General features: G+C 56.0%; 48 protein-coding genes, 1 tRNA gene and 3 other RNA genes (2 of these 52 cut by a window edge). 31 read left to right on the plus strand and 21 right to left on the minus strand.

Features of this window, described 5'->3' with window-relative positions; translation table 11 throughout:
* Together avtA and DFO56_RS18575 are read right to left on the minus strand one after the other, a co-directional pair.
* On the minus strand, positions 1-25 hold the beginning of the coding sequence (gene avtA, locus DFO56_RS18570; protein ID WP_349350383.1) for a valine--pyruvate transaminase. It extends 1,226 nt beyond the left edge of the window; 25 of the gene's 1,251 nt are visible here — the first part of the coding sequence; its start codon is at positions 23-25; the stop codon falls past the left edge of the window.
* Positions 26-174: 149 nt separating this feature from the next.
* On the minus strand, positions 175-2,211 hold the full coding sequence (locus DFO56_RS18575; protein WP_045507549.1) for an alpha-amylase: 2,037 nt from the start codon (positions 2,209-2,211) through the stop codon (positions 175-177).
* A 315-nt stretch (positions 2,212-2,526) separates the two neighbouring features.
* Between DFO56_RS18575 and DFO56_RS18585 the strand changes: the two genes are divergently transcribed.
* A complete protein-coding gene (locus DFO56_RS18585) occupies positions 2,527-3,354 on the plus strand; it encodes a protein bax (RefSeq protein WP_044489523.1) in 828 nt (275 codons plus the stop codon).
* Between the two features lie 47 nt (positions 3,355-3,401).
* Here the strand turns inward: DFO56_RS18585 and xylR are convergent, their stop codons facing one another.
* The 4 genes from xylR to xylF all read right to left on the minus strand — a co-directional run bounded on the left by xylR (position 3,402) and on the right by xylF (position 8,454).
* Positions 3,402-4,580: a D-xylose utilization transcriptional activator XylR gene (gene xylR, locus DFO56_RS18590; protein WP_045507552.1), complete on the minus strand. Its 1,179-nt coding sequence runs from the start codon at positions 4,578-4,580 to the stop codon at positions 3,402-3,404.
* 102 nt (positions 4,581-4,682) lie between these two features.
* Positions 4,683-5,864, minus strand: a complete 1,182-nt coding sequence (gene xylH / locus DFO56_RS18595; protein ID WP_045507555.1) for a xylose ABC transporter permease XylH — start codon at positions 5,862-5,864, stop codon at positions 4,683-4,685.
* A complete protein-coding gene (locus tag DFO56_RS18600; protein WP_045507558.1) occupies positions 5,842-7,383 on the minus strand; it encodes a xylose ABC transporter ATP-binding protein in 1,542 nt (513 codons plus the stop codon). The genes xylH and DFO56_RS18600 overlap by 23 nt, the downstream gene beginning before the upstream one ends.
* Positions 7,384-7,461: 78 nt before the next feature.
* Positions 7,462-8,454, minus strand: a complete 993-nt coding sequence (xylF, locus tag DFO56_RS18605; RefSeq protein ID WP_020455712.1) for a D-xylose ABC transporter substrate-binding protein — start codon at positions 8,452-8,454, stop codon at positions 7,462-7,464.
* Positions 8,455-8,804: 350 nt separating this feature from the next.
* On the opposite strand from xylF, the gene xylA reads away from it, so the two are divergent.
* From xylA to DFO56_RS18630, 4 genes are all read left to right on the plus strand, one after another.
* Positions 8,805-10,127 carry a xylose isomerase gene (gene xylA, locus DFO56_RS18615; RefSeq protein ID WP_045507561.1) on the plus strand — a complete coding sequence of 441 codons (1,323 nt, stop codon included), beginning with the start codon at positions 8,805-8,807 and terminating at the stop codon, positions 10,125-10,127.
* Between the two features lie 49 nt (positions 10,128-10,176).
* The gene (xylB, locus tag DFO56_RS18620) at positions 10,177-11,631 is read left to right on the plus strand and encodes a xylulokinase (protein ID WP_045507564.1); all 1,455 of its coding nucleotides are present in this window, start codon (positions 10,177-10,179) and stop codon (positions 11,629-11,631) included.
* Positions 11,632-11,760: 129 nt separating this feature from the next.
* On the plus strand, positions 11,761-12,297 hold the full coding sequence (locus DFO56_RS18625; protein WP_020455708.1) for an isochorismatase family protein: 537 nt from the start codon (positions 11,761-11,763) through the stop codon (positions 12,295-12,297).
* Positions 12,297-13,217 carry a GlxA family transcriptional regulator gene (locus DFO56_RS18630; protein WP_020455707.1) on the plus strand — a complete coding sequence of 307 codons (921 nt, stop codon included), beginning with the start codon at positions 12,297-12,299 and terminating at the stop codon, positions 13,215-13,217. Before DFO56_RS18625 ends, DFO56_RS18630 begins: the two co-directional genes overlap by 1 nt.
* Here the strand turns inward: DFO56_RS18630 and DFO56_RS18635 are convergent.
* Positions 13,210-14,205, minus strand: a complete 996-nt coding sequence (locus DFO56_RS18635) for an acyltransferase (RefSeq protein ID WP_045507567.1) — start codon at positions 14,203-14,205, stop codon at positions 13,210-13,212. The genes DFO56_RS18630 and DFO56_RS18635 overlap by 8 nt on opposite strands.
* Positions 14,206-14,377: 172 nt before the next feature.
* Here DFO56_RS18635 and DFO56_RS18640 point away from each other — a divergent pair, with 172 nt between their 5' ends.
* The 3 genes from DFO56_RS18640 (at position 14,378) to glyS (ending at position 17,804) form a co-directional block, all read left to right on the plus strand.
* The gene (locus tag DFO56_RS18640) at positions 14,378-14,677 is read left to right on the plus strand and encodes a YsaB family lipoprotein (RefSeq protein WP_020455705.1); all 300 of its coding nucleotides are present in this window, start codon (positions 14,378-14,380) and stop codon (positions 14,675-14,677) included.
* A 136-nt stretch (positions 14,678-14,813) separates the two neighbouring features.
* The gene (gene glyQ / locus DFO56_RS18645; protein ID WP_020455704.1) at positions 14,814-15,725 is read left to right on the plus strand and encodes a glycine--tRNA ligase subunit alpha; all 912 of its coding nucleotides are present in this window, start codon (positions 14,814-14,816) and stop codon (positions 15,723-15,725) included.
* 9 nt (positions 15,726-15,734) lie between these two features.
* Entirely contained in the window at positions 15,735-17,804 is a 2,070-nt protein-coding gene (gene glyS, locus DFO56_RS18650; protein ID WP_020455703.1) for a glycine--tRNA ligase subunit beta, read from the plus strand.
* Positions 17,805-17,854: 50 nt separating this feature from the next.
* Here the strand turns inward: glyS and DFO56_RS18655 are convergent, their stop codons facing one another.
* Genes DFO56_RS18655 through DFO56_RS18665 form a run of 3 tightly spaced genes read right to left on the minus strand, consistent with a single transcriptional unit; the run spans position 17,855 to position 19,844 of the window.
* Positions 17,855-18,832, minus strand: coding sequence for a GGDEF domain-containing protein (locus DFO56_RS18655; RefSeq protein ID WP_045507571.1), 978 nt, complete (start codon positions 18,830-18,832; stop codon positions 17,855-17,857).
* A gap of 2 nt (positions 18,833-18,834) precedes the next feature.
* Complete coding sequence (locus DFO56_RS18660) at positions 18,835-19,476, minus strand: chemotaxis protein CheC (RefSeq protein WP_045507574.1); 642 nt, start codon at positions 19,474-19,476, stop codon at positions 18,835-18,837.
* A complete protein-coding gene (locus DFO56_RS18665) occupies positions 19,473-19,844 on the minus strand; it encodes a response regulator (RefSeq protein ID WP_020455700.1) in 372 nt (123 codons plus the stop codon). The genes DFO56_RS18660 and DFO56_RS18665 overlap by 4 nt, the downstream gene beginning before the upstream one ends.
* 412 nt (positions 19,845-20,256) lie before the next feature.
* On the opposite strand from DFO56_RS18665, the gene DFO56_RS18670 reads away from it, so the two are divergent.
* Positions 20,257-21,876: an ABC-F family ATP-binding cassette domain-containing protein gene (locus DFO56_RS18670; protein WP_045507577.1), complete on the plus strand. Its 1,620-nt coding sequence runs from the start codon at positions 20,257-20,259 to the stop codon at positions 21,874-21,876.
* Positions 21,877-21,921: 45 nt separating this feature from the next.
* Here DFO56_RS18670 and DFO56_RS18675 read toward each other — a convergent pair whose 3' ends face one another.
* Positions 21,922-22,215 carry an HTH-type transcriptional regulator gene (locus tag DFO56_RS18675; RefSeq protein WP_020455698.1) on the minus strand — a complete coding sequence of 98 codons (294 nt, stop codon included), beginning with the start codon at positions 22,213-22,215 and terminating at the stop codon, positions 21,922-21,924.
* Between the two features lie 390 nt (positions 22,216-22,605).
* Here DFO56_RS18675 and DFO56_RS18680 point away from each other — a divergent pair, with 390 nt between their 5' ends.
* Positions 22,606-23,319 carry a DUF3053 domain-containing protein gene (locus DFO56_RS18680; protein ID WP_020455697.1) on the plus strand — a complete coding sequence of 238 codons (714 nt, stop codon included), beginning with the start codon at positions 22,606-22,608 and terminating at the stop codon, positions 23,317-23,319.
* Positions 23,320-23,377: 58 nt separating this feature from the next.
* Here DFO56_RS18680 and ghrB read toward each other — a convergent pair whose 3' ends face one another.
* The 5 genes from ghrB to DFO56_RS18705 form a co-directional block, all read right to left on the minus strand.
* Positions 23,378-24,352 (minus strand): glyoxylate/hydroxypyruvate reductase GhrB, encoded by a 975-nt coding sequence (ghrB, locus tag DFO56_RS18685; protein ID WP_045507579.1) that lies wholly within the window; start codon positions 24,350-24,352, stop codon positions 23,378-23,380.
* Positions 24,349-25,638: an MFS transporter gene (locus tag DFO56_RS18690; protein ID WP_020455695.1), complete on the minus strand. Its 1,290-nt coding sequence runs from the start codon at positions 25,636-25,638 to the stop codon at positions 24,349-24,351. Before DFO56_RS18690 ends, ghrB begins: the two co-directional genes overlap by 4 nt.
* 81 nt (positions 25,639-25,719) lie before the next feature.
* Entirely contained in the window at positions 25,720-26,661 is a 942-nt protein-coding gene (locus tag DFO56_RS18695; protein WP_045507581.1) for a sugar kinase, read from the minus strand.
* Positions 26,654-27,415, minus strand: coding sequence for a sugar phosphate isomerase/epimerase (locus DFO56_RS18700; protein WP_045507583.1), 762 nt, complete (start codon positions 27,413-27,415; stop codon positions 26,654-26,656). The genes DFO56_RS18695 and DFO56_RS18700 overlap by 8 nt, the downstream gene beginning before the upstream one ends.
* Positions 27,416-27,527: 112 nt before the next feature.
* The gene (locus DFO56_RS18705; RefSeq protein ID WP_045507585.1) at positions 27,528-28,544 is read right to left on the minus strand and encodes a LacI family DNA-binding transcriptional regulator; all 1,017 of its coding nucleotides are present in this window, start codon (positions 28,542-28,544) and stop codon (positions 27,528-27,530) included.
* 190 nt (positions 28,545-28,734) lie between these two features.
* Between DFO56_RS18705 and DFO56_RS18710 the strand changes: the two genes are divergently transcribed.
* Positions 28,735-31,065 (plus strand): molybdopterin guanine dinucleotide-containing S/N-oxide reductase, encoded by a 2,331-nt coding sequence (locus DFO56_RS18710; protein WP_072051615.1) that lies wholly within the window; start codon positions 28,735-28,737, stop codon positions 31,063-31,065.
* Here DFO56_RS18710 and DFO56_RS18715 read toward each other — a convergent pair.
* Positions 31,028-31,474: an N-acetyltransferase gene (locus DFO56_RS18715; protein WP_020455690.1), complete on the minus strand. Its 447-nt coding sequence runs from the start codon at positions 31,472-31,474 to the stop codon at positions 31,028-31,030. The two genes, DFO56_RS18710 and DFO56_RS18715, sit on opposite strands and share 38 nt — an antisense overlap.
* Entirely contained in the window at positions 31,455-32,033 is a 579-nt protein-coding gene (gene tag, locus DFO56_RS18720; RefSeq protein ID WP_045507587.1) for a DNA-3-methyladenine glycosylase I, read from the minus strand. The genes DFO56_RS18715 and tag overlap by 20 nt, the downstream gene beginning before the upstream one ends.
* 148 nt (positions 32,034-32,181) lie before the next feature.
* Between tag and DFO56_RS18725 the strand changes: the two genes are divergently transcribed.
* The 20 genes from DFO56_RS18725 (at position 32,182) to DFO56_RS18820 (ending at position 55,594) form a co-directional block, all read left to right on the plus strand.
* A complete protein-coding gene (locus tag DFO56_RS18725; RefSeq protein ID WP_045507589.1) occupies positions 32,182-32,871 on the plus strand; it encodes a hypothetical protein in 690 nt (229 codons plus the stop codon).
* A gap of 242 nt (positions 32,872-33,113) precedes the next feature.
* Positions 33,114-34,316: an MFS transporter gene (locus DFO56_RS18730; protein ID WP_020455687.1), complete on the plus strand. Its 1,203-nt coding sequence runs from the start codon at positions 33,114-33,116 to the stop codon at positions 34,314-34,316.
* Positions 34,317-34,431: 115 nt separating this feature from the next.
* Complete coding sequence (locus DFO56_RS18735) at positions 34,432-34,863, plus strand: organic hydroperoxide resistance protein (protein ID WP_017458241.1); 432 nt, start codon at positions 34,432-34,434, stop codon at positions 34,861-34,863.
* Positions 34,864-35,077: 214 nt separating this feature from the next.
* The gene (gene eptB, locus DFO56_RS18740) at positions 35,078-36,760 is read left to right on the plus strand and encodes a kdo(2)-lipid A phosphoethanolamine 7''-transferase (protein WP_045507591.1); all 1,683 of its coding nucleotides are present in this window, start codon (positions 35,078-35,080) and stop codon (positions 36,758-36,760) included.
* Positions 36,761-36,851: 91 nt separating this feature from the next.
* A tRNA-Pro gene (locus DFO56_RS18745) sits at positions 36,852-36,928 on the plus strand.
* A 36-nt stretch (positions 36,929-36,964) separates the two neighbouring features.
* A non-coding RNA gene (locus DFO56_RS18750) (RtT sRNA) lies at positions 36,965-37,097 on the plus strand.
* A gap of 36 nt (positions 37,098-37,133) precedes the next feature.
* Positions 37,134-37,266, plus strand: a non-coding RNA gene (locus tag DFO56_RS18755) — RtT sRNA.
* 56 nt (positions 37,267-37,322) lie between these two features.
* A non-coding RNA gene (locus DFO56_RS18760) (RtT sRNA) lies at positions 37,323-37,420 on the plus strand.
* A gap of 695 nt (positions 37,421-38,115) precedes the next feature.
* Positions 38,116-39,723 carry a dipeptide ABC transporter periplasmic-binding protein DppA gene (gene dppA, locus DFO56_RS18765; protein WP_044489521.1) on the plus strand — a complete coding sequence of 536 codons (1,608 nt, stop codon included), beginning with the start codon at positions 38,116-38,118 and terminating at the stop codon, positions 39,721-39,723.
* 108 nt (positions 39,724-39,831) lie between these two features.
* Positions 39,832-40,851 (plus strand): dipeptide ABC transporter permease DppB, encoded by a 1,020-nt coding sequence (dppB, locus tag DFO56_RS18770; RefSeq protein WP_045507596.1) that lies wholly within the window; start codon positions 39,832-39,834, stop codon positions 40,849-40,851.
* Between the two features lie 9 nt (positions 40,852-40,860).
* The gene (gene dppC / locus DFO56_RS18775; protein ID WP_020455682.1) at positions 40,861-41,763 is read left to right on the plus strand and encodes a dipeptide ABC transporter permease DppC; all 903 of its coding nucleotides are present in this window, start codon (positions 40,861-40,863) and stop codon (positions 41,761-41,763) included.
* 10 nt (positions 41,764-41,773) lie between these two features.
* Positions 41,774-42,757, plus strand: a complete 984-nt coding sequence (gene dppD / locus DFO56_RS18780; RefSeq protein ID WP_020455681.1) for a dipeptide ABC transporter ATP-binding protein — start codon at positions 41,774-41,776, stop codon at positions 42,755-42,757.
* A complete protein-coding gene (gene dppF, locus DFO56_RS18785) occupies positions 42,754-43,767 on the plus strand; it encodes a dipeptide ABC transporter ATP-binding subunit DppF (RefSeq protein ID WP_020455680.1) in 1,014 nt (337 codons plus the stop codon). Before dppD ends, dppF begins: the two co-directional genes overlap by 4 nt.
* 630 nt (positions 43,768-44,397) lie before the next feature.
* Positions 44,398-44,910, plus strand: a complete 513-nt coding sequence (gene bcsO / locus DFO56_RS18790; RefSeq protein WP_045507599.1) for a cellulose biosynthesis protein BcsO — start codon at positions 44,398-44,400, stop codon at positions 44,908-44,910.
* Positions 44,901-45,704, plus strand: coding sequence for a cellulose biosynthesis protein BcsQ (bcsQ, locus tag DFO56_RS18795; RefSeq protein ID WP_020455678.1), 804 nt, complete (start codon positions 44,901-44,903; stop codon positions 45,702-45,704). The genes bcsO and bcsQ overlap by 10 nt, the downstream gene beginning before the upstream one ends.
* Before the next feature lie 15 nt (positions 45,705-45,719).
* Positions 45,720-47,831: a UDP-forming cellulose synthase catalytic subunit gene (gene bcsA, locus DFO56_RS18800; RefSeq protein WP_020455677.1), complete on the plus strand. Its 2,112-nt coding sequence runs from the start codon at positions 45,720-45,722 to the stop codon at positions 47,829-47,831.
* Positions 47,828-50,113, plus strand: coding sequence for a cellulose biosynthesis cyclic di-GMP-binding regulatory protein BcsB (gene bcsB, locus DFO56_RS18805; protein WP_045507602.1), 2,286 nt, complete (start codon positions 47,828-47,830; stop codon positions 50,111-50,113). The genes bcsA and bcsB overlap by 4 nt, the downstream gene beginning before the upstream one ends.
* A 14-nt stretch (positions 50,114-50,127) precedes the next feature.
* Positions 50,128-54,111, plus strand: a complete 3,984-nt coding sequence (locus DFO56_RS18810) for a cellulose biosynthesis protein BcsC (protein WP_045507605.1) — start codon at positions 50,128-50,130, stop codon at positions 54,109-54,111.
* Positions 54,111-54,590 (plus strand): cellulose biosynthesis protein BcsD, encoded by a 480-nt coding sequence (gene bcsD, locus DFO56_RS18815; protein ID WP_045507607.1) that lies wholly within the window; start codon positions 54,111-54,113, stop codon positions 54,588-54,590. The genes DFO56_RS18810 and bcsD overlap by 1 nt, the downstream gene beginning before the upstream one ends.
* An 8-nt stretch (positions 54,591-54,598) precedes the next feature.
* Complete coding sequence (locus DFO56_RS18820) at positions 54,599-55,594, plus strand: glycosyl hydrolase family 8 (RefSeq protein WP_045507610.1); 996 nt, start codon at positions 54,599-54,601, stop codon at positions 55,592-55,594.
* 39 nt (positions 55,595-55,633) lie between these two features.
* Here the strand turns inward: DFO56_RS18820 and bcsG are convergent, their stop codons facing one another.
* The 3 genes in view from bcsG to bcsE are tightly spaced (each overlapping or abutting the next) and all read right to left on the minus strand, a layout consistent with a single transcriptional unit that may run on beyond the window.
* Positions 55,634-57,313, minus strand: a complete 1,680-nt coding sequence (bcsG, locus tag DFO56_RS18825) for a cellulose biosynthesis protein BcsG (RefSeq protein WP_045507612.1) — start codon at positions 57,311-57,313, stop codon at positions 55,634-55,636.
* A complete protein-coding gene (gene bcsF, locus DFO56_RS18830) occupies positions 57,306-57,503 on the minus strand; it encodes a cellulose biosynthesis protein BcsF (RefSeq protein ID WP_017458256.1) in 198 nt (65 codons plus the stop codon). The genes bcsG and bcsF overlap by 8 nt, the downstream gene beginning before the upstream one ends.
* A protein-coding gene (gene bcsE / locus DFO56_RS18835; protein ID WP_045507616.1) for a cellulose biosynthesis c-di-GMP-binding protein BcsE crosses the window boundary here: on the minus strand, positions 57,500-57,671 show its 3' end. Its footprint extends 1,388 nt past the window's final position; 172 of the gene's 1,560 nt are visible here — the last part of the coding sequence; its start codon lies off the right edge, out of view; it ends in the stop codon at positions 57,500-57,502. Before bcsE ends, bcsF begins: the two co-directional genes overlap by 4 nt.

Here is a 57,671-nt window from a genome sequence, read left to right on the forward strand (position 1 = left end):
TGTCGCCGAAAAGTGAAAATGTCATCGCTACTGCTCTGTCGGGCTGCGGATCAAAGTGGCTAACCATAGCGTTCCGGACGGCGAGGTGCAAATCGCCGCCGATGCGCCTTTTCCACTCTTAATTCTTATCGATAGCGGTTTAGCGATATATTGTGCTGATATTTGTTTTATGGCTCAGTGGCGAGCCGCGCCCGCCCAGACCACCATCACTTTGTCATCACCCTGTTCACGCACAAAACCGTAGCCCTGCGGCAGCGTAAGCGTGGTCTGTTTGCCCATGCCCAGCGCCGGGTGGCGCGCGCGGAACTGGCCCAATGTTTGCCAGTGCCGCAGGCCGGCGGCACTTTTACCGTCGAGATCCTGCCAGTTCATATCCGATCGCGTACCTTGTAGCGGATCGGATCCTGTCGGGCCAAACGGCCGCGCGCTTTCATCACCGTAAAAGATCTGCACCGCGCCGGGGGCGAGCAGCAAAAGCTCTGCGGCTTGCTGGCCGCCCTCGCGGAACAAGCGGGTATCGTGCGAGGAGAGATAGCTCAGTACATTAAAGCTTTGCAATTTGTCGGCCATCTGTTGCCAGACAGTATCCATATTCGCCAGACACGATACCGCGTCGGCGGCCTGTTGCTGATAGTCAAAATTGATCATCGCATCAAAGCCATGGTGGTAGTAATCACTCTGCATCACACCGTGGCCCCAGGATTCGCCGGTCATCCAGAAAGGGGCGTCATCGATTTTTTTCTGCGGATTGGCCTTTTTCCATTCGGCGAGCGCCGCCGTGGCCTGCGTTTTTAATTGTTGCCAGGCTGCCAGCTCGACATGTTTAGCCGTATCAACGCGAAAACCGTCAATGCCGTACTCGCGCACCCACTCGCTGAGCCAATGAGTAAGGTAATCGCGCGGTGTAAACCCTGCGATTTCGCGTGCGCGCGTATCCGGTTTGTGGCGATAAAACACCGGCAGCCCGGAAGGGGTGGTGGATTCGGTTTTCAGATCCGGCAAAAACGCCAGCGACATGGTGAGGTCGTCAAAACCGGGGTTGTCATAATCGCCGATATCAGTGCGGATCCAGTTTTTGCCCCACCAGTTCTGCCAGGCGGTTTTATCGCTAAAGTTGATGTAATCATTGAAGCTGTGCCAGCTTTGCCCGGCGGCGGGACGCCAGTCTGTCCAGTGCTCGCCGAGGATTTTCTTGCGCTCCTCGTCTTTCAGATACAGCGCGCCGAACTGGAAGGTTTGCATATCGGCCAGCGTCGCATAGCCGGTGTGATTCATCACCACGTCAAACAGCACGCGAATGCCGCGCTGGTGCGCTTCATCAACTAGTTTACGCAGATCGTCTTCGCTGCCCATGTTGGCGTCGAGGCGTGTCCAGTCCTGCGTGTAATAACCGTGGTAGGCATAGTGGGGGAAATCCCCTTTTGTACCACCGCCAACCCAGCCGTGGATCTGCTCCAGCGGCGAACTTATCCATAACGCGTTGACCCCCAGTTGCTGCAAGTAATCCAGTTTGCTGGTTAGCCCTTGCAGGTCGCCGCCGTGAAAAGTGCCAATCTCCTGCATCCCATCTTTATGCCGCCCGTAGCTGTTGTCATTGGCGGGATTACCATTCACAAAGCGATCGGTAAGCACGAAATAGACCGTGGCGTTATGCCACTCGAATGGAGCTGCACCCTGCGTTTGCGCTTTTTCCAGCAGCAGAAGACCGTCACTTTCCGCTGCGGGTTGCAGGGTGATTTTCCCGTCGCGTACCGTGGCGGTTTGCTGGCTGTAGAAATCGCGTACCAGGCTGCCTTCCGGGAAGGTGTTGCCAACAGGCACGGTCAGCGGCTTATCGTCACGCACCGGACACTGGCGCGCTAGTTTGGCAGGCGTATCGCTGGCCTCGCTTTTGACACTGAGCAGCAACGTTGGTGTGCCGGAGCGGGTATCGAGCTGTATCTGGTAATCGCCATCACGGAATATCCGCCACTGCGGCGCACTGCCGCTGCAAGGCTTCAACGAAAGCATTTGGTTCAGCTTGATGCCGCTGGCGGGCTGCCAGCACTGCTGACCCTGCTGTAACGCGATTGGATGCTCGCCTTTTTTCAGCGCGGCCTGGCTGCGCCAGAGGCCGGTGCCGTCGTCAGTTAAAGGGGGAAAACCAGCGGCGGACCAGTCGGCGAGAGCGATGCCGGGAAGCAACAGCAGTAAAAACGCGGAGTGTTTCATTGGATGTCCCAGTGATGGCGATTTTCCCCAGTTTGCCACTCCGTTTACCGGGGAAACTCCTCCCTGGTCGTAATCGCCAGGGAGGAGGGCGCAGGGTGAGCGATCGCGCATAGATTGTCGGTTTAGATTTGCGATAACCGCCACATTTATAAGAGATTGTCCGTTTTGTGTGCAGTTTCCTGGTGACATGATTTCAGAATTGGATTATTTCTGTACGTGCTCTTGCAGGCTATTTTTGGTATGATTTGAGATTCAGCTCTCAAAATCATGCAAAAAAGAAGGTGTTGGAATGTTCATATCCGACCAGGAGACCTAATGATATCGATACCCATGCGACGACTTGGGGCCACGATACTCATGTTTTCCACCTTGATATTTTCAGGTGGGGTGCTGGCGAAGACGCACACAGAAACAGCGAGTCACAAAGCCCACGTCACTAAGGCAAGCGTAAAAAAACAGGCAAGCAGTAAACAAGAGTATTCTCGCAATAGTGTAAAAAGTAGTTCACTTCCTGATTTGCGAAAATACCCTTCCGGAACACCAAGGAAAAAAGCGTTTCTCCGGACGGTAATGCCTTATATCACCAGTAAAAACTCTGCGATTACCGCCGAGCGTAACTGGTTGCTGTCAAAACAGTACAATAGCCAATGGTCGCCTGCCGAGCGCGCGCGTCTGAAGGATATTACTCAACGCTACAAAATCAGCTGGAACGGGAATACGCGCCGTATTCCATGGAACGCCCTGCTGGAGCGTGTAGACATTATCCCGGACAGCATGGTTGCGACTATGGCGGCAGCGGAAAGTGGTTGGGGCACGTCAAAACTGGCGCGTACCAACAACAATCTGTTTGGCATGAAATGTGCGAAAGGTGCCTGTAAAAACGGGGCTGGCAAAGTGAAAGGTTACTCTCACTTTAACTCCCTGCAGGAATCGGTGGATGCTTACGTCACCAACCTGAATACGCACACGGCCTATGCGTCATTCCGTAAATCCCGTGCGCAGCTGCGTAAAGCGGATCAGGAAGTGACGGCGACCAACATGATTCACAAGCTGAAGGGTTACTCAACCCGTGGCGAGAGTTACAACAACTACCTGTTTGCCATGTATCAGGACAATCAGCAGTTAATCGCCGCCCATATGTAATATCAGCTCTGTAAACGCCTTCCAGCCGGAAGGCGTTTTTCTTTGTGCTAGATAAGGATTTCGCTATAGCGGTCGCGATAGTCTTTTGGTGTGCTGTCGTACTCTTTACGAAACACCGAATAGAAATATTGCAGCGACGGGTAGCCGCACATCTGTGAGATTTCATTGATCGAGAGCGACGTTGATATCAGCAGGCTACGCGCCTTTTCCAGTTTCTCCGCATGAATTACCGCGTGAATCGTCTCACCGACCTCTTCTTTAAAGCGCTTTTCCAGGTTGGAACGCGAGATGCCAACGGCATCCAGCACCTGATCCACTTTGATGCCTTTACAGGCGTGATTGCGAATGTAATGCATCGCCTGAATCACCGCCGGGTCGTTCAGCGAGCGGTAATCCGTCGAGCGCCGCGCCACCACGCGTACCGGTGGCACCAGCAACCGTTGTAACGGCATGGTTTCGTTATCCAGCAGACGATGCAGCAGCTTCGCCGCCTGGTAGCCCATTTGCCGGGTTCCCTGTGCCACGGAAGAGAGCGCAACGCGCGAGAGATAACGGGTGAGTTCTTCGTTATCGATGCCAATCACGCACAGTTTTTCCGGCACCGGAATATGTAAATGGTCACACACTTGCAGAACATGACGTGCTCGGGCGTCGGTCACGGCGATAATGCCGGTCTGCGGCGGCAGCGTTTGCAGCCAGTCCGCCAGCCGGTTTTGCGCATGTTGCCAGTTCTCAGGCGCGGTGGTCAGCCCCTGGTAAACCACGCCACGGTACTTTTCTTGCGCCACTAACTGGCAGAAGGCGTGCTCACGTTCTGCCGCCCAACGTTTGCCGCTGGAGGACGGCAGGCCGTAGAACGCAAAACGGTGCACGCCTTTCTCTTTCAGATGCAAAAACGCGCTCTCCACCAGCGCGTAGTTGTCGGTCGCGATGTAATGCACCGGCGGGTAGTGCTCCGGGGTGTGATAAGAGCCGCCCACGCCGACAATTGGCACGTCGACATCCGCCAGCAGACGCTCAATGTCCCGATCGTCATAATCGGCGATCACGCCATCGCCCAGCCACTCTTTGATATTTTCAATGCGGGCGCGAAAATCCTCTTCAATGAAAATATCCCACTCGGATTGCGAGGCTTGCAAATACTCGCCGACCCCTTCGACAACCTGGCGGTCGTAGGCTTTATTGGCATTAAATAACAATGTGATGCGATGGCGCTTCTCAAACATGTTGGTTTGCTTCCTGACTTTCCATCCGATCTCATTATCATATTCATCAAACTGATGAATAAAAAAGATCCGGCCGTGTGATCGCGCCTTAATTCACAATTTTCAGGCCCGCCGTTTGGTGGCGGAATCCATCCACACAGCCAGCAGCAAAATGGCCCCTTTGACGATGTATTGCCAGAACGTCGGCACATCCATCATGCTCATGCCGTTATCCAGCGACGCCATAATAAACGCGCCCATTACCGCACCCGCGACGCTACCAATACCGCCTGCAAGGCTGGTGCCGCCAATCACACAAGCGGCAATGGCGTCCAGTTCGGCGATGTTTCCGGCGGAAGGTGAGCCTGCCCCGAGGCGCGAACTGAGGATCAAACCGGCAATCGCCACCATCAATCCGTTAATGGCAAATACCGCAAGTTTGGTGCGCTCGACGTTAATGCCGGAAAGCCGTGCCGCTTCCAGGTTGCCGCCAATAGCGTAAATACGGCGGCCAAACGCGGTGCGCGTCGCCATAAACATGCCCGCCAGCAGTAAAAACGCCAGCACCAGTACCGGAGTGGGGACACCCCGGTAATCATTCAGCAGCCAAATGGCTCCCAGCACGATCACTGCGATAATTGCCTGACGTCCAACCGCTGTTGATGAGGGTGACGTTGCCAGCCCCAGCGTCTGCCGACGCATACGCCCGCGCCACTGCCAGAGTACAAAAGCCACCAGGCCCAGCAAGCCTACGCCGAAACCTACGCCGTCTGGTAGATAGCTTTGGCCAATCTGCGACATTGCCGCGCTGGTGGGGGAAACTGTGGTGCCGTTAGTAATGCCGATCAGCACGCCGCGAAAAGCCAGCATCCCGGCCAGCGTGACGATAAATGAAGGGACTTTGCGATACGCCACCCACCAGCCGTTCCAGGCGCCAAGCAGCAGGCCGAGCACCAGTGTTACCGCCACGGTTAGCGGCAGCGGCCAGCCCAGCCAGACATCGAAAATCGCCGCCGCACCGCCGAGCAACCCCATCATGGAGCCAACGGAGAGGTCAATTTCGGCAGAGATAATGACAAACACCATTCCCACCGCCAGGATGCCGGTGATCGCGGTTTGGCGCAGCAGGTTAGAGATATTACGCGCGCTCAGGTAGGCGCCATCGGTCATGCCGGTGAAAAACAGCATGATCACCACAATGGCGGCAATCATCACAAATACTTGTAAGTTAAGGGACTTCAGCGCGGAAAAAGCCCCTGGTGAGGCGGTAGTTAATTTAATTTCAGACGGGTTGCTTTTCGACATGATGTTCGCTCCTCAGCGCCGCTTCCATGACCTGCTCCTGGGTCAGATTACGATTGATGAGATCGGCTTTTAGCTTGCCTTCATGCATCACCAGCACCCGATCGCTTAATCCCAGCACTTCGGGAAGCTCGGATGAGATAACGATGACGGCGATCCCCTGCTGCACTAATTGGTTAATCAGTTTGTAGATTTCGTATTTCGCGCCGATATCGATACCGCGCGTGGGTTCATCGAGGATCAGGATGCGCGGGTTGAGTAACAGGCAGCGGGCGAGAATCGCCTTTTGCTGGTTGCCCCCGCTCAGGCGGCCGATTGCCAGCTCCGGGGAAGACGTTTTCACTTTTAGCCGCTGCAGCGACTGTAAAATGCACGCCTGTTCGGCGGCATCGTCCAGGCTGCTTAACACGCCGGTAAACTGGTTAAGCGCCGCCAGCGTGATGTTCTTACCCACCGCCATCACCGGCACGATGCCGTCTTTTTTGCGGTCTTCCGGCACCATGGCAATGCCAAAGTCGATAGCCTGCTGGCAGTTGTGAATCTGTACCGCTTTGCCATCAAGGAAAATTTGCCCTTCCCAGCGCCCCGGCCAGACGCCAAACAGGCACTGCACCGCTTCGGTCCGCCCTGCGCCGACCAGCCCGGCGATGCCAAGGATCTCGCCGCGCTTCAGGCTGAATGAAATATCGTTCACCCGTTTGATATGGCGGTTTACCGGATGCCAGGCGGTAAGATGTTCAACGCGCAGGATCTCCTCGCCTGTCGCATGCGGTTCATTGGGGTAGAGCGCGGTCAGTTCGCGACCTACCATCATCGTGATGATGTCGTCTTCGCTCATGCCAGCGGCATCACGCGTACCGATATGCTTGCCATCACGGATAACGCAGATGGTGTCCGATATCGCTTTGACTTCATTCAGCTTGTGGGAAATGTAAACGCAGGCGATATCGTGGTTGCGCAGGTCGCGGATGATATCCAGCAACACGGCGGTTTCCTGCTCGGTCAGCGAAGCGGTGGGTTCATCAAGGATAAGCAGCCGCACCTGTTTGTTCAGCGCTTTGGCGATTTCGACCAGTTGCTGTTGCCCGAGCCCTAAATCGCCCACCCGGGTATCCGGCGAAATCGACAGGCTCACCTGTTTGAGCAATTTTTCGCAGCGCAGTGTCATTTGGTCGTAATCCATCACGCCGTGACGCGTGATTTCCGTACCGAGGAAAATGTTTTCCAGCACGGTTAAATGTTTCACCAGCGCCAGCTCCTGGTGAATGATGGCGATACCTTTCCGCTCGGTGTCGCGGATATGGCTGGCTTGCAGGGTTTCGCCCGCAAAAATAATTTCTCCCTCGTAACTGCCAGCCGGGTAAATCCCACACAGCACTTTCATCAGCGTGGATTTACCCGAACCGTTCTCACCGCACAGCGAGAGCACCTCACCCGCGTTAAGGTGCAGGCTGACGTTATCTATCGCCTTTACGACACCAAAAGTTTTGGTGATATTTTTCATTTCAAGTAAATAAGGCATGGCTGCTCCACGTCATTCGCTGATATACAGCGCCTGAAAGAGATGGCAGCCGACGCGCCCGCAGGCGCGCCGACGGTTTTAGAGCTGATTTTTCTGATGGAAGCCGTCTTTGATGACAGTAGCGTCGATGTTGTCTTTGGTGACTTCAATTGGCGTCAACAGGCGGGCAGGGACATCTTTCAGGCCGTTATTCAGTGAAGCGTCCGCTTTTGGCGTTTTGCCATTACCCAGTTCGACAGCGATTTCCGCCGCCGTATTCGCCAGTTGGGTGATTGGCTTATAGACCGTCATGGTCTGGCTGCCGTTAATCAACCGTTTCACCCCTGCGAGGTCGGCATCCTGGCCCGAAATCGCCACTTTTCCGGCCAGACCCTGGGCGCTCAGCGCCTGAATCGCGCCGCCAGCGGTGGCATCGTTGGAAGCAACCACCGCATCAATTTTGTTATTGTTGGCGGTGAGGGCGTTTTCCATAATCTTCAGCGCGTTTTCCGGTAACCAGCCATCGACCCATTGATCGCCGACAATTTTAATTTTCCCGCTATCAATATAGGGTTTTAATACCTTCATTTGCCCGGCGCGGAATAACTTGGCGTTATTATCTACCGGCGATCCGCCCATTAAAAAGTAATTTCCCTGCGGGACTTTGCTTACCAGGCTTTGCGCCTGTAATTCCCCGACTTTTTCATTATCGAAAGAGATATAGAAATCGATATCGGCATTATTAATCATGCGATCGTAAGCCAGGACTTTAATTCCTTCCTGTTTGGCTTCTTTTATTACGTTACTTAACACCTGGCCGTTGTAGGGAATAATAACCAGTACGTCGACGCCACGGTTGATCATATTTTCAATTTGCGACATCTGCGTTTCTTCATTTCCGTTTGCGGATTGAACAAACACGTTAGCACCGAGCGACTCGGCTTTTTTCACAAAGATATCGCGGTCTTTTTGCCAGCGTTCAAGGCGCAAATCGTCAATCGCCATGCCGATTTTCACCTCTTTGGCATGGCCGAAAGCGCTTGCCAGCAGCAGGGAGGCGCAGAGTGTAAGGCAAAGGTTCTTTATCTTCATAATAGTAATACCTTTTGTAGGGTGAAGGGCGAGATAAAAGAAACATGCACTGCTATAGACGAGCAAATTCTTAACGCAGAATTCTTCTCTGGCAATTACAGATTTTTATCCGGGCATTACGTTTTTTGGTTTATTTGCTGATTTATGACCGCGATCTTATTTTAAAAAAAGCAAAACCGATTTTGCATAAAAAACAGGAAGGCGCCTCGCAGCCGCTGATATCATTATTTTGCGAGCCAGCGCACGTTTGTGCATTCTCTTAATAGCAGTGTGAAATAACGTAATTGAGCGAGTCAGAGAGAGAATCCAGTATTAACGTCAGATTTGTACACTCGCCAATGGAGCTCATTATGCAAGCTTATTTCGACCAGCTGGATCGGATTCGTTTTGAAGGTCCAAAAACCACGAATCCTTTAGCGTTTCGTCATTACAATCCGGATGAGCTAGTGCTCGGTAAGCGCATGGAAGATCACCTGCGTTTTGCTGCCTGCTACTGGCATACCTTCTGCTGGAACGGCGCAGATATGTTTGGTGTGGGCTCCTTCGATCGCCCATGGCAACAGCCTGGCGAAGCCATTGCGATGGCGAAGCGTAAAGCCGATGTCGCGTTTGAGTTTTTTCATAAACTCAATGTGCCCTATTACTGCTTCCACGATGTGGACGTTTCGCCGGAAGGCGCGTCGCTGAAAGAGTATCTGAACAATTTTGCGCAGATGGTGGACGTGCTGGCGGAAAAACAGCAGCAGAGCGGCGTGAAGCTGTTATGGGGCACGGCGAACTGCTTTACCAACCCGCGCTATGGTGCGGGCGCGGCGACCAACCCGGACCCGGAAGTATTCAGCTGGGCGGCGACGCAGGTGGTGACCGCCATGAACGCCACTCACAAACTTGGTGGCGAAAACTACGTGCTGTGGGGCGGTCGCGAGGGTTATGAAACCTTGTTGAATACCGATCTGCGCCAGGAGCGCGAACAGATTGGCCGCTTCATGCATATGGTGGTGGAGCACAAACACAAAATCGGTTTTCGCGGCACGTTGCTTATCGAACCGAAACCGCAGGAACCGACCAAGCACCAGTACGATTATGACGCCGCTACCGTTTATGGGTTCCTGAAACAGTTTGGTCTGGAGAAAGAGATTAAACTGAACATCGAAGCCAACCACGCCACACTTGCCGGTCACTCCTTCCATCATGAAATCGCCACGGCCATCGCGCTGGGGCTGTTTGGTTCAGTGGATGCGAACCGCGGCGACCCGCAGCTCGGCTGGGATACCGACCAGTTCCCGAACAGCGTCGAAGAGAACGCGCTGGTGATGTATGAAATCCTCAAAGCGGGTGGTTTCACTACCGGCGGCCTGAATTTTGACGCCAAAGTACGCCGTCAGAGCACCGATAAATACGACCTTTTCTATGGTCATATTGGCGCGATGGACACCATGGCGCTGGCGCTGAAAGTGGCGGCTCGCATGGTGGAAGAGGGCGAGCTGGATAAACGCGTAGCGAAACGCTATGCGGGCTGGAATGGTGAGCTGGGCCAGCAAATTTTGCAGGGGCAGCTTAGCCTCGCGGAGCTGGCGAAGTACGCTGAACAGCAGAACCTGGCACCGCGCCACCAGAGCGGTCATCAGGAGCAACTGGAAAACCTGGTTAACTACTACCTGTTTGATAAGTAAACCGTTCTGCGCCGCCGATAACGCGGCGCACTAAAAAGGAGTGGTCACTATGTATATCGGGATCGATCTCGGCACCTCTGGCGTGAAGGCGATTCTGCTCGGTGAGCAGGGCGAGGTGCTGGCCTCGCATACGGAAAAACTCAGCGTGTCGCGACCGCACCCGCTGTGGTCGGAGCAAGATCCCGAAGCGTGGTGGCAGGCGACGGACCGTGCCATTCTGGCATTGGGCGAGGCGCATTCGTTACAGCAAGTAAAAGCGTTGGGCCTCGCCGGGCAGATGCACGGCGCGACGCTGCTTGATAAAGATAACCAGGTGTTGCGTCCGGCCATTCTGTGGAATGACGGTCGCTGCGGCGAAGAGTGCGCGCTGCTGGAAGAAAAGGTCAAAAATTCCTGTGCGATTACCGGCAACCTGATGATGCCCGGTTTTACCGCGCCGAAACTTTTGTGGGTGCAGCGTCACGAGCCAGAAATATTTGCTCGTGTGGCGAAGGTCTTGCTGCCTAAAGATTTTCTGCGTTTGAAAATGTCTGGCGTATTCGCCAGCGACATGTCCGACGCGGCGGGAACCATGTGGCTGGATGTGGCGAAACGCGACTGGAGCGATGACATGCTGGCTGCCTGCTCGCTTTCACGTGCGCATATGCCTGCGCTGTTTGAAGGCAGCGAAATTACCGGCGAACTGTTACCCGAGATCGCCCGGCGCTGGGCGATGCCCGTCGTTCCGGTTGTCGCGGGCGGCGGAGATAACGCCGCCGGTGCCGTTGGCGTCGGTATGGCAGACGCAGGCCAGGCGATGTTGTCACTGGGCACATCCGGGGTCTATTTTGCCGTCAGCGAAGGGTTCCTCAGTAAACCCGAAAGCGCGGTACACAGTTTTTGTCACGCGCTGCCTGGCCGCTGGCATTTGATGTCGGTAATGCTTAGCGCGGCGTCGTGCCTGGACTGGGCGGCGAAGCTAACGGGGCTGGAGTCAGTTCCGGCATTGATTAACGCCGCGCAACAGGCGGACGATAACGCCGGGGATCTGTGGTTTTTACCCTACCTTTCCGGCGAGCGTACGCCGCATAACAACCCACAGGCGAAAGGCGTGTTCTTTGGTCTGACGCATCAGCATGGCCGCGAAGAACTTGCCCGCGCCGTGCTGGAAGGTGTCGGTTTCGCGCTGGCGGATGGTATGGATGTCGTCCACGCCTGTGGCGTCACGCCGCAGAGCATTACGCTTATCGGAGGTGGTGCGCGCAGCGCATGGTGGCGGCAAATGCTGGCGGATATCAGCGGATTGCAGCTCGATTACCGCACCGGCGGTGATGTTGGGCCAGCGCTTGGCGCGGCGCGGCTGGCGCAAATTGCCGTCAATCCGCAAACGCCTCTGGCGACGCTACTGCCGCAACTGCCGGTTGAGCAACAGCACGCACCGGATGCCACCCGACATGCTCATTACGCGCCACGCCGCGAAACGTTCCGCCGTATCTATCAGCAGCTACTGCCGCTGATGTCCTGATTTTTCCTGCTTATCCGGCCCGCTGTTCAGGTGGGCTGGAATCACCATGATGTTGTCCTTTTTTGGTCTTAGCAGGCGCAAAACTCCTTGCCACAATAGCGTTAACCCTACTGAGCAAGGAGTCCTGAAATGTCCCGCACCGCGCTGATTAACATCGACACACAGCAATCTTTTTTCCATCGTGACTACTGGCAAGATACGGATTTCGCCGCGTTTCAGCAGGCCATCTCCACGCTTATCGCTGGCTGTGAAGCACGTGGCGTACCGGTAGTCGATATCTTTCATGTCGCCGATAGCGGGCCGTTTTCGCTGGAGAGCGGTTTTGTCACGCCGATGCCCTTCCTGCAACACCGCGCCGCCGTAACGTTTTATAAGCATGTGCACAATGCGTTTACCGATACCGGGCTCGATCACTGGCTGCGCAGCCGCGACATCAACCACCTGATTATTTGCGGTATTCGCACCGAGCAGTGCTGTGAAACCACCGCGCGCGTCGCATCGGATCTGGGGTATCGCGTGACCTTTGTCAGCGAAGCGACACTGACCTTCCCGATGACACATAAAGGGGTTACGCTGGATTGCAACGCGCTGCGCCACCGCACTGAAACCGTGCTGGAAGGCCGCTTCGCTGCCATTAAAACCGTCCACGAAATTCTGGAACTGTAATGACCACAGATGTCTGGTTTGTGATGTTGCCCGGCGTTCTGGCGCTGGATATGACCGGCCCGGCGGAAACCTTCGCGCTGGCAGGTAACGCTTTTCGCCTGCACTACGTTGGGCCGGAAGCGAGTGTGTCGACCTCGATTGGCCTGACGATGGGAAATATTGCACCGCTACCGGATACCTTGCCGGAAGGCAGCCTGCTGGTGCTGCCAGGTGTGTCAGATTCCTCACGGTTATTTGATACGCCGCAGGCGAACGCGGTGCGGCACTGGCTGATGCGCCTGCAACCGCTGATCCACAGCCAGAGCATTACGTTGATGTGCGTCTGTTCCGGCGCAGTGCTGGCGGCGAAGGCCGGTCTGATGAACGGCATTCAGTGCACCACTCACCATGATGTCATTGCCCGTTTACGCGCGGTGGCACCTGCGGCGCTGGTTAAAGAGAACCGTATTTTCATTGAGGATCGCAGCATCTGGACCAGTGCGGGCATCACCTCCGGTATTGATCTGGCGCTGCATCTGATTAACCGGTTTTGCGGGCCGGAGACGGCGCTGGCGGTAGCGCGGGAAATGGTGGTCTGGTTCCGCCGTTCCGGGGAAGATCCGCAAATTTCACCGTGGCTGCGCTACCGTAACCACCTGCATCCGGCGGTGCATCGCGCACAAGATGCGTTGACGGCGGAGCCGCAAAAAGCCTGGCAACTGAGCGACATTGCCGAGCGGGCGCACGTCAGCCCCCGACATTTAACGCGCCTGTTCCAGCAACATCTCGGGATCAGCGTGCGTGATTATCTGGAGCAGCTGCGGCTGGTGATTGCCGAACAGTATCTGTTGCAAGGGCGCGGCACCGAGCAGGCCGCACTTGCCGCCGGTTTCTCCTCGCCGCGCCAGCTACAGCGTGCGCGCCAGCGTGCCATTAACTGACGAAACGGCGTTTGTCGAGGCGTTGCACCAGCATCGACAGCGCCAGGCTCGCCAGCAGCGTGGCAGTGAAAATCCATACTATATCGAGCAGCGGTGAAGCGTGGATTTCAACGCCGCGCGTGCGCAGGGCGTGAATAATCAGCGCGTGAAAACCGTAAATACCCAGCGAATGGTGAGAAATCAGCGTCAGCCCCGGCAGCGTGCGGCTATTCAGCGTGTTTTTGATGAGCGTAAACAGCGCGATGGCGCAAAGAAAGACCATCGGCCCGCAGTAGAGATACCAGGTATCGGCGAAATTGCCGCGCCATTTCAGCTCATTGAGCGTACCGCGTGAAATCACAAACACCGCAGCTAAAAACAGGGCGGCGCAGGCCCAGCTTAATGCCCGTTTTTGCGTCTCCATCATGCCGATAGCGCGCCCCAGCATGCCGTACAGAATGTAGTAAAACGTATCCCCGCCAATATAAAGATTGACCGGCAGCCACTCAAAACCGCCGATTTTCTGCGGCACCGTATTCGGGTTGGCCACAATGCCAATCACCACCACTAATGCCAGCAACATTTTGCCGCTGAGCGCTTTCACCTGAATCAATGGCGACACCAGGTAAATGACGATAATGGCGAAGAAAAACCACAGGTGATAAAACACCGGTTTTTGCAGCAGGTTTTTCAACGACAGCTCGCTGTTAATCGAGGTGAACAGCACGATATAGAGCAGGGCGATAAGGCTGTAGAACACCAGACAAAGCGCGATGCGCAAGAAGTGGCGCGGCTGTGCGCTGCGTTCGCCAAAAAAGAGGTAGCCGGAAATCATAAAAAACAGCGGCACGCTGACGCGTGAAGCGGAGTTGAGGATATTGGCGATATTCCAGTCGAAAGTGGTAATACTGGCAGGATTGGTAATGTACCAGGTAGTGGTATGGATCATCACTACCATTAAACAGGCTATCCCTCGCAGATTATCTATCCAGTAAATTTTCGACTGCATCAGTTCCTCTGTGTTCACGTTAAAGACAACTCCCTCAGACTGTAAGATTATCCGCCCATCTCATTAGATAATTCTGAGTTTTACCGCTCTTGCTTGTGCGTTTTGCGCAGATTTGCAAAATTTGCGTTCCCCGCCTTTAAAAATAACAGCCCGCGAGCAGGCAGTGATAAAAATGATGAAGTGTATTGTCCCCGCGCTGGTGCTGCTATTAGCTGGCTGCAGCGCCTCTGCAGATATTCCCGCGCAGCAAGCGCAAAAAGCCAGACCCGGCCCCGAACATTCGCTGGATATGGAAAATTTGTGCAGACAAAACGCCGCTCGCCGTTACAACACCGGCGTACAGCAAATTGATGTCACTGGCTTTGAACAATTTCAGGGCAGCTATGAAATGCGGGGCATGACGCCGCGCCGGGAAGCCTTTGTCTGCACTTTTGACGCGGAAGGCCAATTTTTACACCTTTCGATGCGCTAAACCGCCAGATTCCCGCCCGACGGCGCGTGCTTTCCCCAATTTTCCTTAAACAAACCCGTTTCGTACTGTATATCTTGCAGCCAGCGGGTATACTGGGCGCTTCCTTTAAATCCACACGTATCCAGCACGAAAGAATATGCAAAAGTTTGATACCAGGACCTTTCAGGGTCTGATCCTGACCTTACAGGATTATTGGGCTCGTCAGGGCTGTACCATTGTTCAACCTCTGGACATGGAAGTGGGCGCCGGTACATCGCACCCAATGACCAGCCTGCGCGCGCTGGGGCCAGAACCGATGGCAACCGCGTATGTGCAACCTTCCCGCCGTCCGACCGATGGACGCTATGGCGAAAACCCGAACCGTTTACAGCACTATTATCAGTTCCAGGTGGTGATTAAACCGTCTCCGGATAACATTCAGGAGCTGTACCTCGGGTCACTGAAAGAGCTGGGTATGGATCCGACCATTCACGATATTCGTTTCGTGGAAGACAACTGGGAAAACCCGACGCTGGGTGCCTGGGGTCTGGGCTGGGAAGTGTGGCTGAACGGCATGGAAGTGACGCAGTTTACCTACTTCCAGCAAGTTGGCGGTCTGGAGTGTAAACCGGTTACCGGTGAAATCACCTACGGTCTGGAACGTCTGGCGATGTACATTCAGGGCGTGGACAGTGTTTACGACCTGGTCTGGAGCGACGGCCCGCTGGGTAAAACCACTTACGGCGACGTGTTCCATCAAAACGAAGTGGAGCAATCCACTTACAACTTCGAATACGCGGATGTCGACTTCCTGTTCACCTGCTTCGAGCAGTATGAAAAAGAAGCGCAGCAGCTGCTGGCGCTGGAAAACCCGCTGCCGCTGCCTGCCTACGAGCGCATTCTGAAGGCCGCCCATAGCTTCAACCTGCTGGATGCGCGTAAAGCCATCTCCGTGACGGAACGTCAGCGCTATATTCTGCGCATCCGCACGCTGACCAAAGCAGTGGCTGAAGCGTATTACGCTTCCCGTGAAGCCCTTGGCTTCCCGATGTGTAACAGAAATAAATAAGAGGCGGCCATGTCTGAGAAAACTTTCCTGGTGGAAATCGGCACCGAAGAGCTGCCACCAAAAGCCCTGCGCAGCCTGGCCGAGTCCTTCGCTGCCAACGTTACTGCTGAGCTGGATGCGGCGGGTGTCACCCATGGCGACGTGCAGTGGTTCGCCGCGCCGCGCCGTCTGGCGGTAAAAGTCGCGAAACTGGCGGCTTCCCAGCCGGATCGCGAAGTTGAAAAACGCGGCCCGGCAATTGCCCAGGCGTTTGACGCGGAAGGTAAGCCGAGCAAAGCGGCTGAAGGTTGGGCGCGTGGTTGCGGTATCACTGTCGATCAGGCCGAGCGTCTGACCACCGACAAAGGTGAATGGCTGCTCTATCGTGCGCATGTCAAAGGCGAAAGCGTGGAAACGCTGCTGCCGAACATGATTGCTAACTCGCTTGGCAAGCTGCCGATCCCGAAACTGATGCGCTGGGGCGCGTCGGATGTGACGTTTGTTCGTCCGGTTCATACCGTTACGCTGCTGCTGGGCGACACCGTTATTCCGGCAACCATTCTGGGTATTCAGTCCGATCGCGTGATTCGCGGCCACCGCTTTATGGGCGAGCCGGAGTTCACCATCGATAACGCCGATCAGTACCCGCAAATTCTGCTGGAGCGCGGCAAAGTGATCGCCGATTACGACGCGCGTAAAGCGAAAATCAAAGCGGATGCTGAAGAAGCGGCGCGTAAGATTGGCGGTAATGCCGATCTGAGCGACAGCCTGCTGGAAGAAGTGACCTCGCTGGTGGAATGGCCGGTGGTGCTGACCGCGAAGTTCGAAGAGAAATTCCTCGCCGTTCCGGCGGAAGCGCTGGTTTACACCATGAAAGGTGACCAGAAGTACTTCCCGGTGTATGGCAATGACGGCAAACTGCTGCCGAACTTTATCTTCGTCGCTAACATCGAATCGAAAGATCCGCAGCAGATTATCTCCGGTAACGAAAAAGTGGTGCGCCCGCGTCTGGCGGATGCCGAGTTCTTCTTCAATACCGACCGTAAAAAACGCCTCGAAGATCATCTGCCGCGTCTGCAAACTGTGCTGTTCCAGCAACAACTGGGTACGCTGCGCGACAAGACCGATCGTATTCAGGCGCTGGCGGGCTGGATTGCCGGGCAGATTGGCGCGGATGTGAATCACGCCACGCGCGCGGGTCTGCTTTCCAAATGCGATCTGATGACCAACATGGTGTTCGAATTCACCGACACCCAGGGCGTGATGGGCATGCACTATGCGCGTCACGACGGCGAAGCAGAAGATGTTGCTGTGGCGCTGAACGAGCAGTATCAGCCGCGTTTTGCCGGTGATGAACTGCCGTCGAACCCGATCGCCTGCGCGCTGGCGATTGCCGATAAGATGGACACTCTCGCGGGGATCTTCGGTATCGGGCAGCATCCGAAAGGCGATAAAGACCCGTTCGCACTGCGCCGCGCGGCGCTGGGCGTGCTGCGTATTATCGTTGAGAAGAACCTGGCGCTGGATCTGCAAACCCTGACCGAAGAAGCGGTGCGTCTGTACGGCGACAAGCTGACCAACGCGAAAGTGGTCGATGATGTGATCGACTTTATGCTGGGCCGTTTCCGTGCCTGGTATCAGGACGAAGGCTACAGCGTGGATACCATTCAGGCGGTGCTGGCGCGTCGTCCGACCAAACCGGCAGATTTCGATGCGCGTATGAAGGCGGTTTCGCACTTCCGTACGCTCGACGAAGCGGCGGCGCTGGCGGCAGCGAACAAGCGCGTTTCCAATATCCTGGCGAAATCCGATGAGACGCTGAACGATATCGTTCACGCCTCGGTGCTGAAAGAAGCGGCGGAAATTAAGCTGGCGGGTAACCTGGTAGTGCTGCGCGATAAGCTGCAGCCGTACTTTGCCGAAGGCCGTTATCAGGACGCATTAATCGAACTGGCGCAGCTGCGCGAGCCGGTGGATGAGTTCTTTGAGAACGTGATGGTGAATGCCGACGACAAAGACGTGCGTATCAACCGTCTGACATTGCTGTCTAAACTGCGTGAACTGTTCCTGCAGGTGGCGGATATCTCTCTGCTGCAGTAATCGTCATGGCAATAAAAAACCCGCTGCGGCGGGTTTTTTTATGTCTGGCGTCAGGGCTGTGGCGTGTTTTGTTCGCCGGGGTAAGGGTCGAACGTCGTAAACGTCGAATTGACGCGAACGTTGTTACGGCCTGCGCGTTTGGCTTCATACAGCGCATTGTCGGCGCTCTGGATAAGCTGCCCGTACTCGGTGTGGCTTTTCTGGCAAAGACTGGCGACGCCAATACTGACGCTGATGATACCGCCAGGGGAACTGGCGTGGGGCAAATCCAGCAACTGGACGCTGGTGCGGAGTGTCTCGGCGAGCTCAACGGCATCAGCACAGCGGGTTTCAGGTAACAGGGCGCAGAACTCCTCGCCGCCGTAACGGAACAGGACATCGGCAGGGTTTTTCAGCGCGCCGCGCATCGCGGTGGCGATTTGCTGTAAGCACTCGTCACCGCGCTGGTGACCATTGCAGTCGTTATAAAGTTTGAAATAATCCACATCAATCAGCAGCAGCGACAGCGGCTTGTTATTGCGCTTGCTGGCGCGCCATTCACGCTCAATGCAAAGATCGAAATAACGGCGGTTACCCACGCCGGTAAGCCCATCGGACAGCGATTGCGATAAAAGCTCATGCGCCTGTTCACGCAGTAAGGATTCGCGGCGCACGGCGGCGGTAACATCGACTATCTGAATCAGGCAATAACGTTCCGTCTCGCCTAACGGCACAATGGTGACCGCCTGGCTCAGGCGCGCGCCGGGGCGTGACGGTTCGGCGTAGAGCGGGAAGGGTGAACGGTGCAAAGATTGCGAAAGCAGGGCCGATAAATTGTGGCCAATAGCCTGACGAATCGCATCGCCGACACGGTGATACACCAGGTCGGGAAATACGCTAAAAAAATCCTCACCAACCGTGTCGCAGGCCGCACGCCCGGTGTGCGTTTCTAACCACGCGTTCCACAGGGCGATACGGTAGTGTGCATCAACAATGATCACACCGAGGCTTAAAGATGAAAAGGCATCAAACAGCAACGTATCTTTCATTTTCAGTGCATTCCGTCTGGAACACTGCCGGTTTCTACGCGGCTGATATAAAGCCGGATCTGTTCACGTAAGTCACGCAGCGCGGACATATCAAGGATAAAGGCGAGATATCCCTGAATCTGCTGGCGCTCAAGCGCAAAATCGATACGCAGCATCATCACCAGCGGGTCGTTGTCATCTTTATTCGGATTGAGGATCTGCTTGCTACTGCCCACACGAACGACGGGCAGCGAACCTTGCAGCTCTTTCTGGAACATATTGGCCAGCGTCCCGACGCAGGCGTTGAGCACAATATTGCCAATTTCGCTTATCGCTTCGCGTTCCATCTCGCCCAACTCATGCGCGGGGATCAGGTCGCCGACCATCATGCGCACAATTTCAAAACTGGCGGCTTCAGGAAACATCAAAATCGCTTCGGTGGCATACGCGCCCTGATAGTGCTGGCTAATACCGAATAACGAGATGCCCGCGCCTAACTCTTCAGCGGCTTCAGAGCGCGGCGTAAAGCGGATCGTCGGCACCGACATACGCACTTCTTCATTGACGATATTGCTCATCGCGGCGGCGGCCTGACCGACACCGATGTTAAAAATCTCCATCAGGCTGTCGGTTTCAATTTCGCTGATATCCGGCAATTCGCTCATGGATGTGCCTCCAGATCGTTCAACAACGCGTGGAGTTGCGGCTCTTTCAGCGGTTTTGGCAGGAAGCCAAGACCGAGCGTTTGCGCAGCGGTTTGTATGGAGTGCTGAACGTTGGCGGTGAGCAGAATGATATGCGTACCTGGGTGCGTCTGGCGGATGCGCGAAGCGGTTTCCATGCCGCCAATACCCGGCATGTTTACATCCAGCAGGATCGCAAAAGGTGTGTGCGCCGATGCCAGTTCGATCGCCTCTTCGCCCGTTCCGGCTTCGTCGATTTTCCAGTCCTTGTGCAGGCTGAGCACATACTGGCGTGAAATCATGCGTGACAGGCGGCTGTCATCGACAATCAGGATATATTTCGACATCATTCATTCTCGTCTGGTGATTCATTGCCTGAAAAGGACAATGCACAGCGCCCGGGGTGGCTCTCTTCCCTGATGAATGCGGCTTAACGTCTCAACATCGTTATGTTTCACATAACGCGCTGTTTCGTATTTTCCTTTGTTAAATTCTCTTCCCGGTTTACACGCACGGCCTGCTGCTTTTGGTTAAGTCACCATATTCATCGGCAATAACATGCAAATGATTAGCCTCTTTATGACGAGATGGTGAAAATTTAGCCTTGAAGAGGGCAGATGATGCGGCTATTCTTTGCCGCGACGAACTTCTCGTCTCACCGGAGCGCTTTCTGAAAATGAACAAACACGACTGATGAACTCGGATCCTTGCTAAACGCGCAGGCGTCGGCAGGGGATGTATTGATTTCATTCAGGAGTGCTTATGGCTCATTGCGCCCAGATCCCCGCTTTTATTTTGCATCAGCTCACCTGTAAGTTTGCGACGGGCGAGACGCTTTTTGGCCCGCTTACCCTCTCCCTTGAACCGTCGCTGTGCGGCCTGGTGGGGCGTAATGGCGTGGGCAAAACACAATTACTCCGTCTGCTGGCCGGGCTAGCCACACCGGCCTGCGGGCATATCGAACGCTTCGGCACACATACGTATGTTGCACAGCAGCATGCGGTTTCCGCGCATACCACGCTTGCGGAACTGCTTGGTTACACAGACGTTTTCGCCGCCCGCGAGCGCGTCGAACAGGGCGCTTACCAGCCCGACGATCTCGACAAACTTGAAGGCTACTGGGATCTACCGGAACGCCTGGCAGCGGCTTTTTCTGACGCCAGACTTCCCGCTTTTGACCCGAATAGACCTGCCATTACGCTGAGCGGTGGCGAGCGCGTGCGGGCACTGTTATGCAGTGCGTTTATCGCCAGGACAGATTATCTGCTGCTGGATGAACCGACCAACCACCTCGACAGGCAGGGGCGTGAGTGGTTTTACGCACAGCTGGCGCAGCGAAACGGTGGGGCGCTGGTGGCGACTCACGATCGCGAATTGCTGGCGCTGATGCCGCGCATTCTTGAGCTCACGTCCGCCGGGTTGCGCAGTTATGGCGGTAATTATGACGACTATCAGCGCCAGCGCGATGCGGAACAGCAAGCCGCGCGGGCAATGCTTGAACACGCCGTCAACGAGCGTCGCCGTACCCGCAGCAGGATGCAAAAAGAGCATGATGCCAGCCAGCGGCGCTCGGCGCAGACGCTGCGAACGGTGGATTCGTTAAATATCGCCTCGTTTGAACGCGTAAAATACAAGAACGCGGCGAAAGAGCGCCCCGATAGCTGGCGCAAGCAGCACCGCGATCAGAATGACACGCTTAACACCGCCGTTAACCAGGCGCGCGAACGGGTGGAAGAGGAGATGCCGGTACTGTTTACGCTGCCTGGCAGCCATCTTCCTGAAGGTAAGCAGGTGCTGGTGATGGAGGATGTGCTGCTGCCGCACGTAGCGCTTCCTCCGCTTAACTGGCGAATGGACGGCCCAATGCGCGTAGCGGTGCGCGGGCCGAATGGTTGCGGTAAATCGACGCTGCTGAAAGTGATCCTCGGTGAGCTGGCTCCCCGCGCCGGACTGTGCCAGCGCGCGGTTACCTGCGCGTACCTCGATCAGCACTTATCGCAGCTCGATCTCTCGTTATCGGTGCTGGCACATCTCAATGCTGGCGATACACCGATGGAGGAGGGCCTGCTGCGCACCCGCCTGGCGCAACTGCAACTGGGGGCAGATAAAGTGGTGTTACCGATGGCGGCGCTGAGCGGCGGGGAGCGTTTAAAAGCGGCGCTGGCGTGCGTACTGTGGCGGCGCGCTGCCACGCAGTTGCTGCTGCTGGATGAGCCGACGAACCACCTCGATCTGGCGTCAACGCAGGCGATTGAAGCGGCGCTGGCGACATTTCCTGGCGCGATGCTGGTGGTGTCTCATGATGCGTCATTTCTTCAGGGATTAAAGCTTACGCACAGTCTGGTATGGCGGGAAGAGGGCTGGTACTGCGAAGCGGAGTAAGGTGGACATTAACCCCCGGATTATCGGGGGTTCTACCATCACTATTTATTCAATTAACTGCTTACTGAGCGTTGGGTTCGCATGAATCAGACGCATCAGTTTCATCTCGGTGGCAGTGGGTTTTATACGTTGTGATTCCCATTCATGCACCATCGATACTGAGACTCCCATGGCACGAGCGAAGTCATCAATTTTAAGCCCGGTTCCACGTCGCAATTGTTCAAAGTCACTAAAGTAATTCTGCTTCTTGCTCAGGGTTACCGGCTGCGTTACGTCATTTTTAAAAACAATTTGTTCCAGGCTGCTCAACAGCTCAAATTCTGGATCTTTATATTCCATCGAGAACTCCTCGTAAAATCACACAGCGGGATCGTGATACAGCTCATTAAGAATAGTCGTGAAAATTCCTGGTGTGGTGGTTGCGCCAGTGATTATTTATGCGTCGAAACGTTTTGATGCTGTTGAAATGCACGTTTTGACTTTCCGTTACCGCTTAATTGCTTGATTACGCTCAGGCTGCTCTTATTCAGTATATTTTTGTAAACCTTCAGCAGAATTTTCGATTAAGAATAATCTGTACCGATTCGCGGAAAATTTCATGCCAGGTCGGTTTCGCGCGTTTAAGAATGCATTGAAGGGGTATCTTGCGAAGCAGACCTGGACTATTCTTGTAAGCCTTCAGGCACGCGTGTGCCGGTATGCGCTTTTATGGGTGAAAGGAGTAACAAAATGGCGACAGGAAAGTCCTGCTCTCGCTGGTTCGCGCCTCTTGCGGCGTTATTAATGGTAGTAAGCCTGAGTGGGTGTTTCGACAAAGAAGGCGATCAGCGCAAGGCGTTTATCGATTTCCTGCAAAATACGGCCATGCGCAGCAGCGAACGACTGCCCGCGCTGACGGCGGATCAGAAGAAACAGTTTGGCCCGTTTGTCTCTGATTATGCTGTGATTTATGGCTATTCCCAGCAGGTTAACCAGGCGATGGACTCCGGTCTGCGTCCGGTGGTGGACAGCGTTAATGCTATCCGCGTACCGCAGGATTATATGACGCAGCGTGAACCGCTTCGCCAGGCCAACGGTTCGCTGGGCGTGCTGAGCCAGCAACTGCAAAACGCAAAAATGCAGGCCGATGCGTCGCATGCCGCGTTAAAACAGGCTGACGATCTGAAACCGGTTTACGATCAGGTGTTTACCAAAGTGGTCACTAATCCGGCAAATGCTTTGCAACCGCTGATCCCGGCGGCGCAAGTATTTACCCAGCAACTGGTTCAGGTGGGTGATTTTATTGCTCAACAGGACACACAGGTGAGCTTTGTTGCCAACGGCATTCAGTTCCCGACGTCGCAGCAGGCCAGCCAGTATAACGCGCTGATTGCGCCGCTGGCCGCGCAGCATCAGGCGTTCAACCAGGCCTGGACAGCAGCCGTTACCGCCACGCAGCAGTAATCCGGCGCAGGCAAAAAAAAGAGGCGACAGGTTCGCCTCTTTTTTATTGCGCTTTGCGTTAGCGCGCCACTTGCGGGTTAACGCAGTTTTTCTCAACCTTACCGTTCAGCGCGTCGATCAGGTTATCTACCGCGCACTCCGCCATGTTGTAGCGCGTTTCATGAGTTGCAGAACCGATGTGCGGCAGCGCCACGACATTGGGCAGCGACAGCAATGGCGAATCAACCGGCAGTGGCTCTTGCTCAAAGACATCCAGCCCGGCGGCGTGGATCTCGCCGTTTTTCAGCGCGTCGATCAGCGCCGCTTCATCAACTACCGGGCCGCGCCCGGCATTAATAAAGATGGCCGATTTTTTCATCATCTCGAACTGCTTCTTGCCAATCAGATGATGCGTCTCGTCCGTCAGCGGCAGCACCAGGCAGACGAAATCGGACTCTTTCAGCAGTGTGTCTAAATTGCAATAGCGGGCCTGGAAGCGCTCTTCCGCCTCGGTGTGGTGGCGACGCGCGTTGTAGAGGATCGGCATGCCGAAACCGAAGTGCGCGCGCTGTGCCAGCGCAAGCCCGATGCGCCCCATGCCAATAATACCCAGCGTTTTATGGTGCACATCAACACCAAACCAGTCTGGGCCAATGCCGGATGTCCATTCGCCCACTTTCACCCGCTCAGCCACTTCCACCACGCGGCGCGCGCTGCTCAGCACCAGCGCCATGATGGTATCGGCGACCGTTTCCGTCAGCACGGTCGGGGTGTGCATCAGCAGAATTTTGCGTGCGTTTAGCGCATCCACATCAAAGTTGTCATAGCCTACCGAGACAGTCGACGTGGCGCGTAGCTGCGGCATTTTCTCCAGCAGTTCGCTGTCCACTTTTTCGCTGGAACCCAGCAACCCTTGCGCGCTGGCGAAGGCTTCAGCGTGTTGCGCCACCGTTTCCGGTTTCAGGTTCGCCACGCGGGTCACGGTGAAATGCGTTTCCAGACGTTGCAGCAAATCATCGGGCAAGGCTTTGTACAGGATGATGGATGGCTTCATGCGGTTCTCCCTTGTGATGGTGCGCCTGCCGGAATCTGCTTATTGTTAGCAGGCTTAACAATTAAAGTAAGCCATACGGAGGCGAAAAGCGCCACCCCCATAAAAATGTACGATGCGGACGGGCTGCCGGTGGCGCCGTTGAGATAACCCACCACCCAGGAGCCGCAGAAGGAGCCCAGCGCGCCCATACTGTTGATGAGCGCCATCGCCCCACCGGCGACATTGCGCGGCAGCATTTCAGGAATAATGGCGAAGAAAGGTCCATAAGGGGCGTACATCGCCGCGCCAGCAACCACCAGCAGTGAATAAGAGACCCAGAAGTGGTTCGCGCCAACCGCCCATGAGCCGATAAAGGCAAACGCGCCAATCAGCAGCAGCGGCCAGACGAACAGTTTGCGGTTTTGCAGCTTGTCGGATGCCCACGAGGCGAGGATCATCGCCAGCGTCGCCGCCAGGTAAGGCACGGCGGAGAGCCAGCCGACTTCCACCATGCCCAGGTTTTCACCACCGCTGCGAATAATCGATGGCAGCCACAGGACAAAACCATAAACGCCAATACTCCAGGCGAAATATTGCAGGCACAGCAGTACCACATTGCGTGAGCGGAAGGCTTCGCTGTAGTTGCGCACCGCTTTAATGCCCTGTTGTTCTTTATCAAGCTGGGTTTGCAGCGCGGTTTTCTCACTGTTCGACAGCCAGTTCACCTGCGCGGGTTTATCTTTTACCAGCACCCACCAGCAGAACGCCCAAATCACCGCCGGAATACCTTCGATAATGAACATTTCGCGCCAGCCGAAGGACTGGATTAAATAACCGGACACCACCGACATCCACAACACGGTCACCGGATTACCGAGGATCAGGAACGTGTTCGCGCGTGAACGTTCAGATTTGGTAAACCAGTTGCTGATATAGATAAGCATCGCGGGCATCACGGCGGCTTCCACCACGCCGAGGATAAAGCGGATGGCGGCCAGCATCGGGATATTACTCACCATACCGGTTAACGATGCACACCCGCCCCACAGGATCAGGCAGATAAAGATCAGCTTGCGCACGCTGCGGCGTTCGGCGTACACCGCACCCGGGATCTGGAAAAAGAAGTAGCCAAGAAAGAACAGCGCGCCTAATAGCGAGGAGACGCCTTTGGTGATGCCTAAATCGTCGTTAATCCCGGCAGCGGAAGCAAAGCTAAAGTTGGCGCGATCGAGATAGGCCAGGCTGTAGGTAATGAACACGATCGGCATGATATACAGCCAGCGTTTTGTTGAATTTGTAGCGTTCATAAGGTTGCCTCTGTGGTTGAGGTGGTAACCGCCTGTTTGTAGGATACAGAGCGGTGAATCATGTTTTGGCGGCAGGGTGCGTTACAGCGCGCCCAGTTCCGCACGGGTTGGCAATCCTTCGCTGTCGCCCGGCACCTGGATAGCCAGCGCGCCAATGGCGTTACCGCGGCGTACCGCTTCGGGCAAGGTTTTGCCTTCCAGCAGGGCGCTTATTACACCCACGGCGAAGCCGTCCCCGGCACCGACCGTATCGACGACGTTCTCCACTTTTACTGGCGCAACGGCGCCCTGTTCTCCGCTGGCGGTTTTAAACCACGCGCCATCGGCACCGGTTTTGATCACCACCGCTTTGACGCCGCGTTGCAGATAGAAATCGGCAATCCCTTGCGGCGTGTTTTCGCCCGTCAGAATCATCCCCTCCTTCAACCCTGGCAGAACCCAGTCGGCCTGAAAGGCGAGGCGGTTGAGCTTTTCCACCATCTCCGCTTCGCTTTTCCACAGCACCGGTCGCAGATTAGGGTCAAATGAAATGGTTTTGCCCTGCGCTTTCATGCTTTGTGCAGCATGTTCCAGCAGTGCGTAGGAGGAGGCGGACAGCGCCGCCGCCACACCGCTGAGGTGTAAATGGCGGGCTTCGTTAAACAGCGCCGCGTGAAAATCGTCTGTCGAGAGGTGGCTGGCCGCCGAGCCTTTACGGAAATATTCCACGATGGGATCGGTTCCATTTTCGGCTTTAGATTTCAGTTGAAAGCCGGTGGCATAACGCCCGTCGAGCGTCACGCCAGCGGTACTGATATTTTCTTTACGCAGCGTATTGAGGATAAAGCGACCGAAGCTGTCATCGCCGACGCGGCTTACCCAACTGACCTGCAAATCCAGGCGCGCCAGCCCGGTGGCGACATTCAGCTCCGCGCCTGCCGCCCGCTTGATAAACTGCCCGGCATCGGCCAGATCGCCGGTTTCGCTGGCGACAAACATCGCCATCGCTTCGCCAATCGTGATGACATCCAGCGGTTTATGCATGATGGGACTCCTCGCGTAACAAATTAACGTAATGACGGGTAACGGCGGTCAGATCCTCGCCCTCAAGCGGGAATTCGATACCGCGCGGCGCATCGGCCGGTAAGTTATTCAGCAGCGCCAGCCAGCGGGCATCGGCAGTGTCCGGCGGTACGGCGCGGAAACTGTCGCCATGGGTCACAGCGGCTTTGACATGGATATAACTGACCGCAGGCGCAAGCTGGCGTGCGGCGTTTTCAGGTGTTTCACCAACCCACAGCCAGTTACCGGTATCGAAGGTTAAACTCACCGGCAGCGCCAACGTATGACAGGCGGCTTTAAAGCGCAGCATCGGCGCGAGCTTGCCGCAGGCGGTCTGGTCGTTTTCCACCACCAGCGGCACCGGGCTGGTCGCCAGCCAGTCGCGCAGCGTTTCGAGCGTAGCGTGATGGCGAAAGTGGCCGAGCGAGACTTTTAACCACTGGGCTTTCAGCGTCTGCGCTTCTGCCAGCAGGGCCGGTAAGCGCGGGTTCAGTGCGCCATCCGCTTCGAACAGCGCTTCCGGCGCGGAATAACAGACTTGCAGGTTGTGCAGGTCGATGGCGAAGGCCAGCGAGGCCAGATGGGTTAACGCCTCTTCGCTTAACAGCTCGCGGCGGATCTCAACGCCGTCGGCTCCGGCTTCGGCAATAATCGGCAGCAGGGCAATTTGCCCGCCCAGCGCCTCGATGTGCGTGTGGCCGTAAGCGGCGGTGACGACGATAATTTTTCTCTGCATTGTCCGACTCCCGGGCGACTTTCTCGCTTTCGTATGTCTTTAACGCTAGATGGAACCGGTTCCAAAGAAAAGTGCACTGTGCCGGAATTATGATCGTCATCACGAAGGTTATTTAACGCGCTGTAGAACCGCGTACGATCAGTTCGCCGGAAAAAACGTGCTCGCGAACCGTGTCGCTGTGGCCTTCAATGCGCCGCACGACTTGCTCGACGGCGGCAAAGCCAATTTGCCAGGTGGGTTGTTTAAGGGTGGTGATGCCAACGCCTGCCAGCTCGGCCCACTCCAGCTCATCAAAACCGAGCAGACCAATGTCGCTGCCCCAGTTCAGACCGATACGTTTTAGTGAACGCGCCACTTGCAGGGTGAGCGCGCCGTTGGCGGAGATAACGGCTTTGCGCATTCCCCGGTGGCTGGCATGGAACTGGCGCAGGGTATTATCGAGCTGCGCGGCTTCATGCAGCACAATTTCGGCGTTTTCCGCCACCATGCCGGGGTAACGGGCAAGCGTTGCGCGAAACGCGGCCAGCCGTTCGCGGCGGGTATTCACCGAGCCCAGCGGTTCACTCAGGAACAACAGCGCTTCGAAGCCCTGTTCAATCAGGTGCTCGGTGGCGGTGGTGGCCGCCTGGGTGTTGTCCAGCCCAACCACATCGCAGGCGAAATCGGGGATTTTGCGGTCAATCAACACCATCGGCAGCGAGGATTGTTGCAGCCGGTTTAGCCCCTCTTCACGCATCCCTACAGCGTTAACCACAATGCCCTCCACCTGGTAACTGCGCAGCAGGTCGAGGTAATGCAGCTCCTGATCGACTTCATTGTTGGTGTTACACATCAACGGTGTGAACCCTTTTTCGCGACAGGCGGCTTCAATGCCGCTCAGCACATGCACCGAATAGGGGTTGGTGATGTCAGCAATGATCAGACCAATCAGGCGGGTACGGCCGCGCTTTAACCCGCGCGCCATCAGGCTTGGGCGGTAGTCGAGATCGGCAACCGCCTGCTCAATACGTGCCAGCAGCGCGGCGGAAAGCAGATGTTTTTCACCATTCAGGTAGCGTGAAATACTGGTTTTTCCCGTTTTTGCCGCTTTCGCGACATCGCTGATTGTTGGCCGCGCCGTTTTCGCCATGGTTGCTTCCCTCACCGTGAATGGTTGCCCACACCTTAGCGCGAAATAGCGCGCAATCAAGCACTAAGCGAGGCTTATCACCCGCAGTGTGAGCGTAATGACGTTTAATTCTTTGCTATCGCGCTGCTGCTGTGGATGATAGAGCGCAAAACAAAATCGACACCACCTGCAACCTATCCAGGAGCACGCGTTGGCAAACTCTGCAATCAAAACTGTTCTCACGGCTGCCCACTGGGGGCCGATGCTGGTCGACACCGATGGCGAAAAGGTGCTCGCTTCGCGCGGCGCGCTGCCGACGCGTCACCCCAACTCACTGCAAACCGTTGTGCAGGATCAGGTCCACAGCCCAACGCGCGTGCGCTACCCGATGGTGCGTAAAGGATTTCTCGCTTCACCTTCCAGCCCGCAGGGTGTGCGCGGCCAGGATGAGTTTGTGCGCGTTAGCTGGGATGAAGCGCTGACGCTGATTCATCAGCAGCACCAGCGCATCCGTGAAACTTACGGTCCCTCGTCGATTTTCGCCGGTTCTTATGGCTGGCGCTCCAACGGCGTGCTGCACAAAGCGGCGACCTTGTTACAACGCTATATGAGTCTTGCTGGAGGGTATACCGGGCATCTGGGCGATTACTCTACTGGTGCGGCGCAGGCGATCATGCCGCATGTCGTCGGCGGCAACGAAGTGTATCAGCAGCAAACCAGTTGGCCGCTTATCCTCGAACACAGCGAAGTGGTGGTGTTGTGGAGCGCTAACCCGCTTAACACGCTGAAAATAGCCTGGAACGCTACCGACGAGCAGGGCATTCCCTATTTCGATGCGCTGCGCAAAAGCGGTAAGCGGGTGATCTGTATCGATCCGATGCGTTCGGAAACCGTTGATTTCTTTGGCGATAGCATGGAATGGATTGCGCCACACATGGGAACCGATGTCGCGCTGATGCTCGGTATTGCGCATACGCTGGTGGAAAATGACTGGCAGGATGCGGATTTCCTCTCCCGCTACACTGTCGGTTATGACACGTTCGCGGCCTACCTGACCGGCGAGCGTGACGGCGTGGCAAAAACCGCCGAGTGGGCCGCAGAGATTTGTGGCGTTACTGCCGACAAAATTCGCGAACTGGCGGCACTTTTCCACGAAAACATCACCATGCTGATGTCCGGCTGGGGAATGCAGCGCCAGCAGTTCGGCGAGCAAAAACACTGGATGCTGGTGACGCTGGCGGCGATGCTGGGGCAAATCGGTACGCCCGGTGGCGGTTTTGGTCTATCTTACCATTTTGCCAATGGCGGCAACCCAACGCGCCGCGCGGCGGTACTGGCCTCAATGCAGGGCACGGTGAAAGATGGCATTGACGCGGTGGATAAAATCCCCGTTGCGCGCATTGTCGAAGCGCTGGAAAACCCCGGCGCGCCGTATCAGCACAACGGTATGGATCGCCACTTCCCGGATATTCGCTTTGTCTGGTGGGCGGGCGGTGCGAACTTTACCCATCACCAGGATACCAACCGGCTGATTCGCGCCTGGCAAAAACCGGAGCTGGTGGTAATTTCTGAATGCTTCTGGACGGCGGCGGCGAAACACGCGGATATCGTGTTGCCGGCGACCACCTCGTTTGAACGTAACGATCTGACGATGACCGGTGATTACAGCAACCAGCATCTGGTGCCGATGAAGCAGGTCGTCGCGCCGCAATATGAAGCACGCGATGACTGGGAGGTGTTTGCCGAGCTGAGTGAACGCTGGGAAGCGGGCGGCCGCGAGCGTTTTACCGAAGGCAAAAACGACCTGCAATGGCTGGAGACGTTTTACAACATTGCTGCCGAGCGCGGTGCCAGCCAGCAGGTGACGCTGCCGCCGTTCGCCGAGTTCTGGCAGGCGAACCAGCTTATTGAAATGCCGGAGAGCGAGCAGAATGCGCGCTTTGTTCGCTTTGCTGATTTCCGCCGCGATCCGCAAGCCAATCCGTTAAAAACGCCGAGCGGAAAAATCGAGATTTTCTCCGAGCGGATTAACAGCTTCGGTTATGCCGATTGCCCGCCGCATCCAATGTGGCTGGAGCCGGATGAATGGCACGGCAACGCACAACCGCAGCAATTACAGGTGCTTTCCGCGCATCCGGCGCATCGCCTGCACAGCCAGCTTAACTATTCCCGCTTGCGGGAAACGTATGCTGTTGCTGGTCGCGAACCTGTTACGCTGCATCCTGCGGATGCGAAAGCGCGCGGGATTGTTGCGGGGGATGTGGTACGCGTGTGGAACCAACGTGGGCAGGTACTGGCGGGCGCGGTGGTAACCGATGGGATTAAACCTGGCGTGATCTGCATTCACGAAGGCGCGTGGCCGGATCTTGACCCTGCGGCGGGCGGCATCTGTAAAAACGGCGCGGTGAATGTGCTCACCAAAGATCTGCCCAGCTCACGGCTGGGCAATGGCTGCGCCGGGAATACGGCGCTGGCGTGGGTAGAGAAATATCAGGGGCCGGCGCTTACGCTGACGGCGTTTGATCCGCCTGCCAGTTCATGATCCACGTCGGGTGGCGGGTTTCCTCCTGCCAGGCGCTATCTTCGATACGAAAGCCCTGCGCATGATAGAAATTCACTGCCCGCTCGTTTTTCTGATACACCTCGAGGCTTAGCCAGTTAAAGCGCTGTTTGGCGTGATCCATCAGCGCTTTGCCAATGCCACGGCCAATCGCGGCGGGGCGCACAAACAGCGCCCCGATAAACTGCGCGTCCATCACACTGATAAAGCCTTGCAGCTCGCCGTTCTCTTCCCAGACCCAGGTTTTTGCCACCGGCAAATAGGCATCGCGCACCAGCGCTTCGCTGTCCTGCCAGTAGCGCACATCAATAAACGGATGGGCAAAGCTTGTGCTCTCCATCCACAGCGCGAGCAACGGCGACAGATCCTTGCTACGCCACGCGCGGATCATGCTTTCCTCCGGGATGACAGAAACAGCCGGTAATATGGTCGTTGACCAGCCCGCACGCCTGCATAAATGAGTAACAAATGGTGGTGCCGACAAATTTGAAGCCGCGTTTTTTCAGCGCTTTTGATAACGCATCTGACGCCGGAGTGGAGGTGGGGATTTCCGCCAGCGTGGCGGCTTGGGTGAGTTGCGGGGTGTTATCAACAAAACCCCAGACAAATTCCGAAAATGGCTCGCCGTTTTGCGCCATCGCCAGATAGGCGCGGGCGTTGCCGATGATTGCTTCAATCTTGCCGCGATGACGAATAATGCCGGCGTCTTGCAGCAACATTTCTACCTCTTCGGCGGTCATTGCGGCGACGCGTTCAGGCTCAAATTGATGGAAAGCTTTGCGGTAGTTTTCCCTTTTTTTCAAAACGGTAATCCACGATAACCCCGCTTGTTGCCCCTCGAGGCAGATCATCTCGAACAGCTTTTTACCGTCCTTTTGCGCCACACCCCACTCGGTATCATGGTAGGCGAGATAAAGCGGATCCTGAGTAACCCAACCACAACGCTGCATATCCTTACTCCGTCTGTGATATGTAAAATAAACCTCTGCCTGTCTTGACGCACACCCCAGAAAGACAATATTTATTAAAGGGTCTTGACCCTAACAAACAACGATAACAATTACGCCGAATTCGGCTCTTCTCTGGAGTCGCAACTTGATGAAAATAAACCGCAGTGGCCTTTCGCTGGTGCTGCTGCCTGCTTGTCTGCTTTTTTGCCAGACGGCAGCGGCCTGGCAACAAGAATACAGTGGCAGCGACAAACTGAATGTGACCGCCGAACGCTACACCTGGGATAGCGATCGGCAGCCGCGTTATAACGACATTCTTGAAGAGCGCATCCGCTCGACGCAAAACTTGCCCGGCGTGGCGTTTAATCTGCCCGATGAAACCCCGCTGGATTCCATCAGCACCATGAGCATTGGCCTGAATATTCCGCTGGCGAGCAGCGTGACCACCGGCCCGGTTGCGGTGTGGCATTACGATGGCTCAATGACCTCAATGTATAACGAATTTGGCGACAGCGCGACCACCATGCAGTACAGCGATCCGCTGTGGCACGCCAGCGTAAGCTCGCTCGGCTGGCGCGTGGATAGCCGCTTGGGCGATCTTCGCCCGTGGGCGCAAATCAGTTTCAACCAGCAATTTGGCGAAAATGTCTGGAAGAGCCAGTCTGGTCTTTACCGCTTAACCGCCGCCAACCAATACGGCAACTGGATGGATGTCACACTCGGCGCGGACATGCTGCTGAATCCACATCTGGCGGCTTACGCAGCAATGTCGCAGTCGGAAAATGCCACCTTTGGGCAAAATTATCTCTACAGTATGGGCGTAAGCGCGCGGTTCTGATCGCTATTTAAAACAAACTTTTTACACTTAAGAAACAATCACCGCGCGTTTTATCGCGATAGTATGTACTAACTCACATTCAGGTTTCGGCGCGTGAAGTGATGCCCGTGCCATTCATTCCCGCTTACGTGCATTTCATTCCTTCTGACGCGCATTTCATGCCTTTTTTAGCCAGGCGTGAAATGCGCTTCGTTATTGTTGTCGGCAGTGAATTCCTTCTCTTTTTTTGCAGGACAACTGCCATGAATACTCCATCTGCTCATCACACTCGCTGGCTGACACTGGTCGGCACCATTATTACGCAGTTTGCCTTAGGGTCCGTTTATACCTGGAGTCTGTTTAATAGCTCGCTTTCGGAAAAACTGGGCGAGCCGGTAAGCCAGGTGGCTTTCTCGTTTGGTCTGCTGAGCCTTGGCCTGGCGCTCTCTTCTTCTGTCGCCGGGAAATTACAGGAACGTTTTGGCGTAAAACGCGTCACTATCGCTTCCGGCCTGCTGCTGGGGTTAGGTTTCTTCCTTACCGCGCACTCCAGCAACCTGCTGATGCTGTGGCTGAGCGCCGGTGTGTTGGTCGGTGTGGCGGATGGCGCAGGTTACTTGCTGACGCTTTCCAACTGCGTGAAGTGGTTCCCGGAGCGCAAAGGGCTGATCTCCGCCTTCTCCATCGGTTCTTACGGCCTTGGCAGCCTGGGTTTTAAATTTATCGACAGCCAGCTGTTAGCCAGCGTCGGCCTGGAAAGCACATTTATGATCTGGGGCGCGATTGTACTGGTGATGATCGTTTTTGGCGCGATGCTGATGACTGATGCGCCGCTGCAAAAAGTCACCACTGCAAACGGCGTAGTAGAAAACGACTTCACGCTGGCGCAATCCATGCGTAAACCGCAGTACTGGATGCTGGCGGTGATGTTCCTGACCTCCTGCATGAGCGGCCTGTATGTGATTGGTGTGGCGAAAGATATCGCGCAGGGCATGGTGCATTTAGATTCGCTGACAGCGGCAAGTGCGGTGACCGTTATTGCCATCGCTAACCTTAGTGGACGTCTGGTGCTGGGCGTGCTGTCTGACAAAATTTCCCGCATCCGTGTGATTACGCTGGGCCAGGTGATTTCTCTGGTCGGTATGGCGGCGTTGCTGTTCGCACCGCTGAACGCCATGACCTTTTTCGCTGCTATCGCCTGCGTAGCGTTTAACTTTGGCGGTAATCTCACCGTGTTCCCGTCGTTGGTGAGCGAGTTCTTCGGCCTGAACAATCTGGCGAAAAACTACGGTGTGATTTATCTGGGCTTCGGTATCGGCAGTATCTGCGGGTCGATTATTGCTTCGCTGTTTGGCGGCTTCTATGTCACCTTCTGCGTCATCTTCGCCCTGCTGATTGTTTCTCTGGCACTATCTACCACTATTCGCCAGCCGCAACGCCGCGTTTACAAAGAAGCGCACGCCTGAAGGTAAAACAGTGCAGAAACCGCCGCAATGTCGGCGGTTTTTCTGTATCTGCCGCACACTCCCGCCAGAGCGACTATCCTTATTGGTCAGGTTCTACCTACTAAAGGAGTCTCAAATGTCTTTAGAAAAAGTGGTTTATCGTGCGAAAGCGAAAGCAACCGGGGGCCGCGATGGTCGTGCAACCTCCTCTGATGGCGTGCTGGATGTGAAGCTGGGCGTGCCGAAAGAGATGGGCGGCGCGGGTGGTGAAGTGACCAACCCGGAGCAGCTTTTTGCCGCAGGTTACTCCGCCTGTTTCCTGGGGGCGCTGAAACATGTTGCGTCGGTAGAGAAAAAGAAAGTGCCGCAGGAAGCCTACATTGAAGGACAGGTAGGCATTGGCCCATTGCCGACCGGTTTTGGTATTGAAGCGCAGCTGGATATTCACCTGCCGGGCATGGATCACCAGGAAGCGGAAGCGCTGGTACAGAAAGCACACATCGTTTGTCCGTATTCGAATGCGACCCGCGGCAATATTGATGTGAAGCTGAACGTGATCACCTCCTGATAGCCCATTTCTGTTACGGTTTTCTGACCCCGGCCATATTTTTTTGTAAAGATATGGCCGGTTAGCACGTCCTCATGACACTTTTCCGCGCCGCTATGGTCTACTTAGCGCGCTTTTGAAGTTTCCAGGAAAACTTCCTTCGCGTTTTATCACCCTGCGGACGTTAGCGAATAACGCTCGCCAGGTGCTTTTTTCTTTCTTCAGAGTTGCTTGCATGACTTATATCAAAGCGATGACGCAGCAGAAGCTCAGCTTCCTGCTGGCGATATATATCGGTCTGTTTATGAATTGCGCTGTGTTCTACCGTCGCTTTGATGGTTATGCACAAGCGTTCACCGTTTTGAAAGGGATCTCGGCGGTTGTTGAACTCATTGGTACGGTGCTGGTCACCTTCTTTCTGCTACGCCTTTTGTCGCTGCTGGGTCGCCGGGTCTGGCGTGTACTGGCGTCGCTGGTGGTTATTTTCTCCGCTGCCGCCAGCTATTACATGACGTTTCTTAACGTGGTGATCGGTTACGGCATTATCGCCTCGGTGATGACCACGGATATTGATCTCTCCAAAGAGGTGGTGGGCTGGCAGCTCATCGCATGGGTGGTGCTGGTCAGCGCACTGCCGTTGCTTTCCATCTGGAGTAACCGCTGTCGCGACACGTTGCTGCGCCAGTTGAGCACACCGGGCGCGCGCATTCGCAGCGTGAGCATCGTGCTGCTGGCTGGTTTAATGGTCTGGGGACCGATTCGTCTGCTCGACTTGCAGCAGAAAAACGCGGAGCGGACGTCCGGTGTCGATATGCCAAGCTACGGCGGCGTGGTGGCAAACTCTTATCTGCCATCGAACTGGCTTTCAGCACTGGGCTTGTATGCCTGGGCCCAGGTAGATGAATCTTCCGACTACAAATCGCTGATCAACCCGGCGAAAAAATTTACTTATGTCGCGCCGAAAGATATCGACGACACCATGGTGGTGTTTATCATCGGCGAGACCACGCGCTGGGATCATATGGGGATGCTGGGCTACTCCCGCGATACCACGCCGAAACTGGCGCAGGAGAAAAACCTGGTGGCGTTCCGTGGTTACTCCTGTGATACCGCGACCAAACTCTCACTGCGCTGTATGTTTGTGCGTGAGGGCGGGGCGGATGATAACCCGCAGCGCACGCTGAAAGAGCAAAACGTCTTTGCGGTACTGAAACAGCTCGGTTTTTCCAGCGATTTATACGCTATGCAGAGCGAGATGTGGTTCTACAGCAACACCATGGCCGACAACATTGCGTACCGCGAGCAGATTGGCGCCGAGCCGCGCAACCGTGGCAAAAACGTCGATGATATGCTGCTGATTAATGAACTGCAGGCCTCGCTGGATAAAGGTACTCGCGGTAAACGATTGATTATTATGCATACCAAAGGCTCGCACTTTAACTATACGCAGCGCTATCCGCGCAATTTTGCGAATTGGACGCCAGAGTGTGTGAGCGTGGATGATAAGTGCAGTAAGGAAGAGCTGATTAACTCCTTCGATAACTCGGTGACATATGTTGATCACTTTATTGATACGGTGATTGATAAGGTGCGCGATCGCAAAGCGATTGTGTTCTATGCCGCCGATCATGGTGAGTCAATCAATGAGAAAGAGCATCTGCACGGCACACCGCGCAAAATGGCACCGCCGGAGCAATTCCGCGTGCCGATGATGGTCTGGATGTCGGACAAATATTTGCAGGATCCGCAGAAGGCGCAGATGTTCGCGCAGCTCAAGCAGCAGGCGGCATTTAAAACGCCGCGCCGCCATGTTGAGCTGTACGACACCATTATGGGATGCCTGGGTTATACCTCGCCGAACGGCGGGATTAATGAGAACAACAACTGGTGCCATTTGCCGTCGCAGACGGCGAAATAAGCCGCTTGCTGGCTTTATCACCAGTCAGTTAGCTTTTTTACACGAAGGGATTGACGGGGCATGTCGGCGGCAGTAAGATGCGCCCCGCATTCGGTGATTGGCGCAGCCTGGTAGCGCACTTCGTTCGGGACGAAGGGGTCGGAGGTTCGAATCCTCTATCACCGACCAAATTCAGAAAAACCCAACCGCAAGGTTGGGTTTTTTGCTTTCTGCGTCTGAAAGAGGATGAGAGCCTCCGGGGGCAGAGGTTCGACCCGAGCGAAGCGAGAGAACGTTGCTTCAGCAATGGCCCGTAGGGTGAGCCACGCAGTGGCGAGTCATCCTCTATCACCGACCAAATTCAGAAAAACCCAACCACAAGGTTGGGTTTTTTGCTTTCTGCACCTGAAAGAGGATGAGAGCCTGCGGGGGCAGAGGTTCGACCTGGGCGTAGCGAGAGAACGTTGCTTCAGCAATGGCCCGCAGGGTGAGCCACGCAGTGGCGAGTCATCCTCTATCACCGACCAAATTCAGAAAAACCCAACCGCAAGGTTGGGTTTTTTGCTTTCTGCGCCTGAAAGAGGATGAGAGCCTCCGGGGGCAGAGGTTCGACCCGGGCGTAGCGAGAGAACGTTGCTTCAGCAATGGCCCGCAGGATGAGCCACGCAGTGGCGAGTCATCAGAGATGATGTGTCTGCCTAACGCCTGATGAACGAAACTCCTCCTCCTGTGCCAACGTGTGGTTTCGCCACGGCGATGTATAAGCCTGCTTAACGCAGTAATACCTGGCAGAATGCAAAGCGGCAAATTTGCCGAAATCTCCCTTATCCCCATTTCCCGCTGCCAGTTCACTATTTTGTGCGATATTCCATTGTATTTTTTTATATATGTTTGAATCTTTTTTCGCGTTGCTTATGGATAGAGGCAGCATTTTCACCTGTGCGTTTTAACGTTCGCGGCATTAATCGCTCAGATATTCAGCATTTCGCAAGAATTTTTTCATTATCTGCATGAATGTTAATCACTGATTACGGAGAATTAATAAGCGCATTATTCTGGCATCTTGCCGCTAGCACAAATTTCCCTGCTGAAAACAGGTGCCTGAAGTTTTTTTTAACTTTGTTTACCGATTCTCACCGTCGTTGTAAATCCCGGTTACCTGTATTGACGTTTTGACATTCTGTTGACAGATTGTAGGGCGTGAGGGGCATTTCAAGGAGAATCTGCACTGCAACTCAGTCAACCTTGTGAAAGGAATCCCCATCTCTCATAACGCCTTCGGGCACAACCGACCAGACCGGGTAAAAATCTAATAAAGGGCTGTCGGATATACCCACTGCATGGGTAACAACACATATCACATTGGAGCAGAATCAATGAGTATTTCCTTGAAGAAGTCAGGGATGCTGAAGCTCGGTCTTAGCCTGGTGGCAATGACCGTCGCGGCTAGCGTGCAGGCTAAAACCCTGGTTTATTGTTCTGAAGGCTCGCCTGAAGGCTTTAACCCACAGCTTTTCACCTCTGGTACCACTTACGATGCCAGCTCCGTGCCAATCTATAACCGCCTGGTAGAATTCAAAACTGGCACCACGGAAGTGATTCCGGGTCTGGCTGAGAAGTGGGATATCAGCGCCGATGGCAAAACCTACACTTTCCACCTGCGTAAAGGCGTGAAGTGGCAGGACAACAAAGATTTCAAACCGACGCGTGAATTCAACGCCGATGATGTCGTCTTCTCCTTCGATCGTCAGAAAAACGATCAGAACCCGTACCACAAAGTTTCTGGCGGCAGCTACGAATACTTTGAAGGCATGGGTCTGCCGGACCTGATTAGCGAAGTGAAGAAAGTTGACGACAACACCGTTCAGTTCGTGCTGACTCGCCCGGAATCACCGTTCCTGGCTGATCTGGCGATGGACTTCGCGTCCATTCTGTCCAAAGAGTATGCAGACAACATGCTGAAAGCGGGCACCCCGGAGAAAGTTGACCTGGATCCGATCGGTACTGGTCCGTTCCAGCTGCTGCAATACCAAAAAGACTCCCGCATTCTGTACAAAGCGTTTGAAGGTTTCTGGGGCACCAAGCCGAAAATCGATCGCCTGGTCTTCTCCATTACGCCTGACGCGTCAGTACGTTATGCCAAACTGCAGAAAAACGAGTGCCAGGTTATGCCGTACCCGAACCCGGCTGACATCGCGCGTATGAAGCAGGACAAAAACATTAACCTGATGGAACAGGCTGGCCTGAACGTCGGTTACATGTCCTTCAACACCGAGAAGAAACCGTTTGATGACGTGAAAGTGCGTCAGGCGCTGACTTACGCGGTGAACAAAGAAGCGATCATCAAAGCGGTTTACCAGGGCGCGGGCGTTGCGGCGAAAAACCTGATCCCGCCGACCATGTGGGGCTATAACGACGACGTTAAAGATTACACCTACGATCCTGAGAAGGCGAAACAGCTGCTGAAAGAAGCCGGCCAGGATAAAGGCTTTACCGTTGAGCTGTGGGCAATGCCGGTACAGCGTCCGTACAACCCGAACGCTCGCCGTATGGCCGAGATGATTCAGGCTGACTGGGCGAAAGTGGGCGTACAAGCCAAAATCGTTACCTATGAGTGGGGTGAATACCTGAAGCGCGCGAAAGCGGGCGAACACCAGGCGGTAATGATGGGCTGGACCGGCGACAACGGGGATCCGGATAACTTCTTCGCGACCCTGTTCAGCTGCGCAGCGGCTAAAGACGGTTCCAACTACTCTCGCTGGTGCTACAAGCCGTTTGAAGATCTGATTCAACCGGCGCGCGCCACCGACGACCACAACAAGCGTGTTGAACTGTACAAACAGGCTCAGGTTGTGATGCATGACCAGGCTCCGGCGCTGATCGTCGCTCACTCCACCGTTTACGAGCCAGTGCGTAAAGAAGTCAAAGGCTATGTGGTTGATCCGTTAGGTAAACACCACTTCGAAAACGTGTCTGTTGAATAATAAGCACGGTGCCTTTTCCCTCTCCCCTCTGGGGAGGGGGAATTTACATTTGTGAGCAATACAGACGCGCCGTCGCCAGGCGTAGCGTCACTACTGAGAATCCGGGTTATGTTGCAGTTCATTCTCCGACGTTTGGGGCTGGTTATCCCAACGTTTATCGGTATCACCCTTCTCACCTTTGCCTTTGTCCATATGATCCCCGGCGACCCGGTAATGATCATGGCGGGTGAGCGTGGTATCTCTCCTGAGCGTCACGCCCAGTTGCTGGCCGAGCTTGGTCTCGATAAGCCGCTGTGGGAGCAATACGTCAACTATGTGTGGGGCGTGCTGCATGGTGACTTAGGTATTTCGCTGAAAAGCCGTCTTCCGGTGTGGGACGAGTTCGTACCGCGTTTTAAAGCGACGCTGGAACTCGGCATCTGCGCCATGATTTTCGCGGTGGCCGTAGGCATTCCGGTGGGCGTAATGGCCGCTGTGAAGCGCGGCTCCATCTTCGATCACACCGCCGTGAGCCTCGCGCTGACCGGTTACTCCATGCCTATCTTCTGGTGGGGCATGATGCTGATTATGCTGGTTTCGGTACAACTGAACCTGACCCCGGTTTCCGGGCGCGTCAGCGATATGGTGTTCCTCGACGACAGCAATCCATTGACCGGCTTTATGCTGATTGATACCGCCATCTGGGGCGAGGACGGAAACTTCATCGATGCCGTTGCGCACATGATTCTGCCCGCCATCGTGCTCGGTACTATTCCGCTGGCGGTGATAGTGCGTATGACGCGCTCGTCGATGCTGGAAGTGCTCGGCGAAGACTATATCCGCACCGCGCGCGCGAAGGGGCTGACCCGTATGCGCGTGATCATCGTTCATGCTCTGCGCAACGCCATGCTGCCGGTGGTGACGGTGATCGGCTTGCAGGTCGGCACACTGCTGGCGGGCGCAATCCTGACGGAAACCATCTTCTCCTGGCCGGGTCTGGGGCGCTGGTTGATAGATGCACTGCAACGCCGTGACTATCCGGTGGTGCAGGGCGGGGTACTGCTGGTCGCGACGATGATTATCCTCGTCAACCTGCTGGTCGACCTGCTTTACGGCGTGGTGAACCCGCGTATTCGGCATAAGAAGTAAGGGGCCATCATGTCACAAGTCACTGAAAATAAAGTTGTCTCCGCACCGGTGCCGATGACCCCGCTGCAGGAGTTCTGGCACTATTTCAAACGCAACAAAGGCGCGGTCGTCGGGCTGGTTTATGTGGTGATCATGCTGATCATCGCCGTGTTCGCTAACGTCCTCGCCCCGCACAACCCGGCGGATCAGTTCCGCGATGCGCTGCTTGCGCCGCCGGTCTGGCAGGATGGCGGCACCTGGTCGCACATCCTCGGTACCGATGACGTTGGCCGCGATACGCTGTCGCGCCTGATGTTCGGCGCACGTTTGTCGCTGCTGGTTGGCTGTTTAGTGGTGGTTTTGTCGCTGATCGCCGGGATCATCCTCGGTCTGGTCGCCGGTTATTTCGGCGGCGTTATCGACAACATCATTATGCGTATCGTCGATATCATGCTGGCGCTGCCGAGCCTGCTGCTGGCGCTGGTGCTGGTGGCTATTTTTGGCCCGTCGATAGTTAACGCCTCGCTGGCGCTCACCTTCGTGGCCCTGCCGCACTATGTGCGTCTGACGCGCGCAGCGGTGCTGGTGGAAGTGAATCGCGATTACGTCACCGCTTCCCGCGTGGCCGGTGCAGGCGCGATGCGCCAGATGTTCGTCAATATTTTCCCTAACTGCCTTGCGCCGCTGATTGTTCAGGCGTCGCTTGGTTTTTCCAACGCCATTCTCGATATGGCCGCCCTTGGCTTCCTTGGCATGGGTGCGCAGCCGCCAACGCCGGAGTGGGGCACCATGCTCTCCGACGTGTTGCAGTTCGCACAAAGTGCCTGGTGGGTCGTGACCTTCCCGGGTCTTGCGATCCTGCTGACGGTGCTGGCATTTAACCTGATGGGTGACGGCCTGCGTGATGCGCTCGACCCCAAACTGAAGCAGTAAGAGGCTCGAGATGGCGTTATTAAATGTAGATAAGTTATCGGTGCATTTCGGCGACGTTGGCTCCGAATTCCGCGCCGTAGACCGCGTAAGCTATAGCGTAAGCCAGGGCGAAGTGGTCGGCATCGTGGGCGAGTCCGGCTCCGGTAAATCGGTCAGTTCGCTGGCGATTATGGGGCTGATTGATTTCCCGGGCCGCGTGATGGCGGAAAAACTGGAGTTTAACGGCCAGGATCTGAAACGCATTTCGGAAAAAGAGCGCCGCAGCCTGGTGGGCTCCGAAGTGGCGATGATTTTCCAGGATCCGATGACCAGCCTGAACCCGTGCTACACGGTCGGTTTCCAGATTATGGAAGCCATTAAGGTGCATCAGGGCGGGAATAAGAAAACCCGCCGGCAGCGGGCGATTGACCTGCTCAACCAGGTGGGCATCCCCGATCCGGCTTCGCGTCTGGACGTTTACCCGCACCAGCTTTCCGGCGGTATGAGCCAGCGCGTGATGATTGCGATGGCGATTGCCTGCCAGCCGAAGCTGCTGATTGCCGACGAACCGACAACCGCGCTGGACGTGACCATCCAGGCGCAGATCATCGAGCTTTTGCTGGAATTGCAGCAAAAAGAAAACATGGCGCTGATTCTGATCACGCACGATCTGGCGCTAGTGGCGGAAGCGGCGCACAAAATCATTGTGATGTATGCAGGCCAGGTGGTGGAAACCGGCGAAGCGAAGGATATCTTCCGCGCGCCGCGTCATCCCTACACGCAGGCGCTGCTGCGCGCGTTGCCGGAGTTTGCGCAGGATAAAGCGCGTCTGGCCTCGTTGCCGGGCGTGGTGCCGGGCAAATATGACCGCCCGACAGGCTGCCTGCTGAACCCGCGCTGCCCGTACGCCACGGACAAATGCCGCGAGCAGGAGCCGGAACTGAACACCGTCGATGGCGGCCGTCAGTCCAAATGTCACTACCCACTCGATGACGCCGGGAGGCCGACACTATGAGTACGCACGAGGCCACCTCGCAACAGCCGCTGTTGCAGGCTATCGACCTGAAAAAACACTACCCGGTGAAGAAGGGGCTGTTTGCCCCGGAACGCCTGGTAAAAGCGCTGGACGGCGTGTCGTTCACCCTTGAGCGCGGCAAAACGCTGGCGGTGGTGGGCGAATCCGGTTGTGGCAAATCCACGCTGGGTCGCCTGCTGACGATGATTGAAACCCCGACCGGCGGTGAACTTTACTACCAGGGGCAGGATTTGCTGAAGCATGATCCGCATGCGCAAAAGCTGCGTCGGCAGAAAATCCAGATTGTCTTTCAGAACCCGTACGGTTCGCTGAACCCGCGTAAAAAAGTCGGGCAGATCCTCGAAGAGCCGCTGCTTATCAACACGTCGCTCAGTAAAGAGGCGCGTCGGGAAAAAGCGCTGGCGATGATGGCGAAAGTCGGCCTGAAAACCGAACATTACGACCGTTACCCGCATATGTTCTCCGGTGGTCAGCGCCAGCGTATCGCTATCGCCCGTGGTCTGATGTTGGATCCGGATGTGGTGATCGCCGATGAACCGGTTTCCGCGCTGGATGTTTCCGTACGTGCGCAGGTACTGAACCTGATGATGGATCTGCAGCAGGATTTGGGGCTCTCTTACGTCTTTATTTCGCACGACTTATCGGTGGTTGAGCACATTGCCGATGAAGTGATGGTGATGTATCTCGGCCGCTGCGTGGAGAAAGGCACCAAAGAGCAGATTTTCTCGAACCCGCGACATCCGTACACCCAGGCGCTGCTTTCCGCAACACCGCGCCTGAACCCGGACGAGCGCCGCGAACGTATCAAACTGACCGGCGAGCTGCCAAGCCCGCTTAATCCGCCGCCGGGCTGCGCGTTTAACGCCCGTTGCAGCCGTCGTTTCGGCCCTTGCACGCAGTTGCAACCGCAGTTGAAAGACTACCGCGGGCAACTGGTGGCTTGCTTCGCCGTCGACCAGGATGAAAACGGCGAAAAACCGCACGTCTAATCCCCACGTTATGCCTGGTGGCCCGGCGTTTACCGGATCTACGCAGTGTTGTAGGTCCGGTGATGGTGGTGCCATCAGGCATTATCGTTGCTGGCCTTTCCTTATAAACATTCCTGTTGTATTTAGAAATTTCCAAAAATAGCCGGCAATGTCGTGGTGAAATAATTTCAACGGGAATAATGAGTTGGGGAAATACTCCGTTTTAATACCACTCTAAATATTTCCAGATATTTCATATAGTAATATAAAATTAACAATAATTTAAAGGGTGATAGTGTATTTATCTTTTTAAGCATTTAAAAAAGATATTATAACTAAGTGATTTATCTTAAGTATGAATGTTGCCGGGTGATTTTTGTTTAATCGCGTCATTTACACTTTAATAGATTTCGCGTGAAAAAAAGATGGCGCATCTATAGCCAATGTTTATATATTTGCTGAAATTAAACAGCGTTTTAGCCCTACTAAACTTTGGCACGTAAAAACCAGGCTGAAAACCATCGCTGAAGTAAGACTTCGTACCCGCGTAAAACCGCACCGCCACAATTAAAACCCATCACTTGATGCTATCAGGACACCAATCCTGACGGTGATGGACGCAATTTTATTTTGTAAATCATGAGAATAACTATGGGTCATTACGATGATTTGCAGAGGTTTAAGGATAAGACTCGCAATCAGCAGCACGATTTTAAAGATCTCTCTGCACAGAACCTCGCACAAGACCAGAGCAGTTGGGCAATCATTAATCAACTTTCTCCCGCCACGGATGAATCCATGCTGGCGATGGGCGGTCATGTGTCACTGCCTGTCCCGCAATCCGTCGATCCTGAGGTGTTTGCCGCGCAAGAACGTGCTGCGACAGTGGATGAGGTTGTGCCTGCACCTGCGCCAACAACCTCTCTGCTAAAAGACGTCGCCAGCCAGCTCGATGCAGCGGCTCCGGCGTTCAACGCCGCCGCCTACGCGCCTGCGCCTGCAAGCGTAGCACCGGTTATGCAGCTGCCATCGCCTGCGAATCCTTCTTCGGCTCCCGTCAGCTATGCCCGGCTTTTCGCGGCGAAAGCGGCGGAGGAGAAGCCCCGCGCGGAAAAAAATCAGCCCTTACACTCGTTGTTAGAAAGGATCGCTTCATGCCGTTGATTTGTGTGTGTTCGCCGAAAGGCGGTGTCGGAAAAACGACCCTGACGGCAAATCTGGCCTACGCCCTTGCCCGCGCAGGCAGCAAAGTGCTGGCGCTTGATTTTGACGTACAAAACGCGCTGCGTTTGCATTTCGGCGTACCGCTGTCGGACGGGCGTGGGTATGTGGCGCGCGCGGCGGATTCCTCCGACTGGAGCCAGTTTGTGCTCACTGCGGGCGGCAATATTTTCGTGCTGCCGTATGGTGATGTCACGGAAGCGCAGCGCGTCGCCTTTGATGAGCGTTTAACCAATGACGAGCATTTTCTGACGCGCGGCCTGAATACGCTGCTCAACTATCCGGGCTTGATTATCGTTGCCGACTTTCCTCCGGGGCCGTCTGCGGCGCTGAAAGCGATGTCGCGACTTGCGGATGTGCATTTGGTCACGCTGCTGGCCGATACCGCCTCGCTCTCACTGCTGCCGTATATCGAAAATAACCGTCTTACCGGCGATGTGCTGAACCGCAAAGCGGGTCACTACTTTGTGGTGAACCAGAGCGACAACCGTCGGCAAATCAGCCGCGATGTTACTGCGTTCATGGAACAACGCCTGGGCAATCAACTGCTTGGCGTGTTGCATCGCGATGAAAGCGTCGCTGAAGCCAATGCTTCTCAGCAGTCGGTATTTGATTTCAGCCCGGCGTCCGCCGCGGCGTTCGATATCGAACTGATTGCTAAACGGGTCGCCGGAATTTTGGGCGTCAAAATCGGTGACGGCACGGTACACAACTCACCACGCATGTCAGGCTTCTAACGCTTCGGGCAACGTATGAAAAAGTTTCTCTCTATTTTGCTGGTTCTGGCAGTGCTGCCTGTTGCCCTGTTGGTGGTGATCACGCCCATGGACAGCCAAAAGCAGTACATTTTTGGCCTGATCAGCATCGGTATTCTCTGTTTAATGGGCTTGAGCAAAAAGCGCAGCATTTCGGTGATCATGGTGGTGATGTCGGTGCTGCTCTCAACGCGCTATATCTATTTTCGCCTGACACAAACCCTGCACTTTAATTCCGAAATTGAAACCATCCTCGGTATGGGGCTGTTTCTCGCGGAACTCTATGTCTGGGTAATGCTGCTGCTCAGCTACCTGCAAACGGTCTGGCCGCTGAAACGCGAACTCGTACAGTTGCCGGATGATATGGAGCTGTGGCCGACGGTCGACGTCTATATCCCGACCTATAACGAACCGCTGGATGTGGTACGCGATACGGTGCTGGCTGCGCAGTGTATGGATTACCCGCGCGATAAAATGAAAATCTATCTGCTCGACGATGGTAAACGCAGTGAATTCGCCGTGTTTGCCGCCGACGCTGGTGTCGGCTACATCACCCGCAACGATAACGCGCACGCCAAAGCCGGTAACCTCAACCATGCGATGAAGCTCACCAACGGCGAGCTGATCTGCGTTTTTGACTGCGACCACGTAGCGACGCGCATCTTCCTGCAGGCCACGGTCGGCGGTTTCCTGAAAGACCCGAAACTGGCGCTGGTGCAGACGCCGCACTACTTCTATTCGCCCGATCCGTTCGAGCGTAACCTCTCCGTCGGGCGCAATATTCCTAACGAAGGGGCGCTGTTTTACGGCCCGATTCAGCGCGGCAACGACAACTGGAACGCCACCTTCTTCTGCGGTTCGTGCGCGGTGATCCGCCGTAGCGCGCTGGAAGAGATTGGCGGTTTTGCCGTGGAAACGGTCACCGAAGATGCGCATACCGCCCTGAAAATGCAGCGTCTCGGCTGGGGTTCGGCGTTTATTGATATTCCGCTGGCCGCAGGCCTGGCGACCGAGCGTCTGGTGCTGCATGTGATCCAGCGAACCCGCTGGGCGCGCGGTATGACGCAGATTTTCCGTCTCGATAACCCGCTGTTTGGCCGTGGGCTGACCATCCAGCAGCGCCTGTGCTATCTGAGCGCGATGCTCTATTACCAGTTTGCATTGCCGCGCATTGCCTTTGTCACCGCGCCGCTGGCATACCTGCTGTTTAACCTGAATATTATTCACTCTTCGGCCAGTCTGGTATTTGCCTACGCGCTGCCACACCTGTTCCTGGCGGTGTACGTTAACTCACGGCTGAATGGCCGCTTCCGTTACAGCTTCTGGGGCGAGATTTATGACCTGGTAATGGCGTTTCACATTGCGCTGCCGACCGTGGTAACCATGCTGTTTCCCAAACGCGGCAAGTTTAACGTCACCGACAAAGGTGGGCTGCTGGATGTCGGCTATTTCGACTTCAGCGTGGTGCGCCCGCATTTGATCATTGCCTTGCTGCTGGCAGCGGGTGTGGTCGCCGGGATTGTCCGCGCCTGCGCGCATGACTACTTTGGTGTGGATCCGCGCGTTATTGTGCTGAACGTTGGCTGGGGCTTGTATTGCCTGATCTTCCTGCTGGCGGCGATTGCCGTTGCGCGCGAAACCCGCCAGACCCGCAAAACCATCCGTATTGATGTCGATATCCCGGTGCTTATCCACTACGCCAGCGGGATCACGTCGCGCAGCCAGACGGCGGATTTGTCGATGGGCGGCTGCCGTATCGTGGCCCCGGACGATCGCCATCTGAATGATGAAATCGAAGCGATTGAACTGCTGCTGCAATCCGGTGCGATCACGATTCCGGTGCAGACCGTCGCCAGCGACGAGCAGCATATCCGTCTGATGTTCGACGATATACCGCTGTCGCGCCGCCGTGAACTGGTGCGCGTGGTGCTCTCCCGCGCCGATGCGTGGATCCACCCGCCAAAGCCGCAGGACAACCCGTTCCGCTCCCTGTTGACCATTGTGCGTTGCGTCTTTGACCTCTTCTGGCTGACGTGGAAATCACGCCGCGAAAACCGCCGTTTACGCGCGCAGCATGCGGCAAAAGTTGCGCAGGAGGAGAGCGTATGAAACGGCTAACCGCACTTGCGGCGCTGCTTGGCGCGCTGTTTATCGCGCCGTTACACAGTGAAGAAACGACGGTTGAATCGCTGCTGCCGCTGGATCTGCCGCCGCCAACGATAGCGCAATCCACGCCGACATTTGTGCCTTCGGTGATGAGTAGTGTCAGCATCGCGCAGATGGGCCAGCCGCAAGGGATCACCCTCAGCGGCGGGCAATTCCAGGGCGGCGTTGATTTTACCCTGCCGGTCGACCAGGTAATGACCAGCGCCCGGCTGGCGCTCAACCTGCGCATCTCCCCGGCGCTGGCGGCACGTAACGCCACCATGCAGTTGATGCTCAACGGCCAACCGCTTGGTACTGTGCCGCTGACGGCGACCGACAGCGATCTGGCCCGTTACCAGCTTGATATTCCCGCTGCGCTGATGGTCTCCAGTAACAGCCTCAGCTTTAAGATTAACGATGGCGACGCCATGCAGTGTCAGCGCGACCTGAGTGACAAATACCGTGTCACTATCCTGCCGGATTCGCGTTTTGAACTGGAAGGGCAGCAACTGGATATCGGCGCGGATCTGAGCCATTTTCCGCGCCCCTTCTTTGACAGCATGCAGATGTCACCGGCGGCGATTGCGGTAGCATTCGCGTCAAAGCTGAGCCCGGATACCATTAGCGCCGGGGCGCTGATCGCCTCGTGGCTGGGGATTCAGGCCGATTATCGCGGCGTTTCGTTCGCGGCCTACCATGACCGTCTGCCGGAAAAAAACGGCATTCTGATTGGCCACCCCGGTGAGCAAATTGGTGGTTTAACGCTGCCGCAAACCAGCCAGCCGCTGTTGAAAATTATCGATAACCCGGCGAATCCGGTTTACAAACTGCTGCTGGTGGTGGGGAAAGATGAAAGCGAATTACGCGCGGCGGCATGGCGCTTAACGCGCGGCAACTTTGCGCAGCAAACCCCGGCGGTGGATGTCGATGCCCAGACGATCCCGTTGAGCAAACCGTACGATGCGCCGCGCTGGATCCCAACCGATCGTCCGGTGAAGTTATCGGAGCTGATCCGTAAAGATCAAAGCCTGACTGCCACCGGGATCTGGCACCCGCCGTTGCAGGTGGCGTTCCGCGCCGCACCCGATCTGTTCTTGTGGGACGGTGAAACCATCCCGCTGCATATCGGTTACCGATTCCCGACGGAAAACTGGATTGACGAACAACGTTCGTGGCTGAGCATGACCCTGAACGACACGTTCCTGCACAACCTGCCGGTCAATAAGCAGGGGGCGCTGGAGACGCTGTGGCACAAACTCGGTGGCGATGCGCGTCAGGAGCAGTTTGATATGCCGCTGGAGCCGTACATGATTTACGGCGACAACCAGCTTTCGCTCTATTTCAACATCGTGCCGAAAAAGGACGCGCCGTGCAGCACTTTGCTGAATAACAACATTAAAAGTCGCATTGATGACGATTCGTGGATCGATCTCAGCCACACCCGCCACTTTGCGCTGTTGCCGAATCTCTCCTATTTCGTCGGGGCTTCTTTCCCGTTTACCCGCCTGGCGGATTACTCAGAAACGGTACTGATGCTGCCGGTTAACCCCAGCGAAACGCAGATCGCCACGCTGTTTGATATGGCGGCACGCTCAGGCAATGCCACCGGAACCGCGCTCGGTCACAACCGCGTGGTGTTTGGTGTGCCAACCGGCGGCAGTTTTCTGGAACTGCTGCGGGATCGCGATGTGCTGGCGGTAAGCGGTATGGATCAGCATGACTTTAACCGTGCGCTGCTGGCGAATTCGCCGTTTGTCACCCACGACAGCACCCTGGGCGTGCGTGAGCCTTCCAGCTGGCAGAAAGTGCAGCGCTGGATAGCGGGCGACTGGGCGGCTGAAGGGCTGGAAGCCGATCGCTACTTCTCTTCCAATGAAGCGTGGCGCGGCTTTATCAGTTTTCGCTCGCCATGGAACGATGCCCGACTGGTGGTGCTGGCGCTTGGCAGCAACGACGAGCAGTTATCGCATCTGCATGACGATCTGGCGTCGGCAAAAATTAACGCCGGTATTCGCGGTGACGCCGCCATCATCACCAATGAAAATGGCGTGCGCAGCTTCCGCGTCGGCGAACAGTTCCCCAGCGGCGAAATGCCGCCCCATCTGAAAATTGTCTGGTACGCCAACCAGCACTCAGCGCTGCTGGCGATCCTGAGCCTGCTGGTCGGGTCGCTGGTGGGGGGAATGGTGTATCGCATGCTTAAAAAACGCGAGCGTAAACGTCTGGATGCGGGGAACAGCAAGTGAAAAGGGTGACAATAATGCCTAAAAAAACCGCCCGTCGGCTGACAACAATTTGCCTCTCCGGCGCGCTGACGCTGGCGACCTCTGGTATGGCACAGGCCGCGCCAAATGACGCGGCGCTCAAGGCACTGTTTGATCAGGCGAACTACTGGCACGAAAAGTCCCACGACGACCTGGCGATGGAGTCGCTCAAAAAGGTGTTAATGGTCGATGCCAACAACACCCAGGCGATGTACCTGATGGCGCTGTGGGCGCAGCAAAATGGTGATTTACAAACTGCCGCGCAGTGGCGCGCCAGGCTGGCGAAAACCGCGCCGGACGATAGCGGTTTGCAGGCGCTGGATAATGCAAAACAGCTGGCGCAGGTGCCGCAAGGGCAGTTAACGCTTGCCCGTCAGCAGGCGCGCAGCGGCAATGTTCCGGCGGCGCTGGAAACCTGGCGCAGCCTGTTCAATGGCGACACGCCGCCGCCGAGCCTCGCGCCGGAATACTATTTAACGATGGCGGGCGATAAAGCGCTCTACCCGCAGGCGCTGGCAGAAATTCAGCGCTTCGTCGCCCAGCATCCGCAGGACAATGCCGCCCGCGTGGCGCTGGGCAAGATGTTGACCTGGCGTGAAGCAACGCGCCGCGACGGGATTTTGCTGCTGGAGCCGATGGCCAGCGGCAATAAAGAGGCAGATGAAGGGCTGCGTCAGGCGCTGCTGTGGCTTGCGCCGCAGGCTGGCGATGAACGCTTTTACGATACCTGGTTGCAGCGCCATCCGCAGGATAGCGAGATCCAGGCGTACTACCGTAAAAATGTCGGTGGCAGCGCGAAAGGCGCGGGCTTTAGCGCGCTGAATAGCGGCGACAGCAATGCCGCAAAACGCCAGTTTGAGCAGGTACTGCAAACCAACCCGGAAGACGCCGATGCGCTGGCGGGCATGGGTTATATTGCCCAGCGCAACGGTGATTACCAGGCGGCGGCACAGTATCTGAACCGGGCGGCGAGCCAGGGCGGCGAGGCTTCAGCAGAACGTAAAGCGCAGGCGGAAGACGCCGCGTTTTATGGTCAACTGGCGCAGGCGCAGCAAGCGTTAAAAACGGGCAATGTCAGCCAGGCGCTGGCACTTTCCGCGCCGCTGGCGCAGCAGAGCGGTGAGCGCGGCACCGCCGCCAAACTGTTCCGCGCCGATGTGCTGCGCCAGAACAAAGATTACCCGCAGGCGGAACAAGCGCTGCGCGAGATCCTCAACGAGCAGCCGCAGAATGCCCCGGCGCGGGAAAACCTCTACTACGTGCTGCGCGATCAAAACAAAGCGGCAGAAGCGCAAAGCCTGCTGCGCACGTTACCGGCGAGTTTGCAGGAAAAACTGCAACCGCGCGTGGTGACGGGGACGCCTGGCGACCCGCTGCGTCGGCAGGCGCAACAACTGGCAGCGAGCGGAAATACGTCGCAGGCCATTGCCGTGCTGCGCCAGGGCGTGGCGCGTCTGCCGGATGATCCGTGGTTGCGCCTTGATTTGGCGCGTTTGCTGCAACAAGCGGGTCAGGAAAATGAAGCCGCGAACGTGATGCTGCCCGCGCAAAATCCACGAGCCGGAGCCAGCTCACTGTATGCAGCCGCGCTGTTCGCCAGTGAAAATGGCGGCTGGCAGCAGGCCAGTTCGCTGCTGTCACGTATTTCGCCGGCCAGCCAGAACGGCCAAATGCGCGACCTGGCGCAGCGGGTTAATTACAACCTGCAAATGGCGACCGCTGAGCGCTACCTCGCTCAGGGCAATATGACGGCGGCATCCAATACCCTGAAAGCGCTGGCGGCCACACCGCCGAAAAGCCCGGTCGATGCCGGGAAACTGGCGCGAATGCTGGCGCAGACGGGCGATACCACCGCCGCCGTCGCGCTGGTGCGTGAAAGTATGAAACAGGGCGTGCAGGGCAACATCGGCGATTATGCCGATCAGGTTGCGGTGCTGAACCAGGCGGGGCTTAACCAGGAGGCGCAGGCCTTTGTTTCCCGCCCGGACGTGCAGGCGCGCAGCACGCCAGCCCAGCTTGCCGGGGTGCGTAATGGTTATGTAATCAACGAAGCGGATCAACTGCGTGAGCAGGGCAATTATGCCGCCGCGTATGACAAGCTGATCCGCGCATTGCAAAACGACCCGCAGAACACGGATTTGATGTTCGCGATGGGGCGTTTGTATCAGTCCGGCAAGATCAACAAAGAAGCGGGCGTGCTGTATGACTACCTGATGACGCGCGACAGCGAGGATCAGGCGGCGCGCGTCGGCGCGATTGATGTCGCGCTGGCGGAAAATAACGTCGATAAGGCGCAAACCTTAGCCAACGGCCTGCGCAGTAATAATTCACCGGATCGCTTGTTGCTGCTGGCGCGACTGGAAGAGGCGAAAGGCAATCATCAGCAGGCGATGACCTATCTGCGCAGCGCGCGCGGTAAGCTGGTGGGGCTGGAGTCGAACAACAGCGCGGCAACACCGACAATCGGCGGTGTGTTGCTGGCGGATAACCCGTTTACCACCACCAGTAAAAGCGCGGCGCCGCAGTCGCTGTATGGCCAAACGCTGCCGTGGCAAGTTGCGCAGGTGGCACACGAACCGGGCAGTAATTTGCCGGGCACCACGCGTACCGATCTGCCAGTCGAAACGGCGCAAACGCGAACACTGCGCCAGGTCGACGACATGATGCAGCAGATGAACGAGAAAACCGGCATGTGGTTGCAGGGTGGCGTGGAAATTCGTGGCCGCGACGGGGAAAACGGCACCAGCAAGCTGACGGAAGCCAAAGCGCCGCTCACCTGGTCCAGTTCGCCGTTTGGCGATGCACGCTTTGAATTTACCGCGACGCCGGTTTCGCTCAGTTCCGGCAGCGCTTCTGGCGATTCATGGCGGCGTTATGGCGCGAACCCGCTGGCGAATGGCGTGAGCAACATTGCGGCCTCGATTAAAAACGCCAACCAATCCACGGCAACCGACGGCAGCGATAAATTTACCGATCTCGCCGGTTATGCCGATGCCAGCAAATTGTCGCCGTTTACCGAAACGGGTTACGACAATCTCACTTCGCTGCTGTCATCGAGCCGTTTGCAGAGTTTGAGCGCGTCAAACTATAAGACCAACTATAGCGATCCGATTAAGTCTTCCACCGATTCGCAAAACGCCAGCGGCGTGGAGCTGAATATGGCGCTGAGCGGCGACAGCTATAAGCTGGATATCGGCAGCACGCCGCTGGGGCAGGATTTAACCTCGCTGGTCGGCGGCGTGAAATGGTCGCCGAAACTGACCAATTACCTGACGCTTATCCTTACCGGCGAGCGTCGCGCGGTGACCGACAGTTTGCTGTCTTACGTTGGGCTGCGGGACGCTTACTCCGGCGAGCGCTGGGGGCAGGTCACCAAAAACGGCGGCAGCGTGCAACTGAGCTACGACGACGGCGACGCGGGGTTCTACATCGGCGGCGGCGGATATAGCTATATCGGTAAAGATGTGGCGAGCAACACCAGCGTGAACGCCAATGCCGGGGTTTATCTGCGTCCGTGGCACGACGATTTCCGCCAGTTACAGACGGGGCTGAACGTTGGCTGGATGAACTACTCGAAAAACCTCAGTTACTTCACTTACGGCCAGGGCGGTTACTTCAGCCCGCAGAACTACGTGAGCGTGTCGCTGCCGGTTGATCTGTCGCAGAAAATTGATAACTGGAAACTCAGTATTGGCGGCGCGGTAGGCTACCAGTCCTACACGCAGGACAAGAGCAATTATTTCCCGACAGAACCGGAAGCGCAGAAGATGCTGCAACAGCTCGCCGATATGGGCTTTGTGAAAGAGGCGCAGTACCAGGGCGGTTCACAGAATGGCATTGGCTATAACTTCCATGCCGGGCTCGATTACAACCTGAATAAAAATATGTCGGTAGGTGGAAAAGTCGGTTATGACACCTTCGGCAGTTACAACGAAAGCACTGCCGGGATTTGGCTCCGGTACATGCTGGGGGATAAATAATGACAACCAACACTGCTAACACGCTGCTGCTTGGCTATTTCCAGCAACAGCAAACCCCGCCGGGCTGGTTTGATTTGCTGAGCGTGATGATTGATGGCATGGTGCGAAACGTCGGCGAAGCGGAAAGCCTGCCGTTCCTGCGCCAGATGGGCGAAGCATTAGCGGACCGTGTACCGCTTCCGGCCTCATCGACGGTCGGCGAGCTGGAAGCGAACATTAATGCGCAACTGGCGGTGTTCAACTGGGGGTTTATTGATATCGAAACCACTGAGCACGGCATGGCGTTTCGCCACCAGGCGCTGCCGGTGGCGCGTGAAGAGGCCTACCAGACCCGCTGGTGCTATGCGTTTTGCGCCATTCTTGAAGGGCTTTATTCGCGCTGGCTGCGAAGCCAGGGCGGTGAGGCGAGCCTCGTGTTTACCCGCGAAAGGCTCTATTCTGTGGCGGATGTTCTTTTCCGTTACGCTAACCCACAGTGAGTTTGCCCATGTTAAAGCGCGTTTTCACCGCAATGGTGGTGATGGTGAGTCTGCTATTTGCATCCGTTTCCCAGGCCGCTGGCGCCTGGGAGAGTTATAAAGCGCGGTTTTTGATGCCGGATGGTCGCATTGTCGATACCGGCAACAAAAACGTCTCCCACACCGAAGGCCAGGGGTTCGCCATGCTGATGGCGGTCGCCAACAATGATAAAACGGCCTTTGACAGCATGTGGAACTGGACCAATAAGACGCTGAAGAACAAAGCAAATGGCCTGTTTTACTGGCGTTATAACCCGGTGGAAGCCGATCCCATCGCCGATAAAAACGACGCTACCGATGGCGATGTGCTGATCGCCTGGGCGCTGCTGAAAGCCGGGGAGCGCTGGAATAACGCCGCGTACCTTGCCGCGTCCGATGCGATAACCCAGGCGGTGTTCAAACATACGGTGGTGAGTTTTGCGGGTTACCGCGTGATGTTGCCGGGTGCTAACGGTTTTAACCTCAACACCTATGTGAACCTGAATCCGTCCTACTTTATTTTTCCGGCGTGGCAGGCTTTCGCTGAGCGCAGCCATCAGGTGGTGTGGCGCGATTTGATCAAAGACGGGCAAACGCTGCTTGGCAACATGACGTTTGGCAAAGCGCGCTTACCGACGGACTGGGTTTCACTTTCGGCGGACGGCAAACTGAATCCGGCGAAAGAGTGGCCGCCGCGCATGAGCTACGATGCGATCCGTATTCCGCTGTATGTGAGCTGGCAGGATCCGCACAGCGCGCTGTTAACGCCGTGGCGCAACTGGTGGCAGGGTTTTAGCCGCAGCCAGACTCCCGCATGGGTGGATGTGGCGACCAACGATAACGCGCCGTACAACATGAATGACGGTTTACTGGCGGTGCGGGATTTAACGTTGGGTGTAACGCCCGCACAACCGCAGATCACCGCGCAGGATGATTACTACTCCGCCAGCCTGAAAATGCTGGTCTGGCTGGCGCAGCAGCGCTAAATCGATAACCTCTCCCCGCCAGGGGAGAGGTGTGCAGGATCACTGGGGGTAGGGCACCCAGTCACCGCCGTTCAGGCGAACATACGGCTTATTCTGGTACTGCAACACAATGGCGTTGGCGTTTTCGGACACCGGCGCGGTTTGCGGCAGATTACTGGTCAGTTGCTGCCAGTTGACGTTGTCCTCGGTAAAAATTTTGCCATCCAGCACGCGGGTAACAATCTCGGAGATAGCGAGGAAACTGCTCGGCTGCGTAATGGTTATCGGCGCGCCCTGATGCGGTGATTTCATACCAAAGAATTTAATCGCCGTCGGCACGTTGGTAATCGACGGGCTTGGGATATCGCGCAGGCCGGAAACCTGCATTTTATCGCCCTGTAGCGCCGCGCCGTGTTCCGGCACCAGCACCACCATCACTTTGCGCCCGGATTTATCCAGTTGCGTGAAGAACGCATCCAGCTCATCAAACAACTTTTGCGCGCGCAGTTTGTAATCGGCGGTTTTGCGATCGCCCGGATAGTGGTTGCCATCGTGCAGCGGCAGCAGGTTGTAGAAAGTCGCGGTGCGCTGGCCCTGTTTAAAGCTGTCGGACTCCATCCAGCGGTTCAGCACCGCCGTGTCGTCATAAATCGGCGAGCCGTCAAAAGAGAGCAGCACCGGCGGCAGACCCGCCTGGTTCATCAGCGGCGCCTGCATGCCGCCGTTGTCGCGCACTTCTTTGAGGAAACCGCCGAACTCACCGTTGTGGTCCATCATCAACTGTTGGCTGAAGCCAAGTTTCGACAGGTTATCAAACAGATAGCACTGCGTGTTGGCCTGCTGGTAGAGGTTTTTATGCGACGGCTGGCCGCAGCTGGCGCGCAGCAGGCGAATCGCCGCCGGGCCGCTGTAGGCGGTCGCCGAGTTGAAGTTTTTGAACTCAATATCAAAGTGCGACCACAGCGGGTGCGAGGCCAGACCGGCCGCTTCAATGTCAGCCCATGAGAGGGAACAGATGTTAATGAACAGCAGATCGAACGGTTGTGCGTCTGCCGGAAGCTGCGCCGGGAAGGTGCTCTGGCGCTTCTCCTCGGCGGCGTAGAAACTTGCCAGCCACGAATTCAGATTCTCGGAGGTCGGCGGCGCGGTTTGCGCGGGAATATCGCCAACCACCGGCGTATCGCCCGTTGCTGCGACCGTTGCCGCCGCCGAACCGCCAGTGGTGGTGACGGTCGTGGTCGGTTGTCCGGCGGGCCACAGAGTAAACGCCGGCCCGGTCAACGTCAGCACGTTTAACCAGATCATAATCGCGACGACAAACACGGTGACGCGTATCCATTGCGACAAGAACAGCCAGGCAATCAGCATCACGAAAATCGCGCCAATCATCTGCCAGTTGATAAAACGCGTCACCAGATCCCACAGGTAATCGGCGCTGAAGCCCGCGACCTGCGAGCCCTGGCTCATCATACTTTCAAGACCCGGCAGCCAGGTATCGTGCCAGAACAGACCGAACCCGATGGGAATGGCAATCCAGTGACGTAAACGATGCAGGCGGACGCGCGGCAGCGGCATCAGCAGAAAAGCCATAAACACCAGATTCAGCAGCGGGTGAAAATTAAGGTAGCCCGCCCACAACAGACCGAATTTCACCAGAAAATAGAAATTCCAGCCGGAAAGGCCGCGCCAGTATTGCCACAATGGCGAAGGCGTTGAAGTGGTCATAGTATGATTAGTCATGTTTTCGGTCTGCCTTGACGAACGATTCCCGGCGCAGCACGCCTGCCGGTTTTACATAGCGTGGTTTGGTAAACAGTATGCGCAACGCGCTGCGGATAGGGCGTATCCAGTGGCGTGTAAGGTAACCCAGCGGGAAAAAGATCAGGGCGCAAAGCACCACCAGCTGAATAATATCGCTGACTGACATCATGATGTGTGCTCCGTGGCTTTACTGAATAACCGCAACGGTTCCGGGATCCGACGCCAGCTTGTGCCGTCGTGCTCAGCGTTAATGATTTTCTTCTCTGTGGCGGTGACAGGCAGCGGTTTCGCCCATTTATCCGGTGACAGCGTGCGCATTTGCACCAGCTCTGCGGCA

This window comes from Kosakonia sp. AG348, from assembly GCF_003337365.1.
Classification (GTDB): Bacteria; Pseudomonadota; Gammaproteobacteria; order Enterobacterales; family Enterobacteriaceae; genus Kosakonia.

What these genes read in the sequence shown, in the direction of transcription:
- bcsG (WP_045507612.1), bottom strand. Translation starts at nt 57,313, where the DNA reads ATGACTAATCATACTATGACCACTTCAACGCCTTCGCCATTGTGGCAA.
- DFO56_RS18665 (WP_020455700.1), bottom strand. Translation starts at nt 19,844, where the DNA reads ATGATGTCGAAATATATCCTGATTGTCGATGACAGCCGCCTGTCACGC.
- DFO56_RS18675 (WP_020455698.1), bottom strand. Translation starts at nt 22,215, where the DNA reads ATGGAATATAAAGATCCAGAATTTGAGCTGTTGAGCAGCCTGGAACAA.
- eptB (WP_045507591.1), top strand. Translation starts at nt 35,078, where the DNA reads ATGACTTATATCAAAGCGATGACGCAGCAGAAGCTCAGCTTCCTGCTG.
- dppF (WP_020455680.1), top strand. Translation starts at nt 42,754, where the DNA reads ATGAGTACGCACGAGGCCACCTCGCAACAGCCGCTGTTGCAGGCTATC.
- bcsD (WP_045507607.1), top strand. Translation starts at nt 54,111, where the DNA reads ATGACAACCAACACTGCTAACACGCTGCTGCTTGGCTATTTCCAGCAA.
- DFO56_RS18640 (WP_020455705.1), top strand. Translation starts at nt 14,378, where the DNA reads ATGATGAAGTGTATTGTCCCCGCGCTGGTGCTGCTATTAGCTGGCTGC.
- xylF (WP_020455712.1), bottom strand. Translation starts at nt 8,454, where the DNA reads ATGAAGATAAAGAACCTTTGCCTTACACTCTGCGCCTCCCTGCTGCTG.
- bcsA (WP_020455677.1), top strand. Translation starts at nt 45,720, where the DNA reads ATGAAAAAGTTTCTCTCTATTTTGCTGGTTCTGGCAGTGCTGCCTGTT.
- DFO56_RS18690 (WP_020455695.1), bottom strand. Translation starts at nt 25,638, where the DNA reads ATGAACGCTACAAATTCAACAAAACGCTGGCTGTATATCATGCCGATC.
- DFO56_RS18630 (WP_020455707.1), top strand. Translation starts at nt 12,297, where the DNA reads ATGACCACAGATGTCTGGTTTGTGATGTTGCCCGGCGTTCTGGCGCTG.
- DFO56_RS18625 (WP_020455708.1), top strand. Translation starts at nt 11,761, where the DNA reads ATGTCCCGCACCGCGCTGATTAACATCGACACACAGCAATCTTTTTTC.
- DFO56_RS18660 (WP_045507574.1), bottom strand. Translation starts at nt 19,476, where the DNA reads ATGAGCGAATTGCCGGATATCAGCGAAATTGAAACCGACAGCCTGATG.
- DFO56_RS18585 (WP_044489523.1), top strand. Translation starts at nt 2,527, where the DNA reads ATGATATCGATACCCATGCGACGACTTGGGGCCACGATACTCATGTTT.
- xylA (WP_045507561.1), top strand. Translation starts at nt 8,805, where the DNA reads ATGCAAGCTTATTTCGACCAGCTGGATCGGATTCGTTTTGAAGGTCCA.
- dppC (WP_020455682.1), top strand. Translation starts at nt 40,861, where the DNA reads ATGTCACAAGTCACTGAAAATAAAGTTGTCTCCGCACCGGTGCCGATG.
- ghrB (WP_045507579.1), bottom strand. Translation starts at nt 24,352, where the DNA reads ATGAAGCCATCCATCATCCTGTACAAAGCCTTGCCCGATGATTTGCTG.
- dppA (WP_044489521.1), top strand. Translation starts at nt 38,116, where the DNA reads ATGAGTATTTCCTTGAAGAAGTCAGGGATGCTGAAGCTCGGTCTTAGC.
- DFO56_RS18575 (WP_045507549.1), bottom strand. Translation starts at nt 2,211, where the DNA reads ATGAAACACTCCGCGTTTTTACTGCTGTTGCTTCCCGGCATCGCTCTC.
- DFO56_RS18725 (WP_045507589.1), top strand. Translation starts at nt 32,182, where the DNA reads ATGAAAATAAACCGCAGTGGCCTTTCGCTGGTGCTGCTGCCTGCTTGT.
- dppB (WP_045507596.1), top strand. Translation starts at nt 39,832, where the DNA reads ATGTTGCAGTTCATTCTCCGACGTTTGGGGCTGGTTATCCCAACGTTT.
- DFO56_RS18700 (WP_045507583.1), bottom strand. Translation starts at nt 27,415, where the DNA reads ATGCAGAGAAAAATTATCGTCGTCACCGCCGCTTACGGCCACACGCAC.
- xylH (WP_045507555.1), bottom strand. Translation starts at nt 5,864, where the DNA reads ATGTCGAAAAGCAACCCGTCTGAAATTAAATTAACTACCGCCTCACCA.
- glyQ (WP_020455704.1), top strand. Translation starts at nt 14,814, where the DNA reads ATGCAAAAGTTTGATACCAGGACCTTTCAGGGTCTGATCCTGACCTTA.
- DFO56_RS18705 (WP_045507585.1), bottom strand. Translation starts at nt 28,544, where the DNA reads ATGGCGAAAACGGCGCGGCCAACAATCAGCGATGTCGCGAAAGCGGCA.
- tag (WP_045507587.1), bottom strand. Translation starts at nt 32,033, where the DNA reads ATGCAGCGTTGTGGTTGGGTTACTCAGGATCCGCTTTATCTCGCCTAC.
- dppD (WP_020455681.1), top strand. Translation starts at nt 41,774, where the DNA reads ATGGCGTTATTAAATGTAGATAAGTTATCGGTGCATTTCGGCGACGTT.
- bcsB (WP_045507602.1), top strand. Translation starts at nt 47,828, where the DNA reads ATGAAACGGCTAACCGCACTTGCGGCGCTGCTTGGCGCGCTGTTTATC.
- glyS (WP_020455703.1), top strand. Translation starts at nt 15,735, where the DNA reads ATGTCTGAGAAAACTTTCCTGGTGGAAATCGGCACCGAAGAGCTGCCA.
- DFO56_RS18810 (WP_045507605.1), top strand. Translation starts at nt 50,128, where the DNA reads ATGCCTAAAAAAACCGCCCGTCGGCTGACAACAATTTGCCTCTCCGGC.
- xylR (WP_045507552.1), bottom strand. Translation starts at nt 4,580, where the DNA reads ATGTTTGAGAAGCGCCATCGCATCACATTGTTATTTAATGCCAATAAA.
- DFO56_RS18715 (WP_020455690.1), bottom strand. Translation starts at nt 31,474, where the DNA reads ATGATCCGCGCGTGGCGTAGCAAGGATCTGTCGCCGTTGCTCGCGCTG.
- DFO56_RS18600 (WP_045507558.1), bottom strand. Translation starts at nt 7,383, where the DNA reads ATGCCTTATTTACTTGAAATGAAAAATATCACCAAAACTTTTGGTGTC.
- DFO56_RS18735 (WP_017458241.1), top strand. Translation starts at nt 34,432, where the DNA reads ATGTCTTTAGAAAAAGTGGTTTATCGTGCGAAAGCGAAAGCAACCGGG.
- DFO56_RS18655 (WP_045507571.1), bottom strand. Translation starts at nt 18,832, where the DNA reads ATGAAAGATACGTTGCTGTTTGATGCCTTTTCATCTTTAAGCCTCGGT.
- DFO56_RS18695 (WP_045507581.1), bottom strand. Translation starts at nt 26,661, where the DNA reads ATGCATAAACCGCTGGATGTCATCACGATTGGCGAAGCGATGGCGATG.
- DFO56_RS18635 (WP_045507567.1), bottom strand. Translation starts at nt 14,205, where the DNA reads ATGCAGTCGAAAATTTACTGGATAGATAATCTGCGAGGGATAGCCTGT.
- bcsF (WP_017458256.1), bottom strand. Translation starts at nt 57,503, where the DNA reads ATGATGTCAGTCAGCGATATTATTCAGCTGGTGGTGCTTTGCGCCCTG.
- xylB (WP_045507564.1), top strand. Translation starts at nt 10,177, where the DNA reads ATGTATATCGGGATCGATCTCGGCACCTCTGGCGTGAAGGCGATTCTG.
- bcsO (WP_045507599.1), top strand. Translation starts at nt 44,398, where the DNA reads ATGGGTCATTACGATGATTTGCAGAGGTTTAAGGATAAGACTCGCAAT.
- DFO56_RS18670 (WP_045507577.1), top strand. Translation starts at nt 20,257, where the DNA reads ATGGCTCATTGCGCCCAGATCCCCGCTTTTATTTTGCATCAGCTCACC.
- DFO56_RS18680 (WP_020455697.1), top strand. Translation starts at nt 22,606, where the DNA reads ATGGCGACAGGAAAGTCCTGCTCTCGCTGGTTCGCGCCTCTTGCGGCG.
- DFO56_RS18730 (WP_020455687.1), top strand. Translation starts at nt 33,114, where the DNA reads ATGAATACTCCATCTGCTCATCACACTCGCTGGCTGACACTGGTCGGC.
- DFO56_RS18820 (WP_045507610.1), top strand. Translation starts at nt 54,599, where the DNA reads ATGTTAAAGCGCGTTTTCACCGCAATGGTGGTGATGGTGAGTCTGCTA.
- bcsQ (WP_020455678.1), top strand. Translation starts at nt 44,901, where the DNA reads ATGCCGTTGATTTGTGTGTGTTCGCCGAAAGGCGGTGTCGGAAAAACG.